This window comes from Mesorhizobium sp. WSM4813 (assembly GCF_055811555.1).
The window spans coordinates 73,874-129,834 of the sequence record NZ_JBVVQU010000010.1 but is presented as its reverse complement, the minus strand read 5'-3'; the positions used below and the strand labels follow the sequence as shown (position 1 = coordinate 129,834).

Genomic DNA, 55,961 nt, shown 5'->3' with positions numbered 1-55,961 from the left:
ATCTTGCGCCTCGCTTCATACTCCATGTTCTCGATGCCGGACGGAAACAGCGCCCCGCCATGGATACGGGAAAGCAGCCGCTGGTCGCACAAATCGTTAAGGTCCTTGCGGATGGTCTGCGGCGTCACGTTGAAATGCGTCGCCAGATCGTCGACCAGCACACGGCCATTGTCCTTGGCCATCTGGATGATTTCGGAATGACGCGGCGACAGATACATTGGGGCCCTCCCGTTTTCGTTTTTCTTGTCTATAGCGGAAAACGAAAGTGATGAAAAGGCATAAGCCGGTTAGCGAAATTACATGTGTCCAAAGACAAACCTCGACGCAACTTTGCCGATCAATCTCAGGCCAGCCCGCGCGCGATTTCGGTGATGACCTCGAAAGCGGTGTCGACATCCGCCGCCGTCGTCTCGAACTGACCGACCTGAAAGCGGATCGCGACCTGCCCATCCACACGTGTCTGCGTCAGGTAGATGCGGCCATCGTCGTTGATCGCGTTGACCAGCCGCAGATTGTGCTCGTCCGAATCGACACCGGCCGCGGCCAGATGCCGGAACGAAAACAGCGACAGCATCGGTTCCGTGACGATCTCGAAATCCGGTTCCCGGGCCAGCCGCTCGGCCAAGCCTTCGCTCCAGGCGATATGGCTGCGGATCATGGTCCGCAGATTTTCCAGTCCGTGGGCGCGCAGCAGGAACCACAGTTTCAGTGCGCGAAAGCGCCGCCCGAGCGGCACCGACCATTCGGAATAGTTGACGATGCCGTCGCGCCCGTGTGTTTTCAAGTAATCCGGCTTGATGGCGAGCGTCCGCACCAGGTCTTCCGGCCGGCGGATGAACTGCATCGAGCAGTCGAACTGCGCGCCCAGCCATTTATGCGGGTTGAAGACGATGGAATCCGCCTGCTCCACGCCCGCCCAGAAATGCCGGTATTCCGGACAGATCATCGCCGAACCGGCCCAGGCGGCGTCGACATGCAGATAGAGCCCGTACCGCTTTGCCACAGCGGCGACGCCGGCGATATCATCGGTGCCGCCGGTGCTGGTGCCGCCGACACATGCGATGATGCCGGCCGGCAGCATGCCGGCATGCCGGTCGGCGACGATCGCCGCTTCGAGGGCTGTGACATCCATGGCGCGAAGGCGGCCGGCAACCGGAATACGCACGAGATTGTCCTCTCCAATGCCCGAGACCCAGATCGCCCGGTCGATGGAAGTATGGACCTGGTCGGAAGAATAGATGCGCAGTATCGGCTGGCCTTGCAGGCCCTTCTTGTTGCCCTGCCAGTCGAGCGCGCGCTCGCGCATGGTCAGAACGGCGGCAAGCGTCGCCGACGATGCCGAATCCTGCATGACGCCGGAAAACCCTTCCGGCAGGCCAAGCGCCTGACGCATCCAGTCGACGACGCGCGTCTCAAGTTCGGTCGCTGCCGGCGAGGTCTGCCAGAGCATGCATTGCGCGGCCATCACCGAGACCAGATATTCGGCCACCACCGAGACCGGTGCCGCGTTGGCCGGGAAATAGGCGAAGAAGCGGGGATGCTGCCAATGCGTCATGCCCGGCAGGATTTTTTGCTCGAAATCGGCGAAGATTGCCTGCATCGTTTCGCCTTCTTCCGGCGGCGTGACATCGATGCTTCTAGAGATTTCGCCCGGTTCGACAAGCGGCCGCACCGGCCTTTCGCGAAGTGTGCTCCTGTAGTCGGCACCCCATTCGGCCGCGTACAGCGACCATTCCCTGAATTCGTCGCTATTCATTATTCCTCTCCGTCGCATCGAGCCCAGCAATCAAAGAGCACGAACAACGGAGGCTTTCATTCGGGAAAATCAGGCAGGCTCGCAAAAGCGGTCTTCAGCGCGTTTGACCAGCCGTCCGAGATGGTGCGGTAGTATTGATCGTCCTGGGCTATCCGCTTCTTCAGGCTGACTTTGAAGGCATCCTTTTCGTAGAACAGCAGGTCGAGCGGCAGACCAACCGACAGGTTCGATTTCAGCGTCGAGTCGAACGACACCAGCAGCAGTTTCACCGTCTCGGCGAAACTCATCGTCTTTTCGTAGGCGCGGATGATGATCGGCTTGCCGTATTTGGTCTCGCCGATCTGGAAAAAAGGTGTGTCGTCGGTCGATTCGATGAAATTGCCTTCCGGATAGATCATGAACAGCCGCGGCGCGCTGCCCTTGATCTGGCCGCCGAGGATAAAGGAGGCATTGAAATAGGAATCCGCCTTTTCGCCCGCTGGTGACGAACTGGCAATGACTTCCTTGACGGTGTCGCCGACCATCCGCACCGTCTGGTACATAGACGGCGTTTCAAGCAGCGTCGCGTGGCGATCGGCCACCGCCTTGGTGCGTTCGTCGAGCAAACTGACGACGGCCTGCGTCGTCGCCAGATTGCCGGCCGACATCAGCACAATGACGCGCTCGCCCGGTTCTTCCCAGACATGCATCTTCTTGAAGGTCGAGATCGAATCCATGCCGGCATTGGTGCGCGTGTCCGACATGAACACGAGCCCGCGATCGATCTTCAGGCCGACGCAATAGGTCATCGAATCTCTTTGGCAGCAAATCTTGCCGGGGATTACTGCTCCACGGTGACGGTGACCGCAAGCTGTTCTTCCGCTTGTCCCAGCCGAATCCCTGATACGGGCGTGGCGTCGCGGTAATCACGGCCGGTCGCCACCTTTACATAGCGTTCGTCGGGCGAAATACCGTTGGCGACGTCGAACGCGACCCAACCGAGGCCCCCAACATGCGCCTCGGCCCATGCATGGCTTGCCGCCTGCTCGATCGTCGCATCCATCATCAAATAGCCGCTGACGTAGCGGGCCGGAAACCCCATAGCGCGCGCGGCAGCGGCAAAGATGTGGCTGTGATCTTGGCAGACGCCGGTTTTGAGCGCCAGCGCTTCCTCGGCCGGGGTCGCCGCGCTGGTGGTGCCCGGCGTATAGGCGATGCGCTCGCCGATCACGGCCATCAGCCGATGCAATCTTTCAATATCGGTCCCCTCGCCAACCGATGCCGCGAGTTCGCGAACGCCGATGCCGATGGTCGTCAAGGGCGTCTCATCACAAAACAGCCAGAGCGGCGCGAAACCCTGATGTGGGCCGGAGACGCCTGATGTGTCGCGTGTCACCACCTCGCCTGATGCCTCGACAGTGATGAAATCGCGCTCGCCTTCGACGCTTAACAGCCGCGTGTCGTTGCCGAAATGGTCCGTGAAACGCACTTCCTCGCGTGCCCCTTCGATCTTCAGTGCCCAGGACAAAACGGTCTGCGTCGATCCGCTGACCGGAAGCAGCCGCAGCCGCTGCAACAGATAGTGCACCGGCGTATCGTATCGGTATTCGGTCCGGTGGGTGATCTTCAGCCGCATTGCTCTCGTCCCCTGAACATGATCTTTTCCGGAAACCGGCTTTCACGTTCCGGGATCATACTCAATAAAACCTGTAGTCCTGCGCGATCTCGTCGCCGAGCCTGGTGTTGTCGCGAATGAAATTGGCCAGGAATTCATGCAGGCCGGCGTCGAATATGTCCTTGATCGAGCCGGCCGCCAGCATCGCCTGGGTCTTGCCGGCTGTCACATGACAGGCATGGCGCTCGCCATAATCGTCGCCCAGGAATCGGAGATGCTCCGTCAGGAAACGATAGCAGAAGGTCAGCGAGCGCGGCATGCGAACGTTGAGGATCAGATAGTCGGCAATGTTGCTCGGCTTGTAGTCGGCCTCGTAGACCCAGCGATAGGAGCGGTGCGCCGACACCGAACGCAGGATCGATTCCCACTGGTAATTGTCGAGCGTCGAGCCGACCCACGAGATCGACGGCAACAGCACGTAGTATTTCACGTCCAGGATGCGTGCCGTGTTGTCGGCGCGTTCGACATAGGTGCCGAGCTGCGAGAAATCGAAGATCTCGTTGCGCAGCATAGTGCCGTAGAACGAACCGCGGATCAGCGCCGTTTCGCGCTTGATCGCGTCGAGCACGCTGGGCAGATCGCGTTCGTCGATCGGCTTGGCCAGCATGCGCTTCAGCGACATCCAGGCCTCGTTGATGCTTTCCCAGGTTTCGCGCGTCAGGGCGGTGCGCACCATACGGGCGTTGTTGCGGGCCGTCTCGATCGACGCCATGGTGCTCGACGGGTTCGATGTGTCGCGCAGCAGAAAATCCGCGACGTTGGCGGCGGTATAGTCGGGATATTTCTGCGTGAAGGCAGCGTCCGAACCGGCGCTGAGCAGCACCGAATTCCACTCCTCAGAAGCGTTCTGGGTACGGGTCAGCGCCATGCGCAGCCCGGCATCGACCAGCCGTGCCATGTTTTCTGCCCGCTCTATGTAGCGGTTCATCCAGTAGAGCCCGTTGGCGGTGCGGCCTAAAAGCATCAAAAAACCTTCAAATGAAAATTAATCATCCAGCACCCACGTATCCTTGGTGCCGCCGCCCTGCGAGGAGTTGACCACCAGCGAGCCTTCCTTCAGCGCCACGCGCGTCAGCCCGCCCGGCACGATCTGGATGCGATCGGATACCAGCACGTAGGGCCTGAGATCGACATGGCGCGGCGCCAGCCCTTTATCGGTCAGGATCGGACAGGTCGACAGCGCCAGTGTCGGCTGGGCGATGTAGTTCGATGGCTTCGCCGCGAGTTTCTTGGAAAAATCCTCGCATTCCTTCTTGGTCGCCGCCGGCCCGACCAGCATGCCGTAGCCGCCGGACCCGTGCACCTCCTTCACCACCAGCTCGTCGATATGTTCGAGCACGTATTTCAGGCTGTCCGGCTCCGAGCAGCGCCAGGTCGGGATGTTACCGAGGATCGCCTTGCGGCCGGTGTAGAATTCGACGATCTCGGGCATATAGGAATAGATCGCCTTGTCGTCGGCAATGCCGGTTCCCGGCGCATTGGCGATGGTGATGTTGCCGGCGCGGTAGACATCCATGATGCCCGGCACGCCAAGTGCCGAGTCCGGACGGAAGGTCAGCGGATCGAGGAAAGAATCGTCCACCCTTCGATAAAGCACGTCGATCTGCTTGTAGCCTTCGGTCGTGCGCATAGCGACGTGGCCATCGACGACGCGCAGATCCTGCCCCTCGACAAGCTGCACGCCCATCTGGTCGGCAAGGAACGCATGTTCGAAATAGGCGGAGTTGAAGCTGCCCGGCGTCAGCACGGCGATGGTCGGCGCGCCCTTGGTGCTTTGCGGCCGCACCGCCGCCAGCGACTGGCGCAAGAGCTGCGGATAGTTTTCCACCGGCCGCACCTTGATCTGCTGGAACAGCTCGGGAAAGAGCTGCATCATCGTCTCGCGGTTCTCCAGCATGTAGGAAACGCCGGACGGCGTGCGCGCATTGTCCTCCAGCACGTAGAACTCGTTCTCGCTGATGCGCACGATATCGACGCCGATGATATGGGTGTAGACGCCCGCCGGCGGCCGCACTCCGATCATCTCCGGCAGGAATGCCTCGTTCTTGGCGATCAATTCCCTAGGGACGCGCCCGGCGCGCAAGATCTCCTGGCGGTGGTAGATATCGTCGAGGAACGCGTTCAGCGCCTGGACGCGCTGCTCGATGCCTTGCGTCAGCCGTCGCCATTCGTTGCCGGAAATGATGCGCGGAACGATATCGAAGGGAATCAGGCGTTCGGAGGCTTCCTGCTCGCCATAGACGGCAAAGGTGATACCGGTCTTGCGAAAGACGCGTTCGGCGTCCTGCATCTTTTCAGTAAGCCTGGCCGGATCCTGCTCCTTCAGCCAGCGATCGTAAGCCGAATACGGTTTTCTCAATCCGGAGATTTCCGGAAGCATTTCGTCGAACGCTGCCAATCGCATACTCCCCTGTGAGGCCATTTCACTGGCGTCACCGCAGAAAATCAAGCGCAATCGGTGATTTGGAGGATGCCGGCGATCAGTATGTCGCGACCTGCCTAAAATTAGGGCAGCGCCGATATAGCTGGGTCAGGCTTTGCCTCGTGCCCGGGCAGGCGGCCGGCGCCGCTCAGAACGCGCGGAAGGTGACGACCGTAAACGTGTCCTTGATGCCGGGAAGAATCTGCACCTTCTCGTTGACGAAGTGGCCGATGTCTTCCTCGTCATCGACATAGAATTTGGCAAGCAGATCGTAGTTGCCGGCTGTCGAGTAGATTTCCGAAGCGATCTCTGCATCGGCCAATGCGCCGGCAACGTCATAGGCCCTGCCCAGATCGCACTTTATCTGCACGAAAAATGCCTTCATTGCCTGGTCCTGCTCAAGCTTGCACGCATACGCGGCCCTTGTGGCAGACTGCCGCCCGGCTTTCAAGCATCAGGACGGCGCTCAGGCAGAACCCGCCCTTAAGGAAGCTTAAGTGCAGCCAAACGGCGAATGTTCGCGGGCGCTGATACCGTTGCCAAGCGTATGCGATGTCTGCGCATCCGCTTCGCTGAGCATCTGAGCGCTCGGTCACATCGCTGGAATATCGCCGCTCGCCCAGCTCTCGGAAATTTCCGCCGCCCGCGCCTCGAAGGCGGCGGCCTCAATGGCGGCACGAATGTCCTGCATCAGCCTCTGGTAGTAGGAGAGATTGTTCCAGGTCAGAAGCATCGCGCCCAGCGCCTCTTGCGAGCGGACCAGATGGTGCAGATAGGCGCGTGAATAATCTCTGGCCGCCGGGCAGTCGCTCTCCTCGTCCAGCGGGCGCGGATCGTCGGCATGGCGGGCGTTGCGCAGATTGACCTTGCCGCGCCGTGTATAGGCGAGGCCATGGCGACCGGCGCGCGTCGGCATCACGCAGTCGAACATATCGATGCCGCGCGCCACCGATTTCAATATGTCGTCAGGCGTGCCGACACCCATCAGATAGCGCGGCCTGTCCGCCGGCAGCTCCGGGCAGGTGATGTCGAGCATTTCGAGCATCACCGCTTGCGGCTCGCCGACCGCCAGCCCGCCGATCGCGTAGCCCTTGAGGTCCATCGCTTTCAGCGCCTGCGCCGAGCGCAGCCGCAGAGCCGGTATGTCGCCGCCCTGAACGATGCCGAACATCGCCTTGCCCTGCTGGTCGCCGAACGCGGTCTTGCAACGCTCGGCCCAGCGCAGCGACAGCTCCATCGCCCGCTCGATCTCCTTCTCCATGGCCGGCAGCGCGGTGCATTCATCGAGTTGCATTTGGATGTCGGAATCGAGCAGCCCTTGGATTTCGATCGAGCGCTCGGGCGACATCTCATAGGCGGCGCCATCGATATGTGAGCGAAAGGTGACGCCCTTTTCGGTCAGTTTCCTCAGCTTTGACAACGACATTACCTGGAAGCCGCCGCTGTCGGTCAGGATCGGGTGCGGCCAGCGGGCGAATTCATGCAGACCGCCAAGCCGCGCCACACGTTCGGCGCCGGGCCGCAGCATCAGATGGTAGGTATTGCCCAGGATGATGTCCGAGCCGACGCCGCGCACCTGATCCATATACATGGTCTTGACCGTGCCGCCGGTGCCGACCGGCATGAAGGCCGGCGTGCGGATTTCTCCGCGCGGCATGGTGATCGCGCCGCGCCGCGCCTTGCCATCGGTCGCCAGCACCTTGAAGGTGAACGCCTTAGTCATTGAATTCCTTGTTCTATACCAGGCGCGCGTCCATCGTTCTCCTCCTTGAACAGCAGACTTGCATCTCCGTAGGAGTAGAACCTGTAGCGGTTCTCGATGGCATGCGCATAGGCCGCACGCATTGTTTCCAGACCGCAAAACGCCGAAACCAGCATGAACAGCGTCGAGCGCGGCAGATGGAAATTGGTCATCAGCATGTCGGCGGCTTTGAAACGGTACCCCGGCGTGATGAAGATATCGGTCGGACCCGACCATCCGGCCAATGTGCCGTCCTCCCGCGAAGCGCTTTCCAGCAGGCGCAGCGACGTCGTACCGACGGCGATGATGCGCCCGCCACGCGCCTTCGCCGCGTTCAGCGCTTCGGCGGTTTCCGGGCCGACCGAACCGATCTCGGCATGCATCTTGTGGTCGGCGGTGTCGTCGACTTTCACCGGCAGGAACGTGCCGGCGCCGACATGCAAGGTGACGAAGCGCCGTTCGATGCCTTTGGCATCGAGTGCGGCGAAAAGCTCGGGCGTGAAATGCAGGCCGGCCGTAGGTGCCGCCACAGCCCCCTCCTCCCTGGCATAGATGGTCTGGTAGTCACTGCGGTCGCGTTCGTCGTCGTCGCGCTTCGAAGCGATGTAAGGCGGCAGCGGAATGTGGCCGACGGCGTGCAGCGCCTCGTCGAGAAACGGACCTGACAGATCAAAGCCGAGCAAAGCCTCGCCGGCCTCGCCCTTCTCGATCACCGTGGCATCGAGCTGGCCGAGAAAGCAGGAATTGGCGTCATGGCCGAAATGGACGCGGTCACCGGCGGCGATGCGCTTGCCCGGCCGCATGAAAGCCAGCCAGCGATCGCGAGCCACCCGCATGTGCAGCGTGGCTTCGACTTGCGCCGCCGCTTCGCCGCGCCGCCTGATGCCTTTCAACTGTGCCGGAATGACCTTGGTGTCGTTGAAGACCAGCACGTCTCCGGCCTCGAGCAGGGACGGCAGCTCGCGAACCGTCCGGTCCTCGAGCCCCTCACCCGGCCTGACAACCAGCATTTTGGCGCTGTCGCGCGGGTCGGCCGGTCGAAGCGCAATGCGCTCCTCCGGCAGATCAAAGTCGAAAAGGTCGACGCGCAAGGAAATCCCGCCTCAAGGTTCCGGGCAGGTCACCGCCCAGGCGCCAACACCGTCGATGCTCAGCGTGCCGCCCATTGCGAAATTGGACTGTTCGCTGGCCTTGATCAGTCGCAATTTGGCGACGATCGAGTTGATGCCCTCATCGGTGAGATCGATCGCCATGTGCTGGTCGTCCTCGAATGCCTGTCCGACGATGACTTTCGTCGAGCCCGGCTGACCGTCGGTGGTCCAGTTCCTGCCGCCGGCATCAAGCCATACACGCGCAACCGCGATGACGGCAGTGTGCCCCATCAGGACGTCGATCGATGCCGAGTCGCCTTCAGCGCTGCAAACGATCGATTCCGTCGCCAGCGCCGGAGTGGCCGCCGCGACAAGCATCAGAGTGATCGCCGCGACAGCCCGGTAGGTCATTTCACGTCGGCCGCGACCTTCAGCGACACGATCTTGTCGGGATCCGGCACCGGCTCGCCGCGCTTGATCTTGTCGACATTGTCCATGCCTTCGATAACCTGGCCCCAGACCGTGTATTGGCGGTTAAGGAAGGCGGCGTCGTCGAAGCAGATGAAGAACTGCGAGTTGGCCGAGTTCGGGTTCTGCGAGCGCGCCATCGAGCAAGTGCCGCGGCCGTGATTGGCGTTCGAGAACTCCGCCTTCAGGTCGGGCTTGTCGGAGCCGCCCGTGCCGGCGCGCGCCGGTGCGAAAGAGGGCTTGGCGGAATTGCCGAATTTCACGTCGCCGGTCTGCGCCATGAACCCCTCGATGACGCGATGGAACACCACGCCGTCATAAGCGCCTTCGCGCGCCAGTTCCTTGATGCGGCCGACATGGCCAGGCGCCAGATCGGGAAACAGTTCGATGACGACCTTGCCCTTGGTCGTTTCCATGATGAGCGCGTTCTCGCGGTCCTTGATCTCGGCCATGTCAGAATATCCTTTGAAACAAATGGGTTTACTTGCCGTCGGCGGCGATGCGCACCTTGATCATGCGATCGGGATCGGCGACAACCCCGTTCTGCGCCGCGTCGCCTTTCCTAATCTGATCCACCAACTCCATGCCTTTCTCGACATTACCGACGATGGTGTACTGGCCATCGAGCGGCGGCGCCGGCGCAAACATGATGAAGAACTGCGAATTGGCGGAATCCGGGTCCTGCGAGCGCGCCATCCCGACGACGCCGCGTTCGTAGCGCTCGGTCTTCGAGAATTCGGCCGGCAAATCGGGAAGATCGGAACCACCGGTGCCGACAGCGTCGGCGCTGAAGCCGTTCTTCATGTTGCCGAACTTCACGTCGCCGGTCTGCGCCATGAAGCCGTCGATGACACGGTGGAAAGCGACGTTGTCGTAAGCGCCCTGCCGCACCAGCTTTTTGATCTGCTCGACATGCTTCGGCGCGAGATCAGGCCTGAGCGCGATGGTCACGTCGCCGCCCTTCAGCGTAATGATCATGGTGTTTTCCGGATCGGCGGCGAACGCCGAAACGGATGCGGTCAGAAGACCGAAAACAACGGCAAAGCAGATGGCGAGCCTTTTGAGCTGCATGGATCTTTCTCCGAAAACCTTTGTTTCACGCATGTCGTTGCCCCAAAACCGGGTTTCACTTTTGGGCGACATGCGTCATTTCGCGAATTTGGCGGTGAGCGCGCCGGCCACGGCCGCCGGCACGAAGGGGCGGATGTCGCCTCCCATCGAGGCTATCTGGCGGACAAGTGTGGCGGTAATGGTTCGCACCGAAGGGCTGGCGGGCAGAAAAACCGTCTGCAGTTCCGGGGCCATGGTCTCGTTCATGCCGGCCATCTGCATCTCGTAGTCGAGATCGGTGCCGTCGCGCAGGCCACGGATCATGATCGAGGCGCCCTGCTTCCTGGCCGCGTCGATAACCAGCCCGTCGAAGGCGACGACCTTGATGCGGGCGCCGTCGCGGCCAAATTCGGCCTTCGTCGCTGCTTCGATGAGGCCGACCCGTTCCTCGAAGGAAAACAGCGGCTTCTTGCCGGGATGGATGCCGATCGCCGCATAGACAGTGTCCGCCACGGCCAGCGACGCCTTCAGCACGTCGAGATGGCCGTTGGTCGGCGGGTCGAAGGAGCCGGCATAGAGGGCGATGCGTTCGGTCATGGCAGGTGCTTCTAGCGAGCCTCTCTCGCAAAGGCAAATCCGATCAGCGAGCCGCCAATGCCAAAACAGGACTTCAAAGCGCATCGGCTGAGCCACGTTAATCGCGATGCGCTTTTGGTGAACCTTTTTGGCCGAGATGAACGACCAATGGAATGGGCCGATCACGAACGCTTCACGCAGCGTTCATTAGATTGCAGCTTCAGAAGATGAAACCAAAATCCCATTCAGTCGTTGCTGGGAGGTAGGAGAACACGCACATGCTGATCTACATGCTCGCCACTGCAATGACCGTCGCCATGCTGATCGCCACCGTATTCGGGCTGCATCAGGAAGCAGAGCGCGTCCGCGCCAAGTCCAATGCCAAGCGGTTTGAAGGCTTCGGTATCCGCAAGCCTTATCGCCACTTCTGAGCCGGCCGCTATCTGTTGACGGCGCCGGCCCATCGGGCCGGCATTGCCAATCAAGCCTACTCGGCGTTATTCTCCGGGCCAACGCCTCCACTACCGGTATCCAGAGTTGCGTCGCCCTCGACACTCTCTTCGGCTTCTTCGTCCGATTGCGGTTCCGATATCCGCTCCACCGAAACGACCTTCTCGCCGTCAGCCGTGTTGAAGATGGTCACGCCCTTGGTGGCGCGGCTGGCGAAACGAATGCCGTTGACCGGCACTCGGATAACGGTGCCGCCATCCGAGACAAGCATGATCTGGTCGTCATTGCCGACCGGGAAAGTCGCCACCAGACGGCCGATCTCAGCCACTTTCGACACGTCGGTGGCGCGGATGCCCTTGCCGCCGCGCCCTGTGAGGCGGAAATCATAGGAAGACGAACGCTTGCCGTAGCCATATTCCGTCACCGTCAGCACGAACTGCTCGTGTGCCTTGAGGAATTCGTAGCGCTCGTCGGAAAGCTCCGTCTCCTCGCCGACCTCCTCATTGGTCAGTTGGATGTCTTCGTCCTCGCCCACCGCAATGCCGGCGGCGAGCCGCCGTTCGGCCGCCACGCGCTTGAGATAAGCGGCGCGTTCGGCCGGCGGCGCATCGACATGTTCGATCACCGCCATCGAGATCACCCGGTCGGTGGCAGCCATGGCGATGCCGCGCACGCCGACCGAATTGCGGCTCTGGAAGACGCGCACGTCGCTGACCGAAAAGCGGATGCACTGGCCGGAGCTTGCGGTCAGAAGCACGTCGTCATTATCGGTGCAGGTCTCGACGCCGAGGATCTCGTCGCCCTCCTCTTCCAGCTTCATGGCGATCTTGCCGTTGCGGTTGACCTGGACGAAGTCCGACAGCTTGTTGCGGCGCACCGTGCCGCGCGTCGTCGCAAACATCACGTCGAGCTCGCCCCAATTGGTCTCGTCCTCAGGCAGAGGCATGATGGTGGTGATGCGTTCGCCTTGCTCAAGCGGCAGCATGTTGATCAGCGCCTTGCCGCGCGACTGCGGATTGCCGATCGGCAGGCGCCAGACCTTTTCCTTGTAGACGATGCCACGCGAGGAGAAGAACAGCACCGGCGTGTGCGTGTTGGCAACGAACAGCCGGGTGACGAAATCCTCTTCCTTGGTCGACATACCGGAGCGGCCCTTGCCGCCGCGGCGCTGCGCCCGGTAGAGCGATAGCGGCACGCGCTTGATGTAGCCGGAATGGCTGACCGTCACGACCATGTCCTCGCGCTGGATCAGGTCCTCGTCTTCCATGTCGGCCCCGCCCTCGGAGAGTTCGGTGCGGCGCGGCGTGCCGAACTCGTCGCGCACGGCGGCAAGCTCGTCCTTGACGATCTGCTGAATGCGGGCCCGCGACGACAGGATGTCCAGGTAATCCTTGATCTCGTCGCCGATCGTGTTCAACTCGTCGGCGATCTCGTCGCGGCCGAGCGCAGTCAGCCGCTGCAGGCGCAGTTCGAGGATGGCGCGGGCCTGTTCCTCGGACAGATTGTAGGTGCCGTCCTCATTGATGCGGTGGCGCGGATCGTCGATCAGCAGGATCAGCGATTCGACGTCGCCCGAGGGCCAGCGCCGCTCCATCAACTGCTCGCGCGCCGTCTGCGGGTCCGGCGCGCTGCGGATCAGCTTGATGACCTCGTCGATGTTGGCGACGGCAATGGCAAGGCCAACCAGCACATGGGCGCGGTCGCGCGCCTTGCGCAGTAGGAACTTCGTGCGCCGGCTGATCACGTCCTCGCGGAAGGCGACGAACGCCTTCAGCATGTCGGTCAGCGTCAGCAATTCCGGCTTGCCGCCGTTCAGCGCCACCATATTGGCGCCGAACGACGTCTGCAGCGGCGTGAAACGGTAGAGCTGGTTGAGGATGACGTCGGCGACCGCGTCGCGCTTCAGTTCGATGACGACGCGGTAACCCTGGCGGTCGCTCTCGTCGCGGATGTCGGAAATGCCGTCGATGCGCTTGTCGCGCACCAGCTCCGCCATCTTCTCGATCATCGATGACTTGTTCACCTGGTAGGGAACCTCGGTGATGACGATCGATTCACGGTCGTTGCCGCGCGCCTCGACGTTGACGCGGCCGCGCATGACGATGGAACCGCGGCCGGTCGAATAGGCGCTGTAGATGCCGGAGCGACCGAGCACGATGCCGCCGGTCGGAAAATCCGGCCCCGGAATGATCTCCATCAGCGCCGGCAGATCGATCGCCGGATTGTCGATGAGGGCAATGGCGCCGTTGCAGACTTCGCCCAGATTGTGCGGCGGGATGTTGGTGGCCATGCCGACGGCGATGCCGCCGGAGCCGTTGACCAACAGGTTCGGAAAGCGCGCCGGCAGGACTTTCGGTTCGCTGCCGGACGCATCATAAGTGTCCTGGAAATCGACGGTGTCCTTGTCGATGTCTTCCAGCAGCTCATGCGCGACCTTGGTCAGGCGCGATTCGGTGTAACGCATCGCCGCTGGCGGATCACCGTCGATCGAGCCGAAATTGCCCTGCCCGTCAATCAGCGGCACGCGCAGCGACCAATCCTGCGCCATGCGCACCAAGGCGTCGTAGATCGAGGCGTCGCCATGGGGATGGTATTTACCCATCACGTCGGCGACCGGGCGCGCCGACTTCACATATTTGCGGTTCCAGTGGTAGCCGCTCTCATGCGCGGCATAGAGGATGCGGCGATGCACCGGCTTCAGCCCATCGCGCACGTCGGGCAGCGCACGGCTGACGATCACGCTCATTGCGTAATCGAGATAGGAGCGCTGCATCTCCTCGATGATGGATATCGGCTCGATGCCGGTGGGGCCGCCGTCGGCGCCGCGCGGTGTCTTCTGGTCGGTCAAATCAGGTCACAATCTAATCGGGAATCACTCGGTGCTTATATAGGAAGCCGGGTCGAAACTCCAACGTCCGCGGCAGTTTTCCAGTGTCGATTTTTGTGGTGATATCAAAAGGATATCACTGATTGCGACGATATGGCCGAGGCGCTTTTCATGGCCGCCGGGCAAAGCTCATTGTCAGGCAATTTGCTTCACAAAGCCGGAACGGCAGATGTGTCCGGCGCTTTATCGCCTCGCTGCCGGAGCCGATAGGCGCCGGGCGTCTCCCCCATCACGCGCCGGAAACGGCGGTTGAAGGTCGACAAATCGTTGAACCCTGCCTCGAAGGCTATCGTCGAGATCGCCTCGTCCGACATGCGAAGTCGCACCGCCGCCCTGTGCAGCCGGGTTTTCAGCAGGAACTGGTAGGGCGTCATGCCCGCGACGTGTCGGAACGTGCGCAGGAAATGATACGGGCTGGTCGCCGTCTCGCTTGCAAGCGAAGCAAGCGAGACGGGCCGATCGGCATCCAGCTCAATGCGCCGTACCGCCTCCGCGACACGTTTCTCGTCGCGGCGGCTCGGCACACGGGCAGCGGGCGTGACGCCAGAGGCGACGGCGGCGCCGGCAATCCGCAGAGCGAGTTCCTCGAATGCCTCGATATCGGCCATCTCGCGCGCGGCTTCCGCCTCGGCCAGCAGCGGCGCCAGCGCCGGCAACGGCGGCAGCCGCGGCGTCTCGAAGGCCAGCGTCTTGGCGCCCGGCGTTTCGGCGACGATCTGTTCCATGTAGGCCGGCCCGAAATGGAAGGAGAGGCAACGGTCGCCGGCGCCATGCTCGTGCCCACACTCGTAGCATGTGCCAGGGTTGCCGAGCAGGAGCGCGCCAGGCGTCAGCATCGCCGTGCCCTGGCGTGCGCGGTAGCGGAAGGTGCCGTTGGTCACCATGGCGACGCAGAAGTTGCGATGCTCTTCCTCGAACGGGCGTTCAGCGACGCCGGCAGTGCAGACCACGTCCGACACCTGCCAGCCTTTTCCGGACGCCAGTGTATGCACGCTCGTCGTCATGGCCGAAACATAGCAATTTTTCCCAAGCGCAAGAAGCCTGCCAAGGCCTATTCCTCCCATTCTCCTGACAAGATGGGGCTCCTGACAAGAAGAGACCGCAACCATGTTCAATTCATCCTCTTTTGCCGAAGCCCTGCACAGCGATGGGCCAGCCGCGAACCTTGCCGAGAAACTGGATCTTTACGGCCGCTTCGTCGGCGGCTGGATATTCGACGCCACGCGCCATCTCGAAGACGGGCAGGTGCTGACCGGGCGCGGCGAGGTGCACTTCGGCTGGGTGCTCGAAGGCCGGGCAATCCAGGACGTATGGATCCTGCCCGCGCGCGACGCCGGTCCCTCACCCTCCCTCGGCAAATGGACTTTCTATGGCACGACATTGCGTGTCTATGACCCGGGAGTCGACGCCTGGCATATTTTCTGGAGCGATCCGCGCACCCAATATTACAGCCGGCAGCTCGGCCGCGCCGTGGGCGACACCATCGTCCAGCAAGGCGCTGACGGCAGCGGCGCTTCGGTGCGCTGGAGCTTTTCCCGGATTACCGAAAACTCCTTCCGCTGGCTGGGCGAACGCTCGCAGGACCACGGCGCGACCTGGCGGCTCGAAGTCGAGTTCCTGGCGCGGCGAACCGTCAGCACCTGACCTGCACGGTTTCCCCTGACGCTGCTTTGCTCTACCAATGCAGGGGTCTCGGGCACGGCCCGGCGGGGAGGGTCAGAGATGCCGAGCTTCGACAGCCTGTTCAATGCCTTCGTCACCATTCTCGTGACCATCGACCCGCCTGGCCTGGCGCCGCTCTTCCTCGCCGTGACACGCGGCATGAACCGCGAGGAGCGCAACCAGGTCTCCGTCCGCGCCTCGATCATCGCTTTCCTGGTGATGGCGCTATTTGCAATCGCCGGCGCATCGATCCTGTCGGTATTCGGCATCACGCTGCCGGCGTTCCGCGTCGCCGGCGGGTTCCTGCTGTTCTTCATCGCCTTCGAAATGGTGTTCGAGCGCCGGCAGGACCGCAAGGAGAAGATCGGCGACGTCGCCATCACCAAGGACATGATCCACAACATCGCGGCCTTTCCGCTGGCGATCCCGCTGATCGCCGGTCCGGGAGCGATTTCAGCGACCGTGCTGCTCTCCGGCTCGTTTCCAGGTTTTGGCGCGCAGGCAGCCCTTGTCGGCATCATCGCGATCTGCCTTGTGATTACTTACCTGGTGTTCGTGCTGGCCGAGCGCATCGACCGTATCCTTGGCCAGACCGGCCGCTCGATCCTGACACGGCTGCTCGGCGTCATCCTGGCGGCGCTCGCCGTGCAATTCGTCGCCGATGGCATCAAGGCGCTGATGGCGGCATGACAATGAAAGCGGCCTCGCGCTTGATTGCCGAGGCCGTCATTTTCATCGTCCATCTCGCGCGACGAGCCGCCGCCACTGGACGCCATCCTACTTAGCCGTGGTGTCGATGACTTCGAAGTCGTGGGTGATCTCGGCGGTCTTGGCCATCATTGCCGAGGCCGAGCAGTATTTTTCGATCGACAGGTCGATCGCCCGTTTCACCTTGTCGGGCGAAAGCGCGCGGCCCTTGACGATGAAATGCATATGGATGCGGGTGAACACCCGCGGCTCCTTCTCCGCCCGGTCGGCGTCGAGTTCGACCACGCAGTCTTCGACCGCCTGCCGGCCCTTTTCGAGGATGTGGACGACGTCATAGGCGGAGCAGCCGCCAGTGCCGAGCAGCACCAGTTCCATCGGGCTCGGCCCCGGCGTCCTGCCTTCCGGCCCGAACGCGGTCCCCAGCACCACCTTGTGACCGCTGCCGGACTCGCCGACGAAAGTGCGCTCCTCGACCCATTTGATCCGTGCTTTCACCTGATCCGTCCTTTCACCGTGCACCGCTCAAACGCACAACGTCCCGAAGACAGATCTTCGGGACGCCAATGCGTGGCCTCAAATAGCTGGCGTTGTCAGCTCGCACAGAGCCGTTCGTTCCGAGCGATCAGAATGGAATTTCGTCATCCAGTTCGCGCGACGAACCGCCGCCACCACCGCCCTTGTTGCCACCGCCGCCGCGATTGAGACTCTCGCCCGGACCGGACTGGCCAAAATCGGAACCGCGGCTGCTGCCGCCACCGGCATAGCTGCCGACCTGACCGCCCTCGCCTTGCCCGCGTGCGTCGAGCATCTGCAGCTCGCCACGAAACTTCTGCAGCACGATTTCGGTCGTGTAGCGGTCATTGCCGGTCTGGTCCTGCCATTTGCGCGTCTGCAACTGGCCCTCGACATAAACCTTCGCACCCTTCTTCAGATACTGCTCGGCGACCTTGGCGAGCTGGTCGTTGAAGATGACGACATTGTGCCACTCGGTCTTTTCCTTGCGCTCGCCGGAAGTTTTGTCGCGCCAGCTTTCCGACGTGGCGACGCGGATGTTGACGACCGGCTCACCCGAATTCAAACGGCGGATTTCCGGGTCCGCTCCGAGATTGCCCACCAGAATGACCTTGTTGACGCTACCCGCCATGATACTTCTCCGCGCTCATCCGTAACAAAATGTCTGTCGCTCACCTTATAGACTGCGGACACTCCCCGCCTGCCGCGGCTGCCTTTTCCCACAAGGTTTTTTGTTCTCTTTTCGTTCTAGGCCCAATCAGTTCCTACTGTCAAGGAATGTCAGCAATCGATGGGGTCCGCAGTGCCATTCCATACGGGCACGAAAACAGTGCTTGCCAAATCAATAAGTGTAGACTTATGCTTTTGTCATGATCGAAGCAGAGATTTTTCGAGCGCTTTCCGACCCGACGCGCCGCGCCGTCTACGAACGGCTCGCCGCTGGCGAGATGACGGTGTCGGAACTGCGCATCGGCATGACCGTGTCGCAGCCGGCCGTGTCCCAACATCTCGCCGTGCTGCGCGGCGCCGGCCTGGTGGTCGAGCGGCGAGCTGGCCGCAACGCCTATTATCGCGCCGATCCGCAAGGGCTTGACCCTCTGCTCGGCTGGATCGAGCGCTACCGTGCGTTCTGGCCCGAGCGTATCGAGAGACTCAAGGCGGTTTTGAAGGACATGGATCAATGACGGCAAAACAGCATTCAGACATGGCGGCAGACCCGATCGAGTTCGAGTGCGAGCTTCCAGACCCACCGGAAAAAGTGTGGCGGGCGCTGACGGTGCCGGACCTGCTCGCGGCCTGGATGATGCCCAACGACATAAAACCTGAAATCGGCGGCCGCTTTGCCTTTGCTAAGTCTGATGCGCAGATCGAGTGCGAAATCCTCGACGCCGAGCCCGAACGCCTGCTGCGTTATTCATGGCGGGAGCGGCCGGCGCCTGGCAACGCGGATCCGCTGGACAACCCGATGGATAGCATTGTCACCTTCACGCTCGACCGCACCGTGTCGGGCGGCACGCATCTGCGCATCGTCCACGGCGGATTTGCGCGAGTAGCTACGCCTGCGGTTGCAGGCGCCGGTTGCCGGCTCTCGCTCAACGCACACGGCCACAGACAGATCATAGCCGCAAACACGCCTCGCCTCTTCCTGCGCGCGGCCTGAGCGGCACAACGGAGAAAAGCGATGAGCGGTTTTGCCAACCTGGTGCCGATGGTGATCGAGCAGTCGAGCCGCGGCGAACGCGCCTTCGACATTTTTTCGCGGCTGCTGCGCGAGCGCATCGTCTTCATCAACGGTTCGATCGACGACAATGTGTCGGCGCTGGTCTGTGCCCAGCTTCTGTCGCTGGAATCCGACAATCCCGATAAGGAGATTTCGCTCTACATCAACTCGCCGGGCGGCGTGGTGACCAGCGGTTTCGCCATCTACGACACGATGCAGTATATAAGCAGTCCGGTATCGACCGTCTGCATGGGCTTTGCCGCCTCGATGGCCTCGTTCCTGCTGATGGCGGGCACGCCGGGCCGGCGCATCGCGCTGCCCAACACCAGCATCCTGCTGCACCAGCCGTCAGGCGGTTTCCAGGGCCAGGCCTCCGACATCCAGCGCCACGCCGAAGGTATCCTCAGGACCAAGCGGCGCATGACCGAGCTTTACGCGCACCACTGCGGTCGCACGTTCGAAGAGGTCGAACGCACGCTCGACCGCGACCATTTCATGACCGCCGAGGAGGCAAAAACCTGGGGGCTTGTCGATCATGTTTTTGACACCCGTAAGAGGGCGGCGTGAAAGGGCAGCCGGCCGTCAGCATTGGCCACGAGAGTTTTTTGCCCGTTTTACCGAGCCGATCTGGCTTCGGGCGCTACGGCGATACGGTCCCTCGATGTTCGACAAGTATTCCCGCATGCGTTTTAACAGACTGATCATTGGTGTTACTGTCGCCGCCGTGATGTCCAGCGCGGCGTTCGCCGAAGACAGTTCAACGCCTTCGCAGAACGGCACGCTGCCCAGCGTGGCTGGCGACTCTCGCGTCGCCAAGCCGGTTCCCGAACCGGACGATGCCGTGCCCAGCAACGGCCAGTTCAAGATCGGCGATACCGATGTCAGGATTTCCGGCAGCATAACTTTTGATGTCGGCGCCGGCACGATCAATGCCCCCGGCGGTAGGACAGGTCCACCGGCCTTCATCGTTGCCACAAATCTCAAGGCACTCGTGCGCTTGCCATCTGAAATGAACAGCCCCGCCGTTGCTTCCGCAAACGGTCGGGGCTTTTTTTGGATCTAAAATCCAAACTTGCCGGGAGTACACTGCCGGCTTTTGATTTCGGATGCTTCGCGGCGTTCAACCGACGATCCGACTAGTAGTCTCTGATTTTAATGGGATCGGCAGGTCACGGTTTGTCGGGCGGCGCAAACGCCTGGCCCTGGCACTTATGCCTGCCGCGGCTCCAGCGACACGTGGACCCTCAAGGGACTGTCCGGTGGAGTCATTCCTCTGCTCTCCTTTTCTGTCCATTGCGACTGGCGTCGTCCGAAGCACATATCGCAAAAGCCCGCGGCGTCTCGCAGGCCACCTTGGGTGGCGAGGCCATCGAGGGACGGCCGGCTTCGGTGACGTTTGGAGTCTGCCCCCCTGAGGCTGAGACGTCAACCGTTGGATAGCCGATTACAAAAAATGTGATCGCTTGTGTGGCGAATCCGAAATTTGCATCCGTTTTGAGCAGCGCCGCGGCGGCCGTGGATTACATAGACGCTTTTGTCAGGAGCGTGTTCGGTCTTTGTTCTTTGCGCTTGCTCGCCCGCGCGAAAGACGGTTAAAGGCTTTGGTCGAGAGTTGTGGCGTCTCTCGAAAAGGTGACGAAATTACCTACATAGGGGATGGCCGGGACAACCTGCCATCCCATGAGATTCCAGATCTGAGGCGGCGACCGGCGATGGCCGACCATAAATATCTTTCCATTCGCGGGGCGCGCGAACACAATCTGAAGAATGTCGATCTCGACCTGCCGCGAGACAGCCTGATCGTCATGACCGGCCTGTCGGGGTCCGGCAAGTCGTCGCTCGCCTTCGACACCATCTATGCCGAGGGCCAGCGCCGCTATGTCGAGAGCCTGTCGGCCTATGCGCGGCAATTCCTCGAAATGATGCAGAAGCCTGACGTCGACCAGATCGACGGGTTATCGCCGGCCATCTCAATCGAGCAGAAGACCACGTCGAAAAACCCGCGCTCGACGGTCGGCACCGTTACCGAAATCTACGACTACATGCGGCTGCTGTTCGCGCGCGTCGGCATCCCTTATTCGCCGGCAACCGGCCTGCCGATCGAGAGCCAGACCGTGTCGCAGATGGTCGACCGCGTGCTGGCGGTCGAGGAAGGCACACGGCTGTTCATCCTGGCGCCGATGGTGCGCGGCCGCAAAGGCGAGTACCGCAAGGAATTGCTGGAGCTGCAGAAAAAGGGCTTCCAGCGCGTCAAGGTCGACGGTGTCTTTTACGAAATCGCCGACGTGCCGGCGCTGGACAAGAAGTACAAGCATGACCTTGACGTCGTCGTCGACCGCATCGTCGTTCGCGGCGATCTGGCGACGCGGCTTGCCGATTCCATCGAAACCGCGCTGAAGCTTGCCGACGGGCTGGCGGTGGCCGAATTCGCCGACCGGCCACTTGACGCCAGCCAGACCGGCGAGGATTCGGTCAACAAGTCGAAGAACGAGACGCATGAGCGCATCCTGTTCTCGGAAAAGTTCGCCTGCCCGGTGTCCGGCTTCACCATTCCCGAGATCGAGCCGCGGCTGTTCTCCTTCAACAACCCGTTCGGCGCCTGCCCGACCTGCGACGGCCTCGGCAGCCAGCGCGCCATCGACGCCAGCTTGATCGTGCCCGACGACAACCTGTCGCTGCGTGCCGGCGCCGTCAGCCCATGGGCGAAATCGACCTCCCCTTATTACGTGCAGACGCTTGAGGCGCTGGGCAAGGCCTACGGGTTCAAGCTCGGCGACAAGTTCCGGGATCTGACCGAGGAGGCAAAGCAAGCCATCCTGCATGGCACCGGCGAGCGCGAGGTCACTTTCCAGTACGATGACGGGCTGCGTTCCTACAAGACGACGAAGACCTTCGAAGGGGTCATTCCCAATCTCGAACGGCGCTGGAAGGAGACCGAATCCGCCTGGATGCGCGAGGAGATCGAGCGCTTCATGTCGGCCACGCCTTGCCCGGCATGCCGCGGCTACCGGCTGAAGCCGGAATCGCTTGCGGTGAAGATTGCCGGCAAGCACATCGGCGAGGTCACCGAGCTGTCGATCCGCAAGGCCGACCAATGGTTCACCGAGCTGCCCGCTTCGCTCAGCGACAAGCAGAACGAGATCGCGGTGCGTGTGCTCAAGGAAATCCGCGAGCGGCTGCGCTTCCTCAACGACGTCGGGCTCGACTATCTGACGCTGTCGCGCAATTCCGGCACGCTGTCGGGCGGCGAGAGCCAGCGCATCCGCCTGGCCTCGCAGATCGGCTCCGGCCTGACCGGCGTGCTCTATGTGCTGGACGAGCCGTCGATAGGCCTGCACCAGCGCGACAATGCGCGCCTGCTCGACACCCTCAAGCATCTGCGCGACATCGGCAACACGGTGATCGTCGTCGAGCATGACGAGGACGCCATCCTGCATGCCGACTACGTCGTCGATATCGGCCCGGCCGCGGGCATCCATGGCGGCCACATCATCGCCCAGGGAACGCCGCAGCAGATCATGGCGAGCCCCGCCTCGATCACCGGCAAATATCTGTCCGGCGAGCTCGAAGTGGCGACGCCGGCCGTGCGGCGCGAGGCCAAGAAGAACCGGCGCCTGAAGATCGTCGGCGCGCGCGGCAACAATCTGAAGAACGTTACCGCCGAAATCCCGCTCGGCACCTTCACCGCCGTCACCGGCGTGTCCGGCGGCGGCAAGTCGACCTTCCTGATCGAAACCTTGTTCAAAGCAGCGTCGCGCCGGATCATGGGTTCGCGCGAGCATCCGGCTGATCATGACCGCATCGAGGGCCTCGAGTTCCTCGACAAGGTCATCGATATCGACCAGTCGCCGATCGGAAGGACGCCGCGCTCCAATCCCGCCACCTACACCGGCGCCTTTACGCCGATTCGCGACTGGTTCGCCGGCCTGCCGGAGTCGAAGGCGCGTGGCTATCAGCCGGGTCGCTTCTCGTTCAACGTCAAGGGTGGCCGCTGCGAAGCCTGCCAGGGCGACGGCGTCATCAAGATCGAGATGCACTTCCTGCCCGACGTCTACGTCACCTGCGACGTCTGTCATGGCAAGCGCTACAATCGCGAAACGCTTGACGTCTTGTTCAAGGGCAAGTCGATTGCCGACGTGCTCGACATGACCGTCGAGGAAGGCGTCGATTTCTTCGCCGCCGTGCCCGGCGTGCGCGACAAGCTGGAGACGCTGAAGCAGGTCGGCCTCGGCTACATCCATGTCGGCCAGCAGGCGACGACGCTGTCGGGAGGCGAGGCGCAGCGTATCAAGCTGGCCAAGGAACTGTCGCGCAAGGCGACCGGCAAGACGCTGTACATCCTCGACGAGCCGACCACCGGCCTGCATTTCCACGATGTCGCCAAGCTGCTCGAAGTGCTGCACGAGCTGGTCGACCAGGGCAACACAGTGGTCGTCATCGAGCACAATCTCGAGGTGATAAAAACCGCCGACTGGGTGCTCGATCTCGGTCCCGAGGGTGGCGACGGCGGCGGCGAGCTGGTGGCGTCCGGCACGCCGGAGGATATCGTCCGCGAGAAGCGCAGCTATACAGGCCAGTTCCTGCGGGAATTGCTGGAGCGGCGGCCCGGAGGCAAGCGCGAAGCGGCGGAGTGAATGAGGACTGGCTGGCGTTTGGAAGAACCTTCAAATGAAGATCAGAAGAGCGCTTGCTGATGATGTTGACGCTGTCGTCTCGCTGACCGACGCTGCCTATGCGCCCTACACAGCCTTGTTCGGGGCGCCGCCGATCCCGGTCACCGAAGACTATGCGCCGCGGATCGGACGCGGCGAGGTCTGGCTGCTGGAAAGCAGCGGCGAGCCGGCCGGCCTGATCGTTCTCGAACGGCATCCGGACCATACGATGATCTTCAGTGTCGCCGTCGCGCCTGGCTTTCAGGGCAAGGGGTTCGGCATAGCGCTGCTCGACTGGGCCGAGCAACAGACCCGCCTGTGGATCTTGCCTGAACTCCGACTCTACACCAATTCCAGAATGGAACGGAACGTTTCGTTGTATAAGGCCTACGGCTTTCGCGAAACGGGTCGCCGGCCCAATCCATATCGGCCAGGATGGATGGTCGTCGACATGGCCAAAGCCGTCGAGACGATCGCCATCGCCTGATCCTTTTCAGCAAACGGGAGGACGACAGTGACTCAATCAGGAACAATTCGCGCCGGCATGGGCGGCTGGACCTTCGAGCCGTGGGACACGTCCTTCTATCCGGACAAGCTGTCCAAGGCGAAGCAGCTGCACTACGCAACCCGGCAGGTGCCGAGCATCGAGGTCAACGGCACTTATTATTCGAGTTTCAAGGAGCCGACCTTCGTCAAATGGGCAAACGAGGCGCCGGACGGCTTCGTCTATTCGTTGAAAGGCAACCGCTTCGTCACCAACCGCCGCGTGCTCGGCGAGGCCGGCGAATCGATGATGCGCTTCCTGGGATCGGGCGTCGCCGCACTCGGCGATAAGCTCGGGCCGATTCTGTGGCAGTTCGCGCCAACCAAAAAATTCGACCCGGACGATTTCGAGGCCTTCCTCAAGCTTTTGCCCGAAAAGCAGGACGGCGTCGCGCTGCGCCATGCGGTGGAGGTGCGCAACGACAGTTTCGTCGTGCCGGAATTCGCCGCCCTGGCGCGCAAATACAAGGTGGCGATCGTCTACGCCGACCACGCCAAATATCCTGGGATCGCCGACGTCACTGGGGATTTGATCTATGCGCGGCTGCAGACAGGCAGCGACGACAATCCCGACTGCTACACGCCAAAGGCGCTCGACGAATGGGCGGCGCGGGCGAAAACCTGGGCGGAAGGCAAGGCGCCGGCCGACCTGCCGCGCACCGATCCCTCAACCGACGCGCCGGTCAAACCGCGTGACGTGTTCGTCTACTTCATCACGGAGGGCAAGGTCCGCGCGCCGTTCGGCGCCATGGCGCTGATGAAGCGCGTCACCGGCTGACGGCCTCGAATTGTGACATCTTCATTACCATCGTAACCTTATCGATACCTCCTTGCTGCATGAATCCGCGGAGCTAGGGCAGCCGCGGGTTAGGGCATGTCGCTCGACTACCACTCACTTCTGCTGGCTGTCGGTTTTTCCGCCGCCTGCCTGAGCCTGACGTTGTTCGGCATCTGGCTGACCGCGCGAACCGAAAAGTTCCTGCTGACTTGGTCGATCAGCGCGCTGTTGATCGTCGGCGATGTTGTTATCTACGAGGACTATATCGAGACGCCCGGACGCATCCTCGGCATCGCAACATTCACCCTGCTCCTGGTTGGGTTCTCGACCATGCTGGGCGCCGCCTACCAGTTCAGATCAGGCCGGTCGCCGATCCCGCTGACGGTGCTCGGCAGCTGCATCTCGCTTGCCCTGGCGCTGCCGCCGATGGCGCTCGGCTATGACGGGCTCGGCTTCATGTTCGAAAATCTCCTTGCCGCCCTGGTTCTGTTTGCAACGGCCTATCAATATTGGATCGGGCGCAGCGAAGCCCCTGTCCCGATCATCGGCCTCGCCGTGCTCTACTCGACCACCGGCATTTCGTTTGTGCTGTGTACGATGGCGCTTGCATGGGATGGGAAGCTGGTCCTCGGACATGCGCCGAGCAACTGGGCCGAGGATCTGAGCCTCGTCGTCGTCATCGCCAGCATGACCGGCATCGGCGCCCTTTCGCTGGCACTCAACCAGGGCCGTCTGGCCCGACATCACCATCTGGCTGCGCTGACCGATCCGCTGACCGGCCTGCTCAATCGCCGCGCGCTGTTCGACCTCAATGGCGGCGCGCCGATCGGGGCTTTCACGGCGGTGGTCGTGTTCGACCTCGATGGCTTCAAGGCCATCAATGACGAGTTCGGCCACGCCACGGGCGATCAGGTGCTGAAGGTGTTCGCCAAGGAACTCGTCGAGAACCTTCGCCCGACCGATGTCGCCGCGCGCATGGGCGGAGAGGAATTCGCGCTGGTTCTGCAGCGGATCCTGCCCGAAGCGGTGGAGTTCACCGCCGAGCGTATACGCACCGCCTTCGCCGCGCGTATCATCGAGACCGAAACCCGTCACCTGACATGTACGGTCAGCGCCGGATACCCTTTCGGCAGCAAGGACGGCATGAGCTTCGACAAGGTGCTCAGCGCCGCCGACAAGGCGCTCTATGCCGCCAAGCGCGGTGGTCGCAACCGCGTCGCGGCCTCAACCTTCCGACGCGCGAGCTAGTTTCGCTTGGCGGCATAGCGCGTCCGCCCCTTCCGTCAGCCATCATGCCGCCATCACGACCTCGTTGTAGGTATCGAGATCGACGTAGAAGACCTAAATGATCTCCGCGATCAGCTCGTCGTGGTCGTATCCGTGTGATTTCAGAATATTGATGGCGGTCATGATGTCGACGCGCTCGGTCAGCCGTCGTTTCTGGTAGTCCTCGACGTAACGTTCCATCGGCTGCCCTGAGTGCCCGAAGTTGAAACAATAATCAAATCACAGGAGGAAGCCGCTCGCATGAAGCGTGATGGCGCGGGTTGCACCTTCCTCTGATCTGCCGATTGAGACTGATACGGAAAGCGGCCGACTCACCAAGGCCAAGCAAAATCTAGCATGCAATCTTCAACGCGCTAGAGTTGCAAATGGTGACCTTCGTGACTTCGTCATCCTTGGGGTAGCGACGCGGAGCGGAGCGAAGACCCAAGGATCCATGCCGTAACTTCTGAGCGTCGCCACGGTACAGAATCCAGGATGGTGTACGCCGGAAAACGGCTTCTGTTCTTGACCGCTGCATTCTTTGACTGACGGCACGGCATGGATCCTGGGGTCTGCGCCGCGTCGCTTCGCTGCTTGCTTCGCCCCAGGATGAGGAAGTGAGGGATGGTTCGGCTAATCCTAGAGGTTTGCGACCCTACACCGTAAGAAATTTCCTCACATCCGCCCGGTCGAGATCCTCGGCCGGGCCGGTGTGGACGATCTGGCCGCGGTCCATGATGTTGACCTCGTCCGCCAGTTCCCGGCAGAAGTCGAGATACTGTTCGACCAGCAGCACGGCGATGCCTGCCTGGTCGCGCAGATAGCGGATGGCGCGGCCGATATCCTTGATGATCGACGGCTGGATGCCTTCGGTCGGCTCGTCGAGCACCAGCAGTTTCGGCCGCATCACCAGCGCCCTGCCGATGGCAAGCTGCTGCTGCTGGCCGCCGGAAAGGTCGCCGCCCCGGCGGCCGAGCATCTGCTTCAGCACCGGGAACAATTCGAAGACGTGGCCGGGAATGTTGCGGTCGGCGCGCTTCAATGGCGCAAAGCCCGATTCGAGGTTTTCCCGCACGGTGAGCAGCGGGAAAATTTCCCTGCCCTGCGGCACGAATGCGATGCCCGACCGGGCGCGGTCATACGCCGCGCTCCGGTCGAGCGCCTTCCCCTCGAAGGCAACGCTTCCGCTCGTCAGCCGGTGGTGGCCGACGATCGATCTCATCAAACTGGTTTTGCCGACGCCGTTGCGGCCGAGCACGCAGGTAATCTTGCCGGCGCCGGCCTTCAGCGAGACGCCACGCAGCGCCTGGGCGGCACCGTAGTGCAGCGTGGCGTTGGAGACTTCGAGCATGGTCAGCGCCTTCTCCAGCGCCTGAAGAACGAAAGATCGAAATGATCGAACGGAACGCGCCAGACCATGATCATCTCCCCAGATAGACTTCGACGACCCGCTCGTCGGCCGAAACGAAATCGAGCGAGCCTTCGGACAGGACCGAACCTTCGTGCAGGCAGGTGACCTTGACGCCGAGCTCGCGCACGAAATGCATGTCATGCTCGACGACGATGACCGAATGGTCGCGCGCTATATCCTTGAGCAGCCGCGCGGTCTCCTCAGTCTCGGCGTCGGTCATGCCGGCAACCGGTTCGTCGACCAGCAGCAGCTTCGGATCCTGCGCCAGCAGCATGCCGATCTCGAGCCATTGCTTCTGGCCGTGGCTGAGATTGGCGGCGAGCTCGTCGCGCTTGTTGCCAAGCCGGATGATGCCGAGGATATCGTCGATCTGCCGCGCCTCCGCGGCCGAGCGGCGATGGAACAGTGCCGGGAAGATCGAGCGTGGCCCCTTCAGCGCCAGCATCAGATTCTCCTCGATCGTATGGCTTTCGAAGACGGTCGGCTTCTGGAATTTCCTGCCGATGCCCATCATGGCGATCTCGGCCTCGTCATGTTTCGTCAGGTCGACCTCGCCGTCGAAGAAAACCTCGCCCTGGTCGGGCCGCGTCTTGCCGGTGACGATGTCCATCATCGTCGTCTTGCCGGCGCCGTTGGGACCGATGATCGCCCGCATCTCGCCCTTGTCGAGCACCAGCGACAGGTTGTTGATGGCGCGAAAACCGTCGAAGGAAACCGAGACGCCGTCGAGATAGAGGATGGTGTTGCTCTTCGACATCGCTCACTCCGCCGGCTGCGGTTCGGGACCGGACGCGGACCAGTCGCCCGGCGTTCTCGCCGCCGAGCGAACGATCTTCGGCGGGGGCGGGACGTCAGGATCGGTGCCGGCCTCCTCGGCGATCGAGGCTGCGCGCAGCGCCTTGGCATTGCCGCGCCAGGAATCCCACATGCCGACAATGCCCTTGGGCAGGAACAGCGTGACGGCGACAAACAGTCCGCCCAGTGCAAACAGCCAGAACTCCGGCAGCACGCCGGTGAACCAGGATTTGCCGGCATTGACCACGAGCGCGCCGATGATCGGCCCGACGATGGTGCCGCGCCCGCCGACGGCCGCCCACACAACGACCTCGATCGAATTGGACGGCTCGAACTCGCCTGGATTGATGATGCCGACCTGCGGCACGTAGAGCGCGCCGGCAATGCCGGCCATGACAGCCGACACGGTGAAGGCGAACAGTTTGACGTTCTCCGCGCGCCAGCCGAGAAAGCGCGTGCGGCTCTCGGCGTCGCGCACCGCCATCAGCAGCTTGCCGTATTTGGAGCCGACGATTGCCCAGGTGAGGAAGACGGCGAGCGCCAGCGTTATGGCGCTCGCCGCGAACAACGCCGAGCGAGTCGCGTCGGCCTGCACGTTGAAGCCGAGAATATCCTTGAAATCGGTCAGGCCGTTATTGCCGCCGAAACCCATGTCGTTGCGGAAAAACGCAAGCAGCAGCGCATAGGTCATCGCCTGGGTGATGATTGACAGATAGACGCCGGTGACGCGGCTGCGGAAAGCGAACCAGCCGAAGACAAAGGCGAGCAGGCCGGGCACCGCAAGCACCATGATCGCGGCAAACCAGAAATGGTCGAAACCGTACCAGAACCACGGCAATTCCCTATAGTTCAGGAACACCATGAAATCCGGCAGCAGCGGATTGCCGTAGACGCCGCGCGAACCGATCTGGCGCATCAGATACATGCCCATCGCATAGCCGCCGAGCGCGAAGAAGGCGCCGTGGCCTAGCGAAAGGATGCCGCAATAGCCCCAGACGAGATCGAGCGCCAAGGCGAGCAGCGCGTAGCAGAGATACTTGCCGGTGAGCGCGACGACATAGGACGGCACGTAGAACGCACTCGTCGGCGAGACTGCAAGATTGAGCAGCGGCACGATGATGGCGACCGCCAAAAGGATGAAGATCGTGATGGCGATGCGGCGGTCGGCGCCGGCGGCGAAGAAGCGTCCCGTGATCATGCTTCCACCGACCTGCCCTTCAGCGCGAACAGGCCGCGCGGGCGTTTCTGGATGAACAGGATGATGAGGACCAGCACGACGATCTTGCCGAGGACTGCCCCGGCATAGGGTTCGAGAAACTTGTTGACGATGCCGAGCGAGAAGGCGCCGACCAGCGTGCCCCAGAGATTGCCGACGCCGCCGAAGACGACGACCATGAAGCTGTCGATGATGTAGCCGCGGCCGAGATTGGGCGAGACATTGTCGATCTGGCTGAGCGCGACACCGGCGATGCCGGCAATGCCGGACCCCAATGCAAAGGTCAGCGCGTCGACCCACGGTGTCCTGATGCCCATCGACGCGGCCATGCGGCGGTTGGCGGTAACGGCGCGCATCTGCAGGCCCCAAGGCGTGCGCTTCATCACATAAAGCAGCACCGCGAATACGGCGAGCGCGAATACCAGTATCCAGAGCCGGTTCCAGGTCACGGCAAGCTGGCCGATATTGAACGAACCGGACATCCATGACGGATTGCCGACCTCCTGGTTCGTCGGCCCGAAGATGGTGCGCACCGCCTGCTGCAGGATCAGCGAGACGCCCCATGTCGCCAGCAGCGTCTCCAGCGGCCGGCCGTAAAGGAAACGGATCACGCCCCGCTCGATGACAAGGCCGACGAGCGCCGCGACCGAGAAGGCGAGCGGCAGTGCGATTACCAGCGACCAGTCGAACAGGCCGGGGAAGGAATTTCGGATCACCTCCTGCACGACAAAGGTCGTGTAGGCGCCGAGCATGACCATTTCGCCATGCGCCATGTTGATCACACCCATCACGCCGAAGGTGATGGCGAGACCGATCGCCGCCAGCAGCAGCACCGATCCGAGCGAAATGCCGTACCAGATGTTCTGGCCCGCATCCCACAGCGCCAGCGTCGAATTGATGCTGGCGATCGCGGCCGTCGCCGCGTCCTTGACCGCGCCTTCGGAATTGGCTTCGACAGCGGTGAGCAGGGACAGCGCGTTGCGGTCGCCGCGCGCCCCGATCAAGGCGATCGCCGCGAGTTTATCGGCCTCCGGCCTGTCCGACACCAAAACCGAGGCGGCGCGGGCCTGTTCGAGCAGCGCTTTGACGCTTGCCACGGTTTCGCTGGCAATTGCACCATCGAGCGGCTCGATGTTTGTGGCATCGGGCGTCTTGAACATGGTGTCGGCGGCGGCAATGCGCGCTGCCGGATCTTTCGCACCGAGCGTCAGCGTGCCCAGCGCATCACGGATGGCGCGGCGCAGCGAATTGTTGACCTTGATCTTGGTGATCTCGCTTTTGGCCGCGTCGCCGGATTTTTCACCGCTCAGCGGGTCGAGCAACGCAACGCTGCCGCCACCTTCCTTGCCGATGAAAACCAGCGAATCGGCCTTGCGGACGTAGAGATCGCCCTCCGCGAGCGCGCCGAGCGGGCGCTCGACGGCAGTATCACCGGTAGCCGCCAGCTCGCGCACGACAGCTTCGGTGACCGAAAAATTCGAGGCAGTAGCAAATTTGGCGATGATGGCGCGCAGATCCGCTTCGGCAGCGTTCGACGGCGATAGCATCCCCAGGAGGAGCAGCAGCGTCAGGCCGATCGCGCGGGTGAAGATCATCGATTTCTGGCGACTCTTTAAGGGTTGAACTTCGCGTCCGGGCGGACTGGAGGAGAGGACGAGCTCGCCCGGACGCATCGCGGTCTAGGTCGTGGAGAATCCACGACCGTCAGACCCGGGAGGATCAGTTGGTTCCCTTGCCGCCGCACTTGCCGGTGGCAACATTGAAGTTGCCGCAGGACAGAGGCGCGCGCCAATCGGAGATCAGGTCCTTCGAATCAGCCAGATAGTCAGACCACTCGTCACCCATCACCAGGCCAGGCGTCTGCGAGACGGTCTCGAACTGGCCATCGGCCTGGATTTCGCCGATCAGTACCGGCTTGGTGATGTGATGGTTCGGCATCATGGTCGAATAACCACCGGTCAGGTTCGGCACCGAGACGCCGATCACGGCGTCGATGACCTTGTCAGGGTCGGTGGTGCCGGCCTTCTCAACCGCCTTCACCCACATGTTGAAACCGACATAGTGGGCTTCCATCGGGTCGTTGGTGGTGCGCTTGTCGCTCTTGATGAACTTGTGCCAGTCGGCGATGAACTTCGCGTTCTCGGGCGTATCGATGCTCTGGAAATAGTTCCAGGCGGCGAGATGACCGACGAGCGGCGCTGTGTCGAGACCGGCAAGCTCTTCCTCGCCAACCGAGAAGGCCATGACCGGGATGTCCTCGGCCTTGATGCCCTGGTTGCCGAGTTCCTTGTAGAACGGCACGTTGGCGTCGCCATTGACGGTCGAGACGACAGCGGTCTTCTTGCCGGCAGAGCCGAACTTCTTGATGGCCGACACCTCGGTCTGCCAATCGGAGAAGCCGAACGGCGTGTAGTTGACCATGATGTCTTCGGCGGCGACGCCCTTGGCCTTCAGATAGGCTTCGAGGATCTTGTTGGTGGTGCGCGGGTAGACGTAATCGGTGCCCTCAAGCACCCAGCGTTTTACCGAACCGCCATCTTCGCTCATCAGGTAGTCGACGGCCGGAATAGCCTGCTGGTTCGGCGCCGCACCGGTGTAGAACACGTTGCGTTCGCTCTCCTCGCCCTCATATTGGACGGGATAGAACAGGATGTTGTCGAGTTCGCTGAACACCGGCAGGACCGACTTGCGCGACACCGAGGTCCAGCAACCGAACACCGCCGCGACCTTGTCCTTTGAGATCAGCTCGCGTGCCTTTTCGGCGAACAGCGGCCAGTTGGAAGCCGGGTCGACGACGACCGCTTCGAGCTTCTTGCCAAGCAGGCCGCCCTCTGCATTCTGCTCTTCGATGAGCATCAGCATGGCGTCCTTCAGCGTCGTCTCCGAAATCGCCATGGTCCCCGACAGCGAGTGGAGAATACCCACCTTGATCGTGTCGTCAGCCGCCCTGGCCGGGACGCTCATCAGCAGGCCGGCCGTGACCGCGCCCGCTGAAAACATTTTTGTGATTGTCGAGAAACTGCCCCTCATATTTCAAACTCCCTAGCTGGTTGATCGCATCGCAAACAGACCATGCAACGGCTGTGCCAACCGCGGGAGCAAATTGAATGGGCTTAGATTTCCTAGCCCTATCAGCCGGTTAATATATTGGCCGCCAAAGATAAGCGCCGCCGCAGGTATTCTGCTTGAGAAAAAATTCCCCACTCTCGCCTAAGTTTTGATCACTCGCGAATTAATGCATGAATTTTGGGCAACACCATATCAAAGACGGCGAACCGTTGCAGCGCTGCAGGAAAATGGGGCAAGTTCGATCTTCAAAAGAGCGACGCCATGGCCTCCAGGATTTCTCGTATTTTCAGCACCGTGCTTCTGGTTGCGGCCACCAGCGGCGCACGCGCCGACTTCACCGACGGCAAATTGCCGGACGGCACCTATCACTGCGAAGTCTATCTGCTTGGCACGTTCCTCAGCCTTGGCGACATCACCATCAAGGGAAATGTCTATAGCGGCCCGGTGATCTTCGGAACCGCGCGGCAGGGCTACAATTATCAGATGGATGCAAACGGCGAGATTACCTGGTTGGGCCCGTTGGGCGGCTATACGACCGGCGGCAACTCGATCTCGCTCACACAAGCCACCCTGGACGGTCAAACCAGCCCGTCCTTCGACATCATCATGAAGCAGCCTGACGGCGCCTTCACCGCCTCGACCTGCACGAAGCGTTGAACAGCCGACAAGAAGAGACGCGAAACTTTGCGAGGTTCCGCGCCAGCAGGCAGTCGGGAGGGTATGGCTAAATGCTCTTGGCCGACATCTGTTCGGCGATATAGTCGGCCTGACGGATCGCCAGCGACACGATCGTCAATGTCGGATTTTCAGCGCCGCCGGTGGTGAACTGGCTGCCATCCGATACGAACAGGTTGTTGATGTCGTGCGCCTGGCCATGCTTGTTGACGACGCCGTCGGCCGCCTTCTCGCTCATCCGGTTGGTGCCGAGATTATGGGTCGACGGATAGGGCGGCGTCGGGAAGGTTCGGGTCGCGCCCACCGCCGCGTAGAGCGCCGAGCCTTGCTTGTAGGCGTGGTTACGCATCGCCGTGTCGTTGGCATGGTCGTCGAAATGGACGTCCGCCACCGGCATGCCGTGCTCGTCCTTGATATCGGCATGCAGCGTGATGCGGTTTTCCTCGCGCGGCATGTCCTCGCCGACGATCCACATCCCGGCCATGTGGTCGTAGTGGTCGAGCGCCGTGGTGAAGGAACGTCCCCAGCCGCCGGGATTGAGGAAGGCGGCCATGAATGGCAGGCCGAGCGACAGCGTCTCTAGCTCATATCCGCCGACGAAGCCGCGCGAGGGATCGTTGCGAGCCTCGTCGCGAATGATACCGGCCATGGTGGTGCCGCGATACATATGCACCGGCTTGTCGAAGATGCCGTAGACCGAGCCCGTGGTGTGGCGCATGTAGTTCTTGCCCACCTGCCCCGACGAATTGGCAAGGCCGTCGGGAAACTGGCTCGAAGCCGAATTGAGCAGCAGCCGCGGGCTCTCGATCGAATTTCCGGCGACGGCGACGATGCGGGCCTTCTGTTCCTGCAGTCTGCCGTCCTTATCGGCATAGACGACGCCAGTCACCTTGCCTGAGGCATCGTGGTTGATCTTGATCGCCATGGCGTTCGGCCTGACCTCGAGATGGCCGGTCGCTTCGCCCTTGGGAATTTCGCTGTAGAGCGTCGACCATTTGGCGCCCCATTTGCAGCCCTGGAAGCAGAAGCCGGTCTGCTGACAGGCATTGCGGTCGTCGCGCGGCTCGGAATTGATTGCCATCCGGCCGGTGTGGCACTCCTTGTAGCCGAGCTTGTCGGCGCCGGCCTTCATCACCTTGAAGTTGTTGTTGCCGGGAAGACCTGGGATGTTGTTGGTGAGCGTCACACCTAGCTTGTCTTCGGCCTTTGCGTAGTAGGGCTCCAGCTCGGCAAGCGTAATCGGCCAATCGAGCAGGTTGGCGCCTACCAGTTTTCCGTAGGTCGAAAGCGTTTTGAATTCGTGCTCCTGAAAGCGCAGCGAGGCGCCCGCCCAGTGCGTAGTCGAGCCGCCGACCGCCTTGACGATCCATGCCGGAAGGTTGGGGAAATCCTTCGCCACCCGCCAGTCGCCCGAGGTCGTGCGCTTGTCCGTCCAGGCGAGTTGGGCAAATGAATCCCACTCGTCGTTGATGAAATCCTCATATTCGTGGCGGGCGCCCGCCTCCAGGATGACGACATCGATGCCCTTCTGAGCGAGTTAATTGCCGAGCGTGCCGCCGCCGGCGCCCGAGCCGACAATGACGACCACGCCGTCGTTCTTGAGATCAAATGGTGCCATGGTTTCCTCCCATGATGTCTGTTGTGTACGGTTTGGGACGATGGGGCTCAGAGCCACTCGATGTCGTCGAACCCGCGCGCCATGTAGCCGCCCTTGGAGTAGGACTCGCCCTCGTAGCCGAAGATCGGCCAGACCTCTTTCTGGTTGTAGAGGCCGACGACCAGCCCGCCGCGGACGGACTGAAAGAACGGCGTGTCCTCGATCTCTCTCAGCACCGCAACGCGCTGCTCCTCCCAGCCGAGACCGGTGTAGCCGTCCTTGCCCGACTTCAAGTCGAGCTCGGCAATGCCTTTTTCGATAAGATCTTTGTGGGCGGGGTCTTTGCCGGCCTGCTCGTCATGGGCCTTGACCGCGATTGCATAATATTTGTCAGGCACCTGGTCGTGCGGGTAGATGTCGCGCGCCATCTGGATCAGGGTTGCCATGGTTTCGGGCTTGAGCGCGGATGTCTCGAGGCCCCAGGCATGTTCCGGGCTGATGACGGCACTGCCCGAAATCACCAGCAACGCGCCGACACCGCCGCGCTTCAGAAGCTCGCGGCGCGACAGCCCTGGCTTCCTTTCGTGGGCCGGCTTTCTCTCATAAATCGTGACCATTTGTTCCTCCCTTTGCTTGCTGTTTGCACCCGAAGGTGCCTGGCTGGCGCCGCGCTGGCCGGCGCGGCCCTAATGTCTCCTATTTAAACCGGCCCTGACGCTGCAGAACCTCGATCTTGTAGCCGTCGGGATCCTCGATGAAGAAGAAGCGCGCGAGCAGCGCCCCGTCGCGGTTGAACTCGACGATCTTCTTCGGGCTCAGGCCAAGCGCGCCGAGCCGGTCATGTTCGCTATCCAGATCGGCGACCGAAACCGCGAGATGGCCGTAGCCGTCGCCGAGCGCATAAGGCTCCTGGCGGCCCTTGTTGACGGTGAGCTCGACTTCGAACCCCGCCTCGACATTGCTCAGATAGACGAGCGTAAAGGTTTCGAAATCGAGCCGTTCAGCAACATCCAGTCCAAAGGCTTTCCGGTAGAAGTCGACGGACCGGGCCTCGTCCAGAACCCGGATCATGGTGTGGATCGCCTTCGCCAAATGACACTCCGTTGCGGTAAGCGCGATGTGCGCGTCGGCGTGATTATGCGCGGGTTGCGGCAAACGTGGTGGCAGCCGATTACCACGCGCTAATCTAACGACGGCGTGGCAAACCGCCTAAGGACGAAAGTCCGATTGCTGTTTTCCGCTTTCCGGCTGAAGATAATTGGCCGCAATTAAGCACTGCTCAAAGGCGCGAATCGCTGCTGATCGCGCCTAAATCAACAAGAATGGCCAAGACCTATAAGAACGGCCAAGACCAATAAGAACGGGAGGTAACGATGTGCAGGGTTTTTGCCGGGCAGGATCCGGAGGGCTACCGGCAGATCAATCGATCGATCCGCATCGACGGGCACTCGACGAGCATCCAGCTCGAGGCGACGTTCTGGGCATTGCTCGACGAGATCGCCGACAGCCAAGGTTTAACGACGCCGAAATTCATCTCGAAGCTTTATGACGAGGTTATCGAGATCAATGGCCAGATTCCGAACTTCGCCTCGATGCTGCGCACGACCTGTGCCCTCTATCTGCGCGGCCATCGGCCGGGCATCGAAGAACACACGGCCCCGAAGCGGCAAGCAGCTTAACTTTCGATCGCAACATCGAGCGCCAGGCGGGTCATATCGGTGAAAAGCGCCTGGCGTTCGGAATAATCGGTTTGCTCGCCGGTCACCACATTGTCGACGACAGTCAGCATCGACAGTGCCCGGGCGCCGAAATGCGCAGCGATGCGATAGAGCGCACTGGTCTCCATATCCACCGCCAGCGCGCCGTGGGCCTGCGCTTCGGCGAAGCGATCGCGCCCCTGAGGATGATAGAATATATCGCTGCAGATGGTCAGCCCCGCCTGATGTTCGATGCCGAATTCGGCGGCCCGCGTCAATGCTTGGGCATACAGCGCCGGATCGGGGCCGGCATCAGCACCATAGAGCCCAAAAACCTGGCCGCTCTCGGCACTTTCACCGCGTACCGACTGCGAGATCACCAGGCTACGCAGTTTAACCGCGGCAGTCAGAGCACCACAGGTACCGGTGCGAATCAGTGTCCTGACGCCATGGAAATCCAGCAATTCATGCGCGTAGATCAGGAATGACGAGACGCCGATGCCGGTGGACTGGATGCTGACGGGCTTGCCGCGAAACAGGCCGGTAAAACCGAGGGCTTCCCTTCGACGGTTGACACAGCGCGGCGCCTCCAGAAAGGTTTCCGCCATCCATGCGGCACGCTGCGGGTCGCCCGGCAACAGCACTGTTGCGGCATAATCACCCTTGCCTGCCTCGTTGTGCGGCGTCACGGCATGCTCCCCAAAACCCGCCGCCCGTTTCGCCCACGATCATGGCAGTCTTACGCCATTTCGCAAGTGCGAGAAATTAGTAAACCCTAAGATTCCAGCACATCCTTGACGATTGTGGCCAGTTGCTTGAGCGAAAACGGCTTCGGCAGGAAACCGAAATGCGCGTCTGCCGGCAGGTTTTTGGCGAACGCATCCTCCGCGTAGCCAGAAACGAAGACGAATTTGATGTCCGGCTGCCGTTTGCGCAATTCGCCAAGCAGCGTCGGCCCATCCATCTCAGGCATCACCACGTCGGAAACGACAATGTCGATCTTGCCGCCGAGCGCCTCGAAGATTTCCAGCGCCTCGACGCCCGAGGACGCTTCGTGGACGGTGTAACCGCGCGACGTCAGCGCCCGCATGCCGCCCATGCGCACCGCATCCTCGTCCTCGACGAGCAGCACCGTGGCCGAACCCGACAGATCTTTGGCTGCGTCGGCGCTCTTTGCCGGTGCAGCCAGCGCCTCGCCGGGCTCGCCTGCCGTTCTCGCCTCAGCAATGTAGCGCGGCAGGAAGATGCGGAACACCGATCCTTTGCCGACCTCGGAATCACAGAAGATGAAGCCGCCTGTCTGCTTGATGATGCCATAGACCATGGACAGGCCGAGGCCGGTGCCCTTGCCGACCTCCTTGGTGGTGAAGAAGGGTTCGAAAATCTTCTTGAGCACTTCGGGGGCGATGCCGCTGCCGGTGTCTTCGACTTCGACCACCACATAGTCGGCCGGTGCAAGTTCGCGGTAGGGAAGGCTCTTGCTCTCCTCTGTGGTCACATTCCGGGTGCGCACGGTGAGGTCGCCGCCGGTCGGCATCGCATCGCGCGCATTGACCGCCAAATTGACCACCACCTGCTCGAACTGCCCGATGTCGACCTTCACCGGCCACAGATCGCGGCCATGATCGACCTTCAGCTTGATGTCGTTGCCGACCAGACGGGCCAGCAGCATCCGCAGATCGGCAAGCACGTCGGTCAGGTTGAGCACCTCCGGCCGCAGCGTCTGCTTGCGCGAGAAGGCCAGAAGCTGCCGCACCAGCGACGCCGCCCGGTTGGCGTTCTGCTTGATGTTCATGATGTCGGGGAAGGACGGGTCCGACGGGCGGTGGTTGGTCAACAAAAGGTCCGATGCCATGATGATGGCGGTCAGTACGTTGTTGAAGTCGTGTGCGATGCCGCCGGCAAGCTGGCCGACCGCCTGCATCTTCTGGCTTTGCGCCATCTGGCCCTCGAGCGCCTTCTGCTCGGTGGTCTCGACGGCGTAGACGATTGCCGATTCTTCGGCGCCCTCGCCGGTGCCGTCGGCAACCGCGTTAACGTAGAAGCGCATGTGCCGTTCCTCATTGCCGGGCAGCAGCGTATCGATCGGTTCGATGTCAGCCTGCCTTTGTCGCGCTTTTTCGAACGCGGCGGCAAAGGCGGGCCGGTCGCGCTCATGGATCACCGTGTCCAGCCGCACGCGCCGATCGACCGCATCCCCGTCGACGACGGAGGAAAACAGTGACAGGAAAGGCGCGTTGGTGCGCAAGATGCGCCCGCTGTTGTCGACAGCCGCTATTGCCATCGGCGTCGAATTGAAGAAGCGGGTGAAGCGGATCTCCGAGGCGCGAAGATCGGCGGAAGCGTCCTCGCCTTGCGTCCGGTTGAGCACGATGGTGCGCGTCGGACCGTTGACGCCCTCCCGGCTGGCCGAAACCCGATGCATGAAACGCACGGGCAGCGCCTCGCCCTTCACCGTGGTCAGATCGAGATCGATGACCGCGTTGCGCGTGGTGCCGGGATCGGCCTTGACCGAGCGGACCAGCGCCATTCCGTCGCCGGCGACGATCTCCGGAAGCGTGACGGCACCAGGCGTGAAGCTCGTCAGGTCGATGCCCAGCCATTCAGCAAGCGTGGCGTTGATGTAGGTGACGCGGCCTTCCTGATCGGCCGAAAAGAAGCCGGCCGGCGCATGGTCGAGATGATCGATGGCCTCCTGCAGATCGAGGAAGAACCGCTCCTGCTCGGCCCGTTCTTCCGAGATGTCGGCGAGTTGCCAGGCGAGCAAGGGCAGCCGCTGGCCCGGGACGCTGAAGGCGCGGGCGCGGGCGCGATACCAGCGCGCGCCCGGCTCGGCGCCGGGTCGAATGGATTGCGCAAGCCGAAACTCTCCGTCGCCGGGCTGGCCGTCGCGCAGGCCGGAGGCGAGCCGGTATACGGTCACCGATGCCTCGGGAACATCGGACAGCAAACCTTCGACCGTCTTGAGATCCGCCGCCGACGCCGCGCCCGTCATGTCGGCATAGGCCCGATTGGCGTAGACGACACGACCCTTGGTGTCGGTGACCAGAAGACCTTGCGACATCGAATCGACGAAGGCTTTCGACAGCTCGTCACTCGTCGAGCGCGGTGTGATCTGCACGAAGCCAATGGCGGTAGCGAACAGGAAGCCGACGCCGATCATCGCCAGCACACCAAGCATTCCAAGCAGGAATGGATCGCCAAGACGTTCGCGGAAAAGGCCGAAGACGATCGCGGCGCCGGTCAGGACGACGATGAAGACGATGAGCCGGGTGACCGCACCCGGTCGCGTGTTCTGGTCGACGATCGGTACCGGATAGAAATCGCCGCGCGCTTCCTTGGCCATGTGCCCCCTGCTCGTGAAATCCGGTACTTGCCCCTGCCCGGTTGAATCACATTCTCAGGGTCCGGAAAAGGCCTTAGCAGCAGATGTCCGCTAAAAATGACGCCCGTTCGGCGCTTGGTTTGGTGAATCCGATACTCGCTCGGCGCTGCACCAGGGTAATGCGAATTTCGGATTCACCACACCAGCAACTTGCTGAAAATCCAGTGTGGTGGATTTGAAAATCCGGAACGCTGACGCCCCCAATTGGCAGGGACTTCAAATCCACCACATTGGTGTTTCAAGCTGTTCAAGAGGCGCGAAAGGCGACTTGCAGTGGCGTGCTGCAACAGTCTAGTGTCGCGTCTTCTTCGAAAGCCGATATTGGGGGCACCAATGCTGCAGTGGCTGGATAGTGTGGCGGGTCCTGGTTATGCCGCGGCAATCCTGTGGACGTTTGTCGCGCTTGTCCTTCTGGCCGTCATTCTCCTCATCATCAAGCTGGTCCGCAATCTGACCTTCGGAACATTCGTTGCCGGCGGCAGGAACCGCAAGACGCGGCTGGCCGTCATGGACGCCACCGCTGTCGACAGTCACCGCCGGTTGGTGCTGGTGCGCCGCGACGACATCGAGCACCTGCTGCTGATCGGAGGCCCAACCGATGTCGTCGTCGAACGCGACATCCGGCTGTCGGCGCTGCGCCGTCCTGCGCTGACCGGAGATGGCGGCGGCCATCAGCCGGCGCCCCGGCCGCGCGCGCCTCAGCCGGCTCCTGCGCCAATGAGGCAAGCACCGCCTCCGCAGCCGGTAAGCGCGGCCCCGACGCCTGTCCGGCCCCACCAGGCCCCACCGGCGCCAGCGCTGAAGCCAGCGCAAAGCCCTCAATCGGCGACCATTACGCCGCTGCCCGCCTACGGATCGGCGAACGCCAGTGCCTTTCGACACGCGCCATCGCCGGCAAGACAGGATTCCCCGGCAAAGCAGGATTCTATTGACGATACGCTGATGAGGGAGCTCGAGGTCTCGTTTGATGACCCGCACCCCGCCAAGCCGGAGAGCAAGCCGGCGGCAAAGGCGCCGTCGTCTCTCGATGACGAGATGACGAAGCTTCTCGGTGAGCTTTCCAGCCAGAAAAGATAACCGGCCAGAACCCGGGCCAGCGAACAGCTAAAAAAATGGCCGGAGACCGGCCATGACAATATTCGCTATTGCTGCTTTTTAGGCACTTTGCCCTTGCTTCAGTCGTCGCGATAGACCTTCTCGCGACGCTCGTGGCGCTCCTGCGCCTCGATCGACAAGGTCGCTATCGGACGCGCATCGAGCCGCTTCAGCGCGATGGGCTCGCCGGTTTCCTCACAATAACCGTAAGTGCCTTCATCAATGCGCTGAAGCGCGGAATCTATCTTTGAAATGAGTTTTCGCTGGCGATCGCGGGCGCGAAGTTCGATGGCGCGGTCAGTTTCCGAAGAGGCGCGATCAGCGAGATCGGGGTGGTTGGCGTTTTCCTGCTGCAGGATTTCGAGAGTTTCGCGCGCTTCGCGCAGTATGTCGTTCTTCCAGGTGACGAGCTTCAGGCGAAAGTAGGATTTCTGCCGTTCGTTCATGAACGGCTCGTCTTCGGAGGGTACGTAATCGGCAGTAACGATGTCGTTCATTCGACTCACCCAAACAGCCCCAATTTTGGCGCCTATATATTCGCGGACCGAATGCTGCACAAGCGTAATCGACGACAGTTTCACGCAATTGTTAATGTCGGGCAAAACTGTATCGGCCGCATCATTCGCATGAAGGGCGCGAGCGAATTCACGTATGATTTGTTGGGTTTGAAAGGTGCTGGCCATTGTGCATAAGGCCTTTCTCATGGCTAATCCTGCAGCGCCTTTTGACGAGTTTCGGGGTTTGGCACAAGCGAGGGGCCGGTGAGCAAGCTTTATCTGTTGAGGCATGCCAAGGCCGGCTGGGCCCTGCCGGGCATGCGCGATTTCGATCGTCCGCTGGACGCATCCGGCGTCGCCGATGCCGAAACGATGGGTGCGGCCATGCGGGCCCGCAGCTACGTTCCGGACCTCACCCTTTGCTCCAACGCAAAGCGAGCGCGCCAAACGCTGGAAGGTCTGGCCGGTCATACCGATACAGGCCGGGTCCTGTTCCTGGACACGCTCTACAGCGAGGATGCCGCGGGCTATCTCAACCTCATCCGCGGCAATGGCGGGCCCGGCTCGCTGCTCATCGTCGGCCACAACCCGATGACGGAAGATCTCACTATCGCGCTTTCGGGCGACGGCGACGAGGCTGCGAGGGCAATGCTGAACCACGGCTTCCCGACCTCCGGCCTTGCAATCGTCCGCTTTCCAGGCAGTCTTGCCAACGTCGCGCAAGGCACCGGCTATCTCGAAGCCTTCGTGACGCCGGCCGATCTCTGACGCCATTTCAAACCTAAAGCGCGTCGCGTTTGACCGGCCTCATGCGACGCGCTTTAGGTTGTTGTTTATGCTTGTCGTTATCGCAAAACCGCTGTGCACTTTTGCGCGACATGCATTAGCGTGGTGGATTTGAAGTTCCTGCCACTCCAATGGCATCAGCGTTCAGGAACTTCAAATCCAAAAGCACGCTAGAATCAACGCATTGCTAGTATGGCTTAGAATCCGAAATTCGCTCACTGCGCTGCTCCAAGGTACTGCGAATTTCGGATTCGCCACACTAGCCGGCAGCGTCTATATCGGGGCGTACCGAAGCCCCGAGAGACGCATTTTGGCATCATCGCTGACCACTTTCACCGACGAGGCGAAGATTGCCCTGGATACGCTGACAGGGCGCGCCACCGGGCTTTTTTCGCCATCGCTGCGGCTGGGTGTTACTGGCCTTTCCCGCGCCGGCAAGACAGTGTTCATCTCAGCCCTTGTCCACAATCTGATCCATGGCGGGCGCTTGCCGCTGTTCGCGGCGCAGAAATCGGGACGCATCGCCCGTGCCTTCCTCGAAGAGCAACCGGATGACGCCGTACCGCGATTCCAGTACGAGGATCACGTCGCGGCCCTGGTCAACGACCGCCTCTGGCCGGATTCGACACGTGCCATTTCCGAGCTGAGGCTCACCATCGAATATGAATCGGCCTCCGGCTGGAGCCGCATGTTTTCATCAGGCAGATTGTCGGTCGATATCGTCGACTATCCCGGGGAATGGCTGCTCGACCTGCCGCTGCTCGGCAAATCCTACGCTGATTTCTCACGCGAAGCGTTCGAGATGGCCGTGCTGCCGGTGCGCGTCGACCTTTCGCAGGAATGGCGCGCGCTCTCGGCAGCGGTCGACCCGAATGCGGACGCCGACGAGATGACGGCGCGACGCCTCGCCGAGAGCTTCGCCGCTTATCTCAAGGCATGCAAGCTCGACGAGCGGGCGCTTTCAACCCTGCCACCCGGCCGGTTCCTGATGCCTGGCGATCTCGAGGGCTCGCCGGCGCTGACCTTCGCGCCCTTGCCGGCCCTGAGTGAGCGGCGGGCGCGTTCCGGGTCGCTTCGGGCGATGATGGAGCGGCGCTACGAGGCCTACAAGACATATGTCGTAAAGCCGTTCTTCCGGGAGCACATCACGCGCCTCGACCGTCAGATCGTGGTGATAGACGCCCTGCAGGCCTTGAACGCAGGCCCCGGCGCGATGGCCGATCTCGAACGTGCGGTGACCGAAATCCTCGCGTGTTTCCGCCCCGGCCGCGGCAATTTCCTGACCGACTTTTTTTCCAGGCGCATCGACCGCATATTGGTGGCGGCGACGAAGGCGGACCATCTGCACCACGAAAGCCACGACCGGTTGCAGGCGATCGTGCGGCGGCTTGCCGACCGCGCCGTGGCGCGGGCGAATTTCACCGGCGCCGATGTCGACGTGGTTGCCCTGGCGGCGGTGCGCGCGACCCTGGAAGGCACGGTCAAGCAAGGCCGTGAGACGCTGCCGGTCATCATTGGCACCCCGCTGAAAGGTGAAAAGATCAACGGCGAAACATTTGATGGAAGAACCGAAACAGCCATATTTCCCGGTGATTTACCGGAGAAAATTGATGCAGTGTTCGATGTCTCTGGACCAGACCATCGGCAGAGCCCAGACCATCGGCAAAACAATGATGACCCGGCGATCCGCTTCGTCCGCTTTCGCCCGCCAAAGCTCGAACGTACGGCTGAAGGCGTCACGCTGTCGCTGCCGCATATCAGGCTCGACCGCGCCCTGCAGTTCCTGATCGGAGATCATCTGGCATGACCGCGCCCCGCAAGCCGGCGGCATTTCGCATCGAGCCGGAAGCCCCGCCAAAAGAACGCGCAGCCTTGCGCCAGCCCGACGCTCCATCGGTCAGAAAGCCCCGCACCGTGAACGCTGATCTTCCCGTCGTCACTCCGGCGGAAATCGATGTTTTCGACGAGCCGGATATTATCGCCGCCGAACCGCCGCCGGCGACCGCGCCGCGGAAGCGTTCGATATCAGGTAGCTTGTTGTTCGGCGCATTGGGCGTTCTGGTTTCGCTGGCCCTCGGCCTTTGGACCGATCAGCTGATTCGCGATCTGTTCGCGCGCGCCGAATGGCTGGGCTGGCTGGCCGCCGGGATGGCCGTGATCGCGCTGCTGGCGCTTCTGGTCATCCTTGCCCGCGAGTTCCTGGCGATCGCCCGCCTCGCCGAGGTCGAAAAGCTGCAGAAGCGGGCGCTCGACGCCATTGCCCGCGACGATCCGAAGGCCGCTCGCGCCGTGGTCGACGAACTCTCGGCCTTCGTCGCGGCCAAGCCCGAAACCGCGGCCGGCAGACGCGCGCTGGCTGATTTGCGCGACGAGATCATTGACGGTGGCAATCTGGTGCGCTTGGCCGAGACCGAAATCCTCGGTCCCCTCGATGCGCGCGCCAAGGTGATGATCCTCGAAGCGGCGAAGCGTGTGTCGCTGGTGACGGCGGTCAGCCCTCGCGCTCTGGTCGACGTCGCCTATGTCGTATTCGAAGCGGGGCGGCTGATTCGCCGGCTGTCGGAACTTTATGGCGGCCGGCCGGGCACGCTGGGGTTCTTCCGCCTGGCGCGCAGCGTTCTTGCTCATCTGGCGGTGACCGGCTCGATCGCCGTCGGCGACAGTTTCGTGCAGCAGATCGTCGGCCATGGCCTCGCCGCCCGGCTGTCGGCCAAGCTTGGCGAAGGTATCGTCAACGGCATGATGACGGCGCGCATCGGCATTGCTGCGATGGAGACAGCAAGGCCCCTGCCCTTCAGCGCCACGAGACGGCCCGGCATGGGTGATTTCCTGTCCGCTCTGACATCGTTCGCAACCAAAAAGCAGAAGGAGACATCCGCTTCCGACACGTGACACCTGCTCCAGCGCAATATGTGCTATGCTGGGCGCCCAAAGGGACGCTGCAGCACCTTGATTTTTGCCCATGAACCCCAGCGCAAAATCGATTCCGATTTCGGTGCCATGCGTTAGCGGTGACGAAGCGTTAACCAATCTTGTTCATGGTCGGACGGGTTCCAAACCAGTCTCTTTGTTGCCGGGTGTCGTCGATGAAAAGCGTGATCTTGTCCAGTGTCCTGCCGATGGCGGTCGTGGTTTCAGCAACTGCCGGCCTGGCCGAAAAGACCTTTGCAGCAGAACGGGACAAGAAGTTCTTTCAATCGGTGGAAGGCGAATGGGTCGGCCCAGGGGAAATCGTCGCCGGCAAATACAAGGGCACGAAATTCACCTGCAATTTCATCGGTTCGACACCAGACGGCAAGATCGGCATGTCGCTTGACGGCGGTTGCCGGGTCGGCATGTTCACCCAGCAGATGTCGGCGACGATCCAGCACAAGGGCCGCGAGGGCTACAAGGGCAGCTTCATGGGCGGTGCCGCCGGTTCCGGCCTCGACATTATCGGCGGCAACGTGGTCAGCGCCAACAAGGTCGTCTTCACCATCAACCGCAACCAGTTGCGTGGCGTCATGCAGGCTCTTGTCCCCAACGACAATTCGATGACGGTGACGGTTGCGGTGCGCGTCGACCAGCAATTGGTGCCGGTCATCGGCATGAAGCTGAAGCGAGTCGATACGGTCGAAGTCGGCTCCATCGCGCCTAGTGAGTCAGTAGTGAATGGTGAATGGTGAATGGGATTAGATATCACTTCAAACTACTGACTACTGACTATTCACTATTCACTAATTCACTATTCACCAAAAAAGGGCAGCCACGGCCACCGGAGCGCGCCTGCAACACTGCCGCACCCGTTTCCGGATTCGGACTGTTCGATCTCAGCCGAAGCCCCTATCTTGGCCGTTCGATGCCGCAGCACGTGCAGCGGTCCCTAGAGAGAACGGAACAGCAGGCATGGCGGCAGAAGCAGCGGGCAGCGATCTGATCCACGTGGTGGCGCTGCTCGCCGCAGGTGTTGTCGCCGTACCGATCTTCAAGCGCATGGGACTTGGTTCCATCCTCGGCTATCTGGCGGCCGGCGTGGTCATCGGCCCGTTCGGCATCGGCATCTTTTCCGAATCGGAAGCCATTCTTCACGTCGCCGAGCTCGGCGTCGTCATGTTCCTGTTCATCATCGGGCTGGAGATGCAGCCGTCACGGCTGTGGGGACTCAGGCGAGAGATCTTTGGCCTTGGGGCTTTGCAGGTCGGCGTGTGCGCGCTGTTGCTGACCGGCGTCGGACTGGCGGGAGGTTTCCCGGTCTCGCAATCCTTCGTCGCCGGCGCCGGCTTCGTGCTGACCTCGACGGCAATCGTCATGCAGCTTCTGGAGGAACGCGGTGAGATAGCTGCGCCCAAAGGCCAGCGCATCGTCTCCATCCTGCTGCTCGAGGACCTGGCGATCGTGCCGCTGCTGGCCCTGATCGCCTTCCTGGCACCGGGCGGCGCCGATATGAGCTTGACGCAGCGGCTGACGGAGGTGGGCATCGGCCTTGCCGCAATCGTCGGACTGGTGCTGGCCGGGCGCTATCTGCTCAATCCGTTCTTCCGTATCCTGGCGGACGCCCGCGCCCGCGAAGTGATGACCGCAGCCGCCCTTCTGGTCGTTCTGGGGTCGGCGCTTGCAATGCAGCTCAGCGGCCTGTCGATGGCGATGGGCGCCTTCCTGGCCGGCGTGCTTTTGTCGGAATCCACCTTCCGCCACCAGCTGGAGGCCGATGTCGAACCATTCCGCGGTGTGCTGCTCGGGCTGTTCTTCCTCGCTGTCGGCATGTCGCTCGACCTCCATGTGGTCATCGAAAACTGGCGGCTTGTCGCCATCTACGTCGTCGCCTACATGGTGATAAAGGCGATCGGCATCTATCTCGTCGCCCGCATCCTCAAGGCCGGTCACCGGGAAGCGCTCGAGCGTGCCGTCTTCATGGCGCAAGGCGGCGAATTCGCTTTCGTTCTCTATTCCGCCGCCGCGGTGGTCGGCATCATCGACAGCCAGGCTAACGCGACCCTGACGGCGATCATCATCATCTCCATGGTGCTGACACCGCTGGCCATTCTGGCATTGCGGTATCTGACGCCGCGCGACGAGCAGTCGCTCGAAGGCGTCGACATCGCCGATGGCCTTACCGGCAGCGTGCTGATCATCGGCTTCGGCCGCTTCGGCCAGATCGCCAGCCAGCCGCTGCTGTTGCGCGGGATCGATGTATCGATCATCGACAATGAGGTCGAGATGATCCAGGCGGCGGCCGATTTCGGTTTCAAGGTCTATTATGGCGACGGCACGCGGCTGGACATTCTGCGTGCCGCAGGCGCCGGCCGCGCGCGCGCCGTGTTGATCTGCGTCGACAAACCCGATGTCGCCGTCCGCATCGCAAAGCTCATCAAGGCGGAGTTTCCCCTGCTGACCGTGCTGGCACGCGCTTTCGACCGCGGAACCGCATTGCAGTTGATACGTGCCGACGTCGATTTCCAGATTCGCGAGACCTTCGAATCGGCGCTTGTCTTCGGCGGCTCCACGCTGGAAGCGCTGGGCGTCGACCCAGAGGAAGTCGCCGAGGTGATCGAGGACGTCCGCCACCGCGATGCTGCCCGTTTCGAGCTGCAGCTCGCCGAAGGCGTTCGCGCCGGAGCGCGCTTCCTCAAGGGCAATATCGGCACGCCCATTCCGACCCCGCTCAGCCAGCCGCGCCGCACCGGTAAGGCGCTCAATGAAGAAACCGCCGGCGTTCTGCACAAATCCGAGCCTGCAGACTAAACACCTGGAGCAAACAGATGACCGAACTGGACGAGCGCGCGCTCTTCGTCACCAAATTCTGGCGTGAAGCCGGGAAAGATGCATGGTTCGAAAAGAATGACGCCTTCGACGCGGAGTTCCGCAACCAGTTTCTCGACCTGCACTACGCTGCCGCGCGGCGTGAATGCGACGACTGGTCGGAGCATGCCGAAGGTTCACTGGCGCTGATGATCCTGCTCGACCAGTTCCCGCGAAACTGCTTTCGCGGCACCGGCCATATGTATGCCACTGACCCGCTGGCGAGGCATTTTGCCGAAAAGGCGATCGCCGCCGGCCAGGATCTGGCGCTTGACGAAGACCTGCGCGCCTTCCTCTATTTGCCGTATGAGCATTCGGAGCATCTCGCCGACCAGCTCAAATCGATGGACCTCTTTACCGCTAAAGCCCAATCCTATCTGAGATATGCGGTTGAGCACCTGGAGATCATTCAGCGCTACGGCCGCTTTCCGCATCGAAACAGGATGCTTGGCCGCGAGACGACGCCGGAGGAACAGGTGTTCCTCGACGGGGGCGGATTTTCCGGCTGAGATCAGTGCATCGGAGCCAAAGTGGTTAGAGGTTTTGCTCCGATGCTTTAGGTTAGCCACCAATCCCGGCCCGACGACAATTGCTCGATGCCGGCGCTGTCGAGAGCGGCAAGCCGCTCCGCCACGCTTCTGCCGTCGACGGTGAGGTCAGGCGCGATCTCGGCCAGCGGCGCCAGAACGAAGGCGCGCTCCAGCATGCGCGGATGCGGCACTTCCAGCCCGGTTTCGTGGATGATCCGATCGCCGAACACCAGAATGTCGATGTCGATCAGGCGTGGACCCCAGCGCTCCTCGCGCACCCGCTTCAGTCTGCGCTCGACGTCGAGACAGTGATCGAGCAATGCATGTGGTGCGAGCACGGTCGAAATTTCGGCAGCCGCATTGAGAAAATCCGGCTGGTCGAGCTTGCCCCAGGGCGGCGTGCGGTAAAGCGAGGAGACGACAGCGACGCGCGTGTTCTCGTCGGCGTCCAGCATGCGCAGCGCAGCACCCATCGATCTTGCCGGGTCGCCAAGATTGCCGCCAAGGCTGAGGTAAACCGTATTATTCTGGCCAGACAACGGTCACCTCTACGTGATCGAGCACACCGGGCACCGGAGCGTTCGGCTTGCGCACGGTAATCTCGGCCTTTCTGATCTGGGGAAACCGGGCCGTCAGCGCCCGGGCCACCTCCAGCGCCAGCGCTTCTATCAGAAAACGCCTCTCTCCGGTTATGATCCTTTCGATCACCCCGAAGGCGGCACCATAGTGGACAGTATCCTCGATGGAATCGTCGACCAGCGCGCGGCCGGGTTCGACGGTGAGCGCGGCGTCGACATAGAAGCGCTGGCCAAGCGTCTCCTCCTCATCCAGCACGCCGTGCCGGGCGAAGAAGGCGCAGTTCTTCATGCGGATGATATACATCGCTCAGCGTCCCGCTCGATTAGAGCGACGTGCGTCCAGTTGGACGCACAAACTACACTCTAACGCTTTAAATCTACGCACCCTGCTTTCCGAAAATCGATTTTGATTTTCGAGCTATGCGGTGGTTTCACGCGCCAGCATAGCATCGGCAAGCGCCAACGCATCCACATTGATTGCGACATCGTGGACGCGAAAAAGCTGCGCGCCCTTGAGCCTCAGTATGACGCTTGTCGCCGCTGTTCCGGCGCCTCTTTCCGAGGCGTCGCGGCCGGTAACGGCGCCGATGAAGCGCTTTCGCGATGTACCCGCCATCAGCGGAAAGCCCAACGCATCGAGTTCGGAAAACCGTGCCATCAGGTCGAGATTTTCCTCCGCTGTTTCCTTGGCGAAGCCAAAGCCCGGATCGAGCACGATTTGGTCGTCGGCAACGCCGCTTCTCCGGGCGATTTCCAGTGACTTCCTGAGGAAGAAAAACTGATCCTCGATCACGTCGGGCAATTTTTGTCTGTCACGCCCGGTGTGCATAATGACAAGCCCGGCGCCGGTCTCGGCAGCGACGCGCGCGATGCCCGGCTCGCGTTGCAGGCCCCAGACATCGTTGACGATATGGGCGCCGGCGGCGACGGCAAGTCGGGCGGTATCCTCACGATAGGTGTCTACCGAAATCAGCGTCTCGCCAAGCCCGGCGAGCGCCTCGATGACAGGCAGCACGCGAGCCCGCTCTTCCTCGATGGCAACCGGGGATGCGCCGGGGCGTGTCGATTCTCCACCGACGTCAATGACGGAGGCCCCCTCTTCCGCCATCCGGCGCGCCTGGGCGATCGCCTGTTCGGGCGCCAAGAACAGCCCGCCGTCGGAAAAACTGTCTGGCGTGATATTGAGGATACCGACGATCACCGCCTTGCCGCCAAGGTCGAGATGGCGTCCATGCGCCAACTGCCATCGCCCTGTCGTCATTGTCGATCAACCATGTGTGATCCGCCAAAGATCAATTCCGTTGCGCTGGCAACGGCCGTAGCGCAAGGTGGGCAAAGAGGCAACATGATGAAACGATCACTGCTTTGCGCCCTGATGCTCGCTTTTTCCGCCCTGCCGGCGGGCACGGCGAGTTTGGTAAAGACATATAGCTATTTCAGCATCGGCGGCAGAACGCTCGATGATATCGGATCCCAGCTTACGAAACTTGGACCTCAGGTGAAAAGCACCGGGATGCGGCATCCAGGCGCCACGCAAATGGCGTTCACCACCCGCGTCAGCTATGCGGAAAAATCGAATTCCTGCGCGATTGCTGACGCCGACGTCACTCTCAAGGTCAAGGTGATCCTTCCCGAGTGGCGCCGCTCGCGCAAGGCTGATGCGGGCGTAAGGCTGTTTTGGGACACATTGTCCGCCGACATCAAGCGCCATGAGGACCGCCATGTCGAGATCGCCAAGAACCATGCCCGCGACCTCGAGGATGCGCTGAAGGCGACCTATCCGCAGAAGACTTGCCAGGAGGCCAAGGCCAAGGCCGCGGAGATCGCCGCCGCTATTCTTGCCAAGCACGACCGGGCCCAGATGCAATTCGATCGCGTCGAGACCATCAATTTCGAAAGCCGCATCCTGCGGCTGCTGCGCTATCGCATGGAGCGCGTCGAGAACGGCCGGCTGCCGGGTTAGCTCAGGCCAGATGGTAAGGTCGATCCTCGTCGAGTAGAAGTGGGGCGTCAGCCGGCAACGCCGAGCTTCTTCTGCAGGCTGGTCGACGAGGTCGTATACTGGAATACGATGCGCTCGCCGGGGCTGACGATGCGCTTGGCTGCCTGCGCCATCAGGGCGACCTCATGGAAGCCCGACAGGATCAGCTTCAGCTTGCCGGGGTACCAGTTGATGTCGCCGACGGCGAAAATGCCCGGTACCGATGTCTGAAATTTCTCGGTATCGACCGGGATCATGTTCTCGTGAAGATTGAGACCCCACTCGGCGATCGGTCCGAGCTTCATGGTCAGGCCGAAGAACGGCAGCATCCGCGTGCACGGCACCTCGGTGTCACCGTCCGGCCCTTTGATGGTCGCGGAGGAAAGCTGGCCGTCGGCGCCGGTCAGTCCCGTCACCTGCCCGACCTGGAAATCCAGTTCCTTCATCTCCTGCATGGCGTACATCTTGTTGACGCTGTCGGGCGCTGCGCGGAACTCCGGCCGCCGGTGGACCAGCGTCACGTTTTTGGCCACCGGCTGCAGGTTCAGCGTCCAGTCGAGCGCCGAATCGCCGCCGCCGACGATGACGAGGTCGTGGCCGCGGAATTCCTCCATCCGGCGAACCGAGTAGAAGACGCTCTTGCCCTCATAAAGCTCGATGCCCGGGATCGGCGGCCGCTTCGGTTGGAACGAACCGCCGCCGGCGGCGATAACCACAACCTTGGCTTCAAACACCTCGTTCTCGTCGGTGATGACGCGAAAGCTGCCGTCCTCGAGCTTTTCGAGGCTTGAGACCATGCGGTTGAAGGTGAAGTCGGGCTTGAACGGCGCGATCTGCTCAAGCAGTCTGTCGACCAGGCCCTGCGCCGAGATCGATGGCTGGCCGGGAATGTCGTAGATCGGCTTTTCCGGATAGAGTTCGGCGCATTGCCCACCGGGCCGATCGAGTATGTCGATCAGATGGCATTTCATGTCGAAGAGGCCGAGCTCGAACACGGCGAACAGGCCGACAGGTCCTGCCCCGACGATCAATACGTCCGTCCTGGTGATATCGGTCATGAACGCGCCTTCGATGCGCGTGACCCCACAAATCGGAATCGATTTCGCTGGGGATCATGCGCCAAATCACAAGTTACAGCGTGCTTGCGTGCCCAAGGCGACGCGCGGCGCTGTAGAGAACGGCGCGACACTGCATGACCATTGGCCCGCTGCCAAGCCGGGGCCGGAAAAAATCGGCACATCTAGCGCTTCAGCCTTGGCGGGCGGGCACGCGCACAACTAGGCCGTCAAGAGCGTCGCGCACCTTGATCTGACAGGAGAGCCGTGAGTTCGGCTGGACGTCGTAGGCGAAGTCCAGCATGTCCTCTTCCATCGCTTCCGGCTCGCCGACCTCCGCCGTCCATGCGTCGTCGACATAGACATGGCAGGTCGCGCAGGCGCAAGCGCCACCGCATTCGGCCTCGATCCCCGGCACGGCGTTGCGGATTGCGTTCTCCATGACGGTCGAGCCGTTTTCGGCATCCACGTCAAAATGTGTGCCGTCATGGGCGATGAAGGTCAGCTTGGTCATTTGTCACCTGAAGGGAGTCGCAGCCGAGATAATCACTCCGGCAGACAAGTCAACTGCCGCGCGAAAGCGGCGCTCTATGCCGTTTTTTCGGAAATGGGTTTAACGGCTGATGGCGGCGACGAAATCGCGGACTTCTTCGATCAGGGAGCCAAGCCGCTTGAGGGTATTGGTATCTTCAGGTTGAAGTTCGATCGCGCCGGCGCAATCGGCAATAGCGAAGGCGCCGATGCCGCGCGCAGAACCTTTCAGCCCGTGCGCCAGAAGCAGTCTTTGCTTCACATCGGCGTCGACGATCCTGTCGCGAACCGACAGCGCCTGCTGCACGAACAGCGCCAGCACCTCCTGTTCGAGGCTGCGGTCGCCCATTGTCTGGCGCGCCAGATGCGCCAGGTCCACCGGCCGCGACCCAGCCGTTCCCGACACGTCGCCGCCGGGCATCGAGAAGGCAATGCCGTTTTCGCCACGCATGAATCTGCAACTCCGTTCTTCCACTGCCGCGAAAAATAGGCCCATCCTGTGGACGACGGGTTAATGATTGGCCCGGAAAAATGTTGCGATAGCGGCGCCGGAATCACAGTTTCGTTAACCTTATATTTAAAGTTTTACGTATCGCGCCGAATGCATGTTTTCTTTACCCCGGTGTGTCATTACGATACGACAGGTCCATTTTCAGCCTCTTGCGTGGGACACGAAAAGCAGAATCAATAAGTCCCGCGGCAGCTTGTACAGGGTAGCGAAGGCATGGCGAAGAAAACAACGACGACGAGAACGCTCGACAACGACGTAGCCAGGGAACTCGAAAAAGCACTTGAGATCGATCTGAACGGCGATGCCGGCGTCGACCTCGACATCGCAGCGTCGATGGAAGATCTGGAAGCGCAGATATCGCAGGCCGCCGACGAGTTGGCACGCGAAGGCCGTAACCAGGATGCCGAGCCTGTCGCCAGCCAGAGCCAGAATGCCGAGCCTGTCGTCAACCAGAGCCACAAGACAGAGCCTGCCGCCAACCAGGACCAGAAAGCCGAGGACCAGAAAGCAAAGCCCGCGGCAAAGGCCAAGCCGGCTGAACTGCTGCGCCCTGTGGAAACGCGCAATGGCACGCAGCCGGCCGGTTTCACGCCGGCCAATGACCCTCGTCAAAAAGATTACAAGACGCTGCTGCACACCCTCAATCGGCGTGCCTCGAACACGATCTATTGGGTCGTGGCGCTCGTTTCGCTCGCCTGGATCGCGGGCGCCGGTGCATTGGCCAACCTGCTGTTTGGACCAGGCATCTGGCAAATCCGAACGCCCGGCCAGTTTTTCGCCCGTCCCGAACTGATCGGCCTGGCGATCGCTGCGATCCTGCCCGTGCTCCTGTTCTGGGCGTTTGCAGCCATGATTCGCCGCGCGCAGGAGATGCGCATTGCGGCTCAGTCGATGACGGAAGTGGCCTTTCGCCTGACCGAGCCGGAAAATATTGCCCAGGATCGCGTCATGATGATCGGGCAAGCCGTCCGCCGCGAGGTGGCGGCCATGGGTGAAGGCATCGAGCGCACGCTTGCGCGTGCCGTCGAGCTCGAAACCCTGGTCCACAGCGAGGTGAACCAGATCGAACGCTCCTACTCGGAGAATGAGTCGCGCATCCGCTCGCTTGTCGACGGGCTGGGCAGCGAGCGCGAAGCGGTGGTCACCCACGCCGAACGCGTGCGCGCCTCGATCACCGGCGCGCATGAGACGCTGAAGGACGAAATCGGGGCTGCCAGCGACATCATTCGCGACAGCATCCTCAACGCCTCGACCAACCTGTCGATGACGATCACCAATTCCGGCGACACGCTGATCGACAGAATCAACCAAAGCTCGCTGTCGATCTTCGATTCGGTGGAGGGCCGGCTCGAATCGATCACGGAGCGGCTGTCGACCTCCGGCGAAGCCTTCGCCAGCCTTCTCGATACACGCATCGCCAAGCTGACGGACACGACCGACGGCCTCACCCGGTCGCTGACCGATCTGCTCGATGATCGGACCTCCGGCATGGTATCGCTGCTCGGCGGCGCCGCGCGTACGCTCAACTCCGAATTTGAAGCCAGCCTTGACGGCATCGAGCGGACGCTGGCCGAACGCGGCCAAGCGCTGATCAGTGAATTCCAGACCCGCGCCGAAGCGCTGGACACCGGCACCCAGAAGCTCAACGCCGCGCTCGAGGCTCGCGCACGCCAGATCAACGAGACGCTGGTCGAGCGCGCGCGCGAAATCGCCCATACCTTCCAGGAGAGCAAGGAGACGCTGTCGGCGATGATCGATCAGGGCAAGACCCAGATCGGCGCCGACATGGCCGACATCGTTTCGTCGACTTCGTCCATGCTTGAAGCACGCGCCGGCGATTTCGCTGGGCGCATGGAAGCGGCCCGTCATGTGGTGTCGCGCTCCTTCGACGCCGACATCCAGCGGCTTGCCGATGCCCGCGTCGGCATCGAAGAAGCCGTCGAGAACCACAGCCGCAAGCTTTCCGAAAGCCGCGAACGCATGGCGGCGGCCATGCAGGCCGATCTGGCGAAATTCGCCGAAAGCAGCGCCGGCATCGACGCGGCTGTAACCGACCAGGTGCAGAAGCTTGCCGAAGGCCGCAACCTGATCTCGCGCGCCCTCGAAGAGGATCTGCGCAAGGTCAACGAGTCGCGCGCCACCATCGATGCTTCGCTCGGCAGTCATCTCGAACGACTCGAAGAGGGCCGCAACAGGCTTTCACAGGCCTTGAACGAAGACTCCGGAAAACTTGTAGAAGCCCGCACGATCATTGATGAAATGGTTGCCGGACACGTTGGCAAGCTCGCCGAAGGCCGCAGCATCCTTTCACGCGCCCTCGAGGCCGATCTCGGCAAGCTGGCGGACAGCCGCGCCAGCATCGACGGCCTGGTCGCCGGTCAGGTCGAGAAGATCGCCGAAGGTCGCGCCATTCTCGCCAAGGCGTTGGAGACCGACATTGTCGGCATCAAGGATCTCATCGAGAGCCATTCCGCCAAACTGGCGGAAGACCGCAGCCTGCTTTCGCGCTCGCTTGACGGCGACCTGTCCGGCATCCGAGGCTTGATCGAGGACCATTCGAGCAGGCTCGCCGACGATCGCAGCCTGCTTTCGCAGACGCTCGAGGCAGACCTCGCCAAATTGGCGGAAAGCCGGTCGAGCATCGACGGGCTGGTTGCCGGTCAGGTCGAGAAGCTGGCCGAAGGCCGCGACATCCTCAAGCGCGCGCTGGAATCCGATCTCAACACGATCAAGGACGTCATATCAGGCCAGTCCGAAAAGCTGGCGGAAGACCGTGGTCAGCTCTCGAAGGCGTTGGAAACCGACCTGCAGAGCGTGAATGGCCTTATCTCCGATCA

56 protein-coding genes and 1 pseudogene (1 of these 57 cut by a window edge) are annotated in these 55,961 nt (G+C 61.8%); 22 read left to right on the top strand and 35 right to left on the bottom strand.

Annotated features, from left to right (window positions below):
• From AC0L25_RS08225 to coaD, 13 genes are all read right to left on the bottom strand, one after another.
• A protein-coding gene (locus tag AC0L25_RS08225; RefSeq protein ID WP_473595029.1) for a DeoR/GlpR family DNA-binding transcription regulator crosses the window boundary here: on the bottom strand, window positions 1–218 show its 5' portion. It extends 550 nt beyond the left edge of the window; 218 of the gene's 768 nt are visible here — the first part of the coding sequence; it begins with the start codon at window positions 216–218; its stop codon lies off the left edge, out of view.
• A gap of 125 nt (window positions 219–343) precedes the next feature.
• Window positions 344–1,756 (bottom strand): pyridoxal phosphate-dependent decarboxylase family protein, encoded by a 1,413-nt coding sequence (locus AC0L25_RS08220; protein WP_473595028.1) that lies wholly within the window; start codon window positions 1,754–1,756, stop codon window positions 344–346.
• A 56-nt stretch (window positions 1,757–1,812) separates the two neighbouring features.
• Window positions 1,813–2,544 carry a proteasome-type protease gene (locus AC0L25_RS08215; RefSeq protein WP_065009553.1) on the bottom strand — a complete coding sequence of 244 codons (732 nt, stop codon included), beginning with the start codon at window positions 2,542–2,544 and terminating at the stop codon, window positions 1,813–1,815.
• 32 nt (window positions 2,545–2,576) lie between these two features.
• Window positions 2,577–3,371 carry a transglutaminase family protein gene (locus AC0L25_RS08210; RefSeq protein WP_473595027.1) on the bottom strand — a complete coding sequence of 265 codons (795 nt, stop codon included), beginning with the start codon at window positions 3,369–3,371 and terminating at the stop codon, window positions 2,577–2,579.
• A gap of 61 nt (window positions 3,372–3,432) precedes the next feature.
• A complete protein-coding gene (locus tag AC0L25_RS08205; RefSeq protein ID WP_473595026.1) occupies window positions 3,433–4,374 on the bottom strand; it encodes an alpha-E domain-containing protein in 942 nt (313 codons plus the stop codon).
• 21 nt (window positions 4,375–4,395) lie between these two features.
• On the bottom strand, window positions 4,396–5,808 hold the full coding sequence (locus AC0L25_RS08200; RefSeq protein ID WP_473595025.1) for a circularly permuted type 2 ATP-grasp protein: 1,413 nt from the start codon (window positions 5,806–5,808) through the stop codon (window positions 4,396–4,398).
• A 172-nt stretch (window positions 5,809–5,980) separates the two neighbouring features.
• A complete protein-coding gene (locus AC0L25_RS08195) occupies window positions 5,981–6,217 on the bottom strand; it encodes an Lrp/AsnC family transcriptional regulator (protein WP_029352863.1) in 237 nt (78 codons plus the stop codon).
• A gap of 207 nt (window positions 6,218–6,424) precedes the next feature.
• Window positions 6,425–7,555 (bottom strand): tRNA guanosine(34) transglycosylase Tgt, encoded by a 1,131-nt coding sequence (gene tgt / locus AC0L25_RS08190; protein ID WP_473595024.1) that lies wholly within the window; start codon window positions 7,553–7,555, stop codon window positions 6,425–6,427.
• Window positions 7,552–8,664, bottom strand: coding sequence for a tRNA preQ1(34) S-adenosylmethionine ribosyltransferase-isomerase QueA (gene queA, locus AC0L25_RS08185; protein ID WP_473595023.1), 1,113 nt, complete (start codon window positions 8,662–8,664; stop codon window positions 7,552–7,554). Before queA ends, tgt begins: the two co-directional genes overlap by 4 nt.
• Before the next feature lie 12 nt (window positions 8,665–8,676).
• The gene (locus AC0L25_RS08180) at window positions 8,677–9,075 is read right to left on the bottom strand and encodes a hypothetical protein (RefSeq protein ID WP_473595022.1); all 399 of its coding nucleotides are present in this window, start codon (window positions 9,073–9,075) and stop codon (window positions 8,677–8,679) included.
• On the bottom strand, window positions 9,072–9,584 hold the full coding sequence (locus tag AC0L25_RS08175) for a peptidylprolyl isomerase (RefSeq protein WP_473595021.1): 513 nt from the start codon (window positions 9,582–9,584) through the stop codon (window positions 9,072–9,074). Before AC0L25_RS08175 ends, AC0L25_RS08180 begins: the two co-directional genes overlap by 4 nt.
• Window positions 9,585–9,612: 28 nt before the next feature.
• Complete coding sequence (locus tag AC0L25_RS08170; RefSeq protein ID WP_473595020.1) at window positions 9,613–10,203, bottom strand: peptidylprolyl isomerase; 591 nt, start codon at window positions 10,201–10,203, stop codon at window positions 9,613–9,615.
• Between the two features lie 75 nt (window positions 10,204–10,278).
• On the bottom strand, window positions 10,279–10,779 hold the full coding sequence (gene coaD / locus AC0L25_RS08165; RefSeq protein ID WP_027151950.1) for a pantetheine-phosphate adenylyltransferase: 501 nt from the start codon (window positions 10,777–10,779) through the stop codon (window positions 10,279–10,281).
• A gap of 257 nt (window positions 10,780–11,036) precedes the next feature.
• Here coaD and AC0L25_RS08160 point away from each other — a divergent pair, with 257 nt between their 5' ends.
• Window positions 11,037–11,189 carry a hypothetical protein gene (locus AC0L25_RS08160; RefSeq protein ID WP_352955378.1) on the top strand — a complete coding sequence of 51 codons (153 nt, stop codon included), beginning with the start codon at window positions 11,037–11,039 and terminating at the stop codon, window positions 11,187–11,189.
• 56 nt (window positions 11,190–11,245) lie between these two features.
• Here AC0L25_RS08160 and gyrA read toward each other — a convergent pair whose 3' ends face one another.
• Entirely contained in the window at window positions 11,246–14,056 is a 2,811-nt protein-coding gene (gene gyrA, locus AC0L25_RS08155; protein ID WP_473595019.1) for a DNA gyrase subunit A, read from the bottom strand.
• 188 nt (window positions 14,057–14,244) lie between these two features.
• On the bottom strand, window positions 14,245–15,099 hold the full coding sequence (locus AC0L25_RS08150) for a helix-turn-helix transcriptional regulator (protein WP_473595018.1): 855 nt from the start codon (window positions 15,097–15,099) through the stop codon (window positions 14,245–14,247).
• Window positions 15,100–15,202: 103 nt separating this feature from the next.
• Here AC0L25_RS08150 and AC0L25_RS08145 point away from each other — a divergent pair, with 103 nt between their 5' ends.
• Window positions 15,203–15,739: a hypothetical protein gene (locus tag AC0L25_RS08145; RefSeq protein ID WP_473595017.1), complete on the top strand. Its 537-nt coding sequence runs from the start codon at window positions 15,203–15,205 to the stop codon at window positions 15,737–15,739.
• Between the two features lie 78 nt (window positions 15,740–15,817).
• Window positions 15,818–16,447 (top strand): MarC family protein, encoded by a 630-nt coding sequence (locus tag AC0L25_RS08140; protein ID WP_192355504.1) that lies wholly within the window; start codon window positions 15,818–15,820, stop codon window positions 16,445–16,447.
• Window positions 16,448–16,534: 87 nt separating this feature from the next.
• Here AC0L25_RS08140 and AC0L25_RS08135 read toward each other — a convergent pair whose 3' ends face one another.
• Both AC0L25_RS08135 and ssb read right to left on the bottom strand, forming a co-directional pair.
• Window positions 16,535–16,960, bottom strand: a complete 426-nt coding sequence (locus AC0L25_RS08135; RefSeq protein WP_473595016.1) for an OsmC family protein — start codon at window positions 16,958–16,960, stop codon at window positions 16,535–16,537.
• A gap of 127 nt (window positions 16,961–17,087) precedes the next feature.
• Window positions 17,088–17,609, bottom strand: a complete 522-nt coding sequence (gene ssb, locus AC0L25_RS08130) for a single-stranded DNA-binding protein (RefSeq protein WP_352956191.1) — start codon at window positions 17,607–17,609, stop codon at window positions 17,088–17,090.
• A gap of 238 nt (window positions 17,610–17,847) precedes the next feature.
• Here ssb and AC0L25_RS08125 point away from each other — a divergent pair, with 238 nt between their 5' ends.
• The 8 genes from AC0L25_RS08125 to AC0L25_RS08090 all read left to right on the top strand — a co-directional run bounded on the left by AC0L25_RS08125 (window position 17,848) and on the right by AC0L25_RS08090 (window position 25,919).
• Entirely contained in the window at window positions 17,848–18,162 is a 315-nt protein-coding gene (locus AC0L25_RS08125; RefSeq protein ID WP_473595015.1) for an ArsR/SmtB family transcription factor, read from the top strand.
• Window positions 18,159–18,638 carry an SRPBCC family protein gene (locus AC0L25_RS08120; protein WP_473595014.1) on the top strand — a complete coding sequence of 160 codons (480 nt, stop codon included), beginning with the start codon at window positions 18,159–18,161 and terminating at the stop codon, window positions 18,636–18,638. The genes AC0L25_RS08125 and AC0L25_RS08120 overlap by 4 nt, the downstream gene beginning before the upstream one ends.
• A gap of 21 nt (window positions 18,639–18,659) precedes the next feature.
• A complete protein-coding gene (locus AC0L25_RS08115) occupies window positions 18,660–19,265 on the top strand; it encodes an ATP-dependent Clp protease proteolytic subunit (protein WP_473595013.1) in 606 nt (201 codons plus the stop codon).
• A 94-nt stretch (window positions 19,266–19,359) separates the two neighbouring features.
• Window positions 19,360–19,761, top strand: coding sequence for a hypothetical protein (locus tag AC0L25_RS08110; protein WP_473595012.1), 402 nt, complete (start codon window positions 19,360–19,362; stop codon window positions 19,759–19,761).
• A gap of 649 nt (window positions 19,762–20,410) precedes the next feature.
• A complete protein-coding gene (uvrA, locus tag AC0L25_RS08105; RefSeq protein ID WP_473595011.1) occupies window positions 20,411–23,332 on the top strand; it encodes an excinuclease ABC subunit UvrA in 2,922 nt (973 codons plus the stop codon).
• A 34-nt stretch (window positions 23,333–23,366) separates the two neighbouring features.
• A complete protein-coding gene (locus AC0L25_RS08100) occupies window positions 23,367–23,837 on the top strand; it encodes a GNAT family N-acetyltransferase (RefSeq protein WP_473595010.1) in 471 nt (156 codons plus the stop codon).
• A 27-nt stretch (window positions 23,838–23,864) separates the two neighbouring features.
• Window positions 23,865–24,671 carry a DUF72 domain-containing protein gene (locus tag AC0L25_RS08095; protein WP_473595009.1) on the top strand — a complete coding sequence of 269 codons (807 nt, stop codon included), beginning with the start codon at window positions 23,865–23,867 and terminating at the stop codon, window positions 24,669–24,671.
• Between the two features lie 96 nt (window positions 24,672–24,767).
• Window positions 24,768–25,919, top strand: a complete 1,152-nt coding sequence (locus AC0L25_RS08090) for a GGDEF domain-containing protein (protein ID WP_473595008.1) — start codon at window positions 24,768–24,770, stop codon at window positions 25,917–25,919.
• Between the two features lie 93 nt (window positions 25,920–26,012).
• Here the strand turns inward: AC0L25_RS08090 and AC0L25_RS08085 are convergent, their stop codons facing one another.
• From AC0L25_RS08085 to urtA, 6 genes are all read right to left on the bottom strand, one after another.
• Entirely contained in the window at window positions 26,013–26,138 is a 126-nt protein-coding gene (locus tag AC0L25_RS08085; protein WP_473595042.1) for a hypothetical protein, read from the bottom strand.
• A gap of 454 nt (window positions 26,139–26,592) precedes the next feature.
• Window positions 26,593–27,288 carry an urea ABC transporter ATP-binding subunit UrtE gene (urtE, locus tag AC0L25_RS08080; protein ID WP_006202038.1) on the bottom strand — a complete coding sequence of 232 codons (696 nt, stop codon included), beginning with the start codon at window positions 27,286–27,288 and terminating at the stop codon, window positions 26,593–26,595.
• Between the two features lie 70 nt (window positions 27,289–27,358).
• The gene (gene urtD, locus AC0L25_RS08075; protein WP_473595007.1) at window positions 27,359–28,105 is read right to left on the bottom strand and encodes an urea ABC transporter ATP-binding protein UrtD; all 747 of its coding nucleotides are present in this window, start codon (window positions 28,103–28,105) and stop codon (window positions 27,359–27,361) included.
• A 3-nt stretch (window positions 28,106–28,108) separates the two neighbouring features.
• A complete protein-coding gene (gene urtC, locus AC0L25_RS08070) occupies window positions 28,109–29,341 on the bottom strand; it encodes an urea ABC transporter permease subunit UrtC (RefSeq protein ID WP_473595006.1) in 1,233 nt (410 codons plus the stop codon).
• The gene (gene urtB / locus AC0L25_RS08065; protein WP_473595005.1) at window positions 29,338–30,954 is read right to left on the bottom strand and encodes an urea ABC transporter permease subunit UrtB; all 1,617 of its coding nucleotides are present in this window, start codon (window positions 30,952–30,954) and stop codon (window positions 29,338–29,340) included. Before urtB ends, urtC begins: the two co-directional genes overlap by 4 nt.
• Window positions 30,955–31,078: 124 nt before the next feature.
• Window positions 31,079–32,389, bottom strand: coding sequence for an urea ABC transporter substrate-binding protein (gene urtA, locus AC0L25_RS08060; protein WP_473595004.1), 1,311 nt, complete (start codon window positions 32,387–32,389; stop codon window positions 31,079–31,081).
• A gap of 300 nt (window positions 32,390–32,689) precedes the next feature.
• Here urtA and AC0L25_RS08055 point away from each other — a divergent pair, with 300 nt between their 5' ends.
• Entirely contained in the window at window positions 32,690–33,085 is a 396-nt protein-coding gene (locus AC0L25_RS08055) for a hypothetical protein (RefSeq protein WP_473595003.1), read from the top strand.
• A gap of 67 nt (window positions 33,086–33,152) precedes the next feature.
• Here the strand turns inward: AC0L25_RS08055 and AC0L25_RS08050 are convergent.
• The 3 genes and pseudogenes from AC0L25_RS08050 to AC0L25_RS08040 all read right to left on the bottom strand — a co-directional run bounded on the left by AC0L25_RS08050 (window position 33,153) and on the right by AC0L25_RS08040 (window position 35,792).
• Window positions 33,153–34,721 (bottom strand): annotated as a pseudogene (locus tag AC0L25_RS08050) (GMC family oxidoreductase).
• A gap of 47 nt (window positions 34,722–34,768) precedes the next feature.
• Window positions 34,769–35,317 (bottom strand): gluconate 2-dehydrogenase subunit 3 family protein, encoded by a 549-nt coding sequence (locus tag AC0L25_RS08045; RefSeq protein WP_473595002.1) that lies wholly within the window; start codon window positions 35,315–35,317, stop codon window positions 34,769–34,771.
• A gap of 79 nt (window positions 35,318–35,396) precedes the next feature.
• A complete protein-coding gene (locus tag AC0L25_RS08040; RefSeq protein WP_473595001.1) occupies window positions 35,397–35,792 on the bottom strand; it encodes a VOC family protein in 396 nt (131 codons plus the stop codon).
• 281 nt (window positions 35,793–36,073) lie between these two features.
• Between AC0L25_RS08040 and AC0L25_RS08035 the strand changes: the two genes are divergently transcribed.
• Window positions 36,074–36,379 (top strand): ribbon-helix-helix domain-containing protein, encoded by a 306-nt coding sequence (locus AC0L25_RS08035; RefSeq protein ID WP_473595000.1) that lies wholly within the window; start codon window positions 36,074–36,076, stop codon window positions 36,377–36,379.
• Here AC0L25_RS08035 and AC0L25_RS08030 read toward each other — a convergent pair.
• Both AC0L25_RS08030 and cckA read right to left on the bottom strand, forming a co-directional pair.
• Entirely contained in the window at window positions 36,376–37,086 is a 711-nt protein-coding gene (locus tag AC0L25_RS08030) for a purine-nucleoside phosphorylase (RefSeq protein ID WP_473594999.1), read from the bottom strand. The genes AC0L25_RS08035 and AC0L25_RS08030 overlap by 4 nt on opposite strands.
• 86 nt (window positions 37,087–37,172) lie before the next feature.
• The gene (gene cckA, locus AC0L25_RS08025; RefSeq protein WP_473594998.1) at window positions 37,173–39,743 is read right to left on the bottom strand and encodes a cell cycle histidine kinase CckA; all 2,571 of its coding nucleotides are present in this window, start codon (window positions 39,741–39,743) and stop codon (window positions 37,173–37,175) included.
• Window positions 39,744–40,115: 372 nt separating this feature from the next.
• Between cckA and AC0L25_RS08020 the strand changes: the two genes are divergently transcribed.
• Window positions 40,116–40,859 carry a hypothetical protein gene (locus AC0L25_RS08020; RefSeq protein ID WP_473594997.1) on the top strand — a complete coding sequence of 248 codons (744 nt, stop codon included), beginning with the start codon at window positions 40,116–40,118 and terminating at the stop codon, window positions 40,857–40,859.
• A 98-nt stretch (window positions 40,860–40,957) separates the two neighbouring features.
• Here the strand turns inward: AC0L25_RS08020 and dksA are convergent, their stop codons facing one another.
• Window positions 40,958–41,374 carry an RNA polymerase-binding protein DksA gene (gene dksA / locus AC0L25_RS08015; RefSeq protein WP_006202025.1) on the bottom strand — a complete coding sequence of 139 codons (417 nt, stop codon included), beginning with the start codon at window positions 41,372–41,374 and terminating at the stop codon, window positions 40,958–40,960.
• Window positions 41,375–41,638: 264 nt separating this feature from the next.
• On the opposite strand from dksA, the gene AC0L25_RS08010 reads away from it, so the two are divergent.
• The 6 genes from AC0L25_RS08010 to AC0L25_RS07985 all read left to right on the top strand — a co-directional run bounded on the left by AC0L25_RS08010 (window position 41,639) and on the right by AC0L25_RS07985 (window position 48,447).
• The gene (locus tag AC0L25_RS08010) at window positions 41,639–42,142 is read left to right on the top strand and encodes a SixA phosphatase family protein (protein ID WP_473594996.1); all 504 of its coding nucleotides are present in this window, start codon (window positions 41,639–41,641) and stop codon (window positions 42,140–42,142) included.
• A gap of 328 nt (window positions 42,143–42,470) precedes the next feature.
• Window positions 42,471–43,967, top strand: a complete 1,497-nt coding sequence (locus tag AC0L25_RS08005) for a YcjX family GTP-binding protein (RefSeq protein WP_473594995.1) — start codon at window positions 42,471–42,473, stop codon at window positions 43,965–43,967.
• Window positions 43,964–45,052: a YcjF family protein gene (locus AC0L25_RS08000; protein ID WP_473594994.1), complete on the top strand. Its 1,089-nt coding sequence runs from the start codon at window positions 43,964–43,966 to the stop codon at window positions 45,050–45,052. Before AC0L25_RS08005 ends, AC0L25_RS08000 begins: the two co-directional genes overlap by 4 nt.
• 194 nt (window positions 45,053–45,246) lie before the next feature.
• Window positions 45,247–45,825: a hypothetical protein gene (locus AC0L25_RS07995; protein WP_473594993.1), complete on the top strand. Its 579-nt coding sequence runs from the start codon at window positions 45,247–45,249 to the stop codon at window positions 45,823–45,825.
• A gap of 220 nt (window positions 45,826–46,045) precedes the next feature.
• A complete protein-coding gene (locus AC0L25_RS07990; protein ID WP_473594992.1) occupies window positions 46,046–47,881 on the top strand; it encodes a monovalent cation:proton antiporter-2 (CPA2) family protein in 1,836 nt (611 codons plus the stop codon).
• A 17-nt stretch (window positions 47,882–47,898) separates the two neighbouring features.
• Window positions 47,899–48,447, top strand: a complete 549-nt coding sequence (locus AC0L25_RS07985) for a DUF924 family protein (protein WP_473594991.1) — start codon at window positions 47,899–47,901, stop codon at window positions 48,445–48,447.
• A gap of 47 nt (window positions 48,448–48,494) precedes the next feature.
• Here the strand turns inward: AC0L25_RS07985 and folK are convergent, their stop codons facing one another.
• The 3 genes from folK to folP all read right to left on the bottom strand — a co-directional run bounded on the left by folK (window position 48,495) and on the right by folP (window position 50,307).
• A complete protein-coding gene (gene folK / locus AC0L25_RS07980; protein WP_473594990.1) occupies window positions 48,495–49,007 on the bottom strand; it encodes a 2-amino-4-hydroxy-6-hydroxymethyldihydropteridine diphosphokinase in 513 nt (170 codons plus the stop codon).
• Window positions 48,991–49,350 (bottom strand): dihydroneopterin aldolase, encoded by a 360-nt coding sequence (gene folB / locus AC0L25_RS07975; protein ID WP_473594989.1) that lies wholly within the window; start codon window positions 49,348–49,350, stop codon window positions 48,991–48,993. Before folB ends, folK begins: the two co-directional genes overlap by 17 nt.
• A 114-nt stretch (window positions 49,351–49,464) precedes the next feature.
• Window positions 49,465–50,307, bottom strand: coding sequence for a dihydropteroate synthase (gene folP / locus AC0L25_RS07970; RefSeq protein ID WP_473594988.1), 843 nt, complete (start codon window positions 50,305–50,307; stop codon window positions 49,465–49,467).
• A gap of 84 nt (window positions 50,308–50,391) precedes the next feature.
• Here folP and AC0L25_RS07965 point away from each other — a divergent pair, with 84 nt between their 5' ends.
• A complete protein-coding gene (locus AC0L25_RS07965; protein WP_473594987.1) occupies window positions 50,392–51,009 on the top strand; it encodes a DUF922 domain-containing Zn-dependent protease in 618 nt (205 codons plus the stop codon).
• 47 nt (window positions 51,010–51,056) lie between these two features.
• On the opposite strand, the gene AC0L25_RS07960 is transcribed toward AC0L25_RS07965, so the two are convergent.
• The 3 genes from AC0L25_RS07960 to AC0L25_RS07950 form a co-directional block, all read right to left on the bottom strand.
• Window positions 51,057–52,085: an NAD(P)/FAD-dependent oxidoreductase gene (locus AC0L25_RS07960; protein ID WP_473594986.1), complete on the bottom strand. Its 1,029-nt coding sequence runs from the start codon at window positions 52,083–52,085 to the stop codon at window positions 51,057–51,059.
• 190 nt (window positions 52,086–52,275) lie between these two features.
• Window positions 52,276–52,596 carry a 2Fe-2S iron-sulfur cluster-binding protein gene (locus AC0L25_RS07955; RefSeq protein ID WP_473594985.1) on the bottom strand — a complete coding sequence of 107 codons (321 nt, stop codon included), beginning with the start codon at window positions 52,594–52,596 and terminating at the stop codon, window positions 52,276–52,278.
• 99 nt (window positions 52,597–52,695) lie between these two features.
• Window positions 52,696–53,064 (bottom strand): Hpt domain-containing protein, encoded by a 369-nt coding sequence (locus AC0L25_RS07950; protein WP_473594984.1) that lies wholly within the window; start codon window positions 53,062–53,064, stop codon window positions 52,696–52,698.
• 273 nt (window positions 53,065–53,337) lie between these two features.
• On the opposite strand from AC0L25_RS07950, the gene AC0L25_RS07945 reads away from it, so the two are divergent.
• Window positions 53,338–55,961: coiled-coil domain-containing protein (locus AC0L25_RS07945; RefSeq protein ID WP_473594983.1), on the top strand; the 2,624-nt coding region annotated here is incomplete at its 3' end.

Bases quoted from the DNA above. Each gene is read 5' to 3' on its own strand.
- AC0L25_RS08140 (WP_192355504.1), top strand. From the start codon at position 15,818: ATGCCGAGCTTCGACAGCCTGTTCAATGCCTTCGTCACCATTCTCGTG.
- AC0L25_RS08175 (WP_473595021.1), bottom strand. From the start codon at position 9,584: ATGGCCGAGATCAAGGACCGCGAGAACGCGCTCATCATGGAAACGACC.
- uvrA (WP_473595011.1), top strand. From the start codon at position 20,411: ATGGCCGACCATAAATATCTTTCCATTCGCGGGGCGCGCGAACACAAT.
- AC0L25_RS08110 (WP_473595012.1), top strand. From the start codon at position 19,360: ATGTTCGACAAGTATTCCCGCATGCGTTTTAACAGACTGATCATTGGT.
- AC0L25_RS07960 (WP_473594986.1), bottom strand. From the start codon at position 52,085: ATGACCGATATCACCAGGACGGACGTATTGATCGTCGGGGCAGGACCT.
- AC0L25_RS08035 (WP_473595000.1), top strand. From the start codon at position 36,074: ATGTGCAGGGTTTTTGCCGGGCAGGATCCGGAGGGCTACCGGCAGATC.
- AC0L25_RS08150 (WP_473595018.1), bottom strand. From the start codon at position 15,099: ATGACGACGAGCGTGCATACACTGGCGTCCGGAAAAGGCTGGCAGGTG.
- AC0L25_RS08100 (WP_473595010.1), top strand. From the start codon at position 23,367: ATGAAGATCAGAAGAGCGCTTGCTGATGATGTTGACGCTGTCGTCTCG.
- tgt (WP_473595024.1), bottom strand. From the start codon at position 7,555: ATGACTAAGGCGTTCACCTTCAAGGTGCTGGCGACCGATGGCAAGGCG.
- coaD (WP_027151950.1), bottom strand. From the start codon at position 10,779: ATGACCGAACGCATCGCCCTCTATGCCGGCTCCTTCGACCCGCCGACC.
- AC0L25_RS07985 (WP_473594991.1), top strand. From the start codon at position 47,899: ATGACCGAACTGGACGAGCGCGCGCTCTTCGTCACCAAATTCTGGCGT.
- AC0L25_RS08160 (WP_352955378.1), top strand. From the start codon at position 11,037: ATGCTGATCTACATGCTCGCCACTGCAATGACCGTCGCCATGCTGATC.
- AC0L25_RS07965 (WP_473594987.1), top strand. From the start codon at position 50,392: ATGATGAAACGATCACTGCTTTGCGCCCTGATGCTCGCTTTTTCCGCC.
- AC0L25_RS08055 (WP_473595003.1), top strand. From the start codon at position 32,690: ATGGCCTCCAGGATTTCTCGTATTTTCAGCACCGTGCTTCTGGTTGCG.
- AC0L25_RS08145 (WP_473595017.1), top strand. From the start codon at position 15,203: ATGTTCAATTCATCCTCTTTTGCCGAAGCCCTGCACAGCGATGGGCCA.
- ssb (WP_352956191.1), bottom strand. From the start codon at position 17,609: ATGGCGGGTAGCGTCAACAAGGTCATTCTGGTGGGCAATCTCGGAGCG.
- urtC (WP_473595006.1), bottom strand. From the start codon at position 29,341: ATGATCACGGGACGCTTCTTCGCCGCCGGCGCCGACCGCCGCATCGCC.
- AC0L25_RS07950 (WP_473594984.1), bottom strand. From the start codon at position 53,064: ATGCGTGGCGAAAACGGCATTGCCTTCTCGATGCCCGGCGGCGACGTG.
- AC0L25_RS07995 (WP_473594993.1), top strand. From the start codon at position 45,247: ATGAAAAGCGTGATCTTGTCCAGTGTCCTGCCGATGGCGGTCGTGGTT.
- urtE (WP_006202038.1), bottom strand. From the start codon at position 27,288: ATGCTCGAAGTCTCCAACGCCACGCTGCACTACGGTGCCGCCCAGGCG.
- folP (WP_473594988.1), bottom strand. From the start codon at position 50,307: ATGACGACAGGGCGATGGCAGTTGGCGCATGGACGCCATCTCGACCTT.
- AC0L25_RS08125 (WP_473595015.1), top strand. From the start codon at position 17,848: ATGATCGAAGCAGAGATTTTTCGAGCGCTTTCCGACCCGACGCGCCGC.
- AC0L25_RS08220 (WP_473595028.1), bottom strand. From the start codon at position 1,756: ATGAATAGCGACGAATTCAGGGAATGGTCGCTGTACGCGGCCGAATGG.
- AC0L25_RS08195 (WP_029352863.1), bottom strand. From the start codon at position 6,217: ATGAAGGCATTTTTCGTGCAGATAAAGTGCGATCTGGGCAGGGCCTAT.
- AC0L25_RS08210 (WP_473595027.1), bottom strand. From the start codon at position 3,371: ATGCGGCTGAAGATCACCCACCGGACCGAATACCGATACGATACGCCG.
- AC0L25_RS07955 (WP_473594985.1), bottom strand. From the start codon at position 52,596: ATGACCAAGCTGACCTTCATCGCCCATGACGGCACACATTTTGACGTG.
- urtD (WP_473595007.1), bottom strand. From the start codon at position 28,105: ATGTCGAAGAGCAACACCATCCTCTATCTCGACGGCGTCTCGGTTTCC.
- AC0L25_RS08020 (WP_473594997.1), top strand. From the start codon at position 40,116: ATGCTGCAGTGGCTGGATAGTGTGGCGGGTCCTGGTTATGCCGCGGCA.
- dksA (WP_006202025.1), bottom strand. From the start codon at position 41,374: ATGAACGACATCGTTACTGCCGATTACGTACCCTCCGAAGACGAGCCG.
- AC0L25_RS08115 (WP_473595013.1), top strand. From the start codon at position 18,660: ATGAGCGGTTTTGCCAACCTGGTGCCGATGGTGATCGAGCAGTCGAGC.
- AC0L25_RS07990 (WP_473594992.1), top strand. From the start codon at position 46,046: ATGGCGGCAGAAGCAGCGGGCAGCGATCTGATCCACGTGGTGGCGCTG.
- AC0L25_RS08215 (WP_065009553.1), bottom strand. From the start codon at position 2,544: ATGACCTATTGCGTCGGCCTGAAGATCGATCGCGGGCTCGTGTTCATG.
- AC0L25_RS08170 (WP_473595020.1), bottom strand. From the start codon at position 10,203: ATGCAGCTCAAAAGGCTCGCCATCTGCTTTGCCGTTGTTTTCGGTCTT.
- urtA (WP_473595004.1), bottom strand. From the start codon at position 32,389: ATGAGGGGCAGTTTCTCGACAATCACAAAAATGTTTTCAGCGGGCGCG.
- AC0L25_RS08090 (WP_473595008.1), top strand. From the start codon at position 24,768: ATGTCGCTCGACTACCACTCACTTCTGCTGGCTGTCGGTTTTTCCGCC.
- folB (WP_473594989.1), bottom strand. From the start codon at position 49,350: ATGTATATCATCCGCATGAAGAACTGCGCCTTCTTCGCCCGGCACGGC.
- cckA (WP_473594998.1), bottom strand. From the start codon at position 39,743: ATGGCCAAGGAAGCGCGCGGCGATTTCTATCCGGTACCGATCGTCGAC.
- AC0L25_RS08085 (WP_473595042.1), bottom strand. From the start codon at position 26,138: ATGGAACGTTACGTCGAGGACTACCAGAAACGACGGCTGACCGAGCGC.
- AC0L25_RS08180 (WP_473595022.1), bottom strand. From the start codon at position 9,075: ATGACCTACCGGGCTGTCGCGGCGATCACTCTGATGCTTGTCGCGGCG.
- AC0L25_RS08205 (WP_473595026.1), bottom strand. From the start codon at position 4,374: ATGCTTTTAGGCCGCACCGCCAACGGGCTCTACTGGATGAACCGCTAC.
- AC0L25_RS08045 (WP_473595002.1), bottom strand. From the start codon at position 35,317: ATGGTCACGATTTATGAGAGAAAGCCGGCCCACGAAAGGAAGCCAGGG.
- AC0L25_RS08120 (WP_473595014.1), top strand. From the start codon at position 18,159: ATGACGGCAAAACAGCATTCAGACATGGCGGCAGACCCGATCGAGTTC.
- urtB (WP_473595005.1), bottom strand. From the start codon at position 30,954: ATGATCTTCACCCGCGCGATCGGCCTGACGCTGCTGCTCCTCCTGGGG.
- AC0L25_RS08000 (WP_473594994.1), top strand. From the start codon at position 43,964: ATGACCGCGCCCCGCAAGCCGGCGGCATTTCGCATCGAGCCGGAAGCC.